Raw genomic sequence first — 57,671 nt, 5'->3', positions numbered from 1 at the left:
ACCACAAGCGCACAAATGCACATGGGGAAATTTGGAAAAGGGTTAGCGGAAGCGGCGGTTCGCTATGGCGCAAAAATATTTGAACATGCCCCTGTGTCAAATATTGCGCGTGTCGCTGGTGGACGTTACTCGCTAACCTCAAGTCGAGGGCGTGTTCAGGCTGATAATGTGTTTCTTGCCACAGGCAGCTCTGCGTCGGGCCCGTTTCAGTATTTTCGACGTCGCTTAGTGTCTGTAGGCAGTTTTATTGTTGTGACAGAACCGCTTGATCAAGAGATATTGACCTCGCATTTGATCAATCAACGAAGCTACGTGACGACCAAAAATATTGGGAATTACTTTCGGGTTACACCCGATAATCGAATCTTATTCGGCGGCCGTGCGCGTTTCGCGATGTCTAGTCCGACTTCGGATCAAAAAAGCGGACGAATATTGAGAAAGGCCATGATTGAAACCTTTCCGAGATTAAAAGACGTGAATATTGACTATTGTTGGGGCGGTCTGGTTGATATGACGGCCGATCGGTTACCACGAGCAGGTCAACATGACGGCATGTTTTATTCACTCGGTTACAGCGGGCATGGCGTTCAAATGTCGACCCATATGGGCCGAATAATGGCGAATCAAATTATTGGCCAAAAGACAACGAACCCATGGCGTACTCTGGATTGGCCTGCTGTGCCAGGGCACTTTGGGAAACCTTGGTTTCTCCCGTTCGTTGGAGCGTACTATCGCTTTCAAGACATGATTAGTTAACCTTTATTAGCGCCTTCAAACGCTAATAAAGCAGCTAGCAAAGCACTATGTAAAAAGAACGCAAAAGAACGAAAAAAGAATTAAATAAAAAGTCTCATTCGAAAATGGGCACATAAAAATTAATCACAAAAAACGTACCAATTACAAAAGGAACCAAATAGATGAAAGACGAAAAGAAACATCCTATTGATGCTCAAAGCGGTTCAAATAAAATAATTGAGGGCGTATCACGCCGTCAGGTATTACGAGGCATGATGACGAGCGGGATTGTGGCGGCGAGTTCTGGTGCCATGGTGTCAGGCTCCTCGTTTGCGTTTGGCGCTGGTGCCGAGCCTAAACGAGGAGGCAAGCTTAAAGTTGCGAGCTCTTCCGGCTCAACGGCGGATACGCTAGATCCAGCACGAGGCTCTAACTCGACAGACTATGCGCGTGCTTACATGTTTTATAATGGTTTGACTCAAATGGATGAGTCTTTAACGCCTAAAATGTCACTTGCTGAGTCGTTTGATACCAAAGATGCTCAAACTTGGGTCATCAAGCTTCGCACTGATGTCGTTTTTCATGATGGCTCGTCATTTACCTCTGCGGATGTCGTGTATTCCCTAAATCGACATAAAGACGCTAAAGTCGGGTCTAAAGTCATGAAACTGGCGACTCAAATGGACGTGATCAAAGCCGTTGGTAAACACGAAGTTCATATCCATCTTTTATCTCCCAATGCGGATTTACCTGCCATGTTGGCAACGTCGCATTTCTTGATCGTACGTGATGGTACTACTGACTTCTCTTCAGCAAATGGCACAGGGCCTTTTGAAGTTAAAGAGTTTAAACCGGGCGTACGTGCGATAGGCTCTCGCAATAAATCTTACTGGAAAGTTGGACAGCCTTATTTAGATGAAATCGAGTTGTTCTCGATTCCTGATGAGGCAGCGCGTGTCAATGCGTTATTGTCAGGTGATGTACACATTATTAACTCGGTTAACCCTCGTTCCGTGAGCCGAATTAACTCAAATCCAATTAGCACCGTATTAGAGTCTTCTTCTGGCGCGTATACGGACCTTGTTTTGCGTGACGATTTTGGCCCCGTTAAAAACCCTAATTTTGTAAAAGCCATGAAACATTTGTTTAATCGTGAACAAATGAGAAATGTTGCTTTCCGTGGTTTCGGTACCATTGCAAACGACCATCCTATTGCTCCGAATCACCGTTACTTTAACGCTGATCTACCGCAAACTCAGTTTGATTTGGATAAAGCGAAATATTATCTAGAAAAATCAGGCATGAAGGGTAAAAGCTTACCTATTGTCGCTTCCACAGCGGCAGATAACTCGGTAGAGGTTGCTCAGATTCTTCAGTTGTCTGCTCAACAGGCGGGTCTAAAGTTAGATATTAAACGCGTCCCTGCGGATGGCTACTGGTCAAATCATTGGATGAAAGATCCAATGGGCTTCTCTAACATCAATGCGCGCCCGACCGCGGATTTGGTCTTTAGTATGTTCTATCAGTCAGATGCGAGCTGGAACGAGTCAGGTTGGCAAAACAAGCAATTCGATCAGCTTTTGCTTGCTGCTCGTGGTGAAACAAACGAGACGAAACGCAAACAAATGTATGGCGATATGCAAGTATTGGTGAATCAGCACTGTGGCGTTTGTATTCCTCAATTCAACAGTATTATTGACGCGTACAACAGTAAAATTGGTGGCTATACTCCACATCCTTTGGGTGGTTTTATGGGGTACATGTTTGCCGATCAGGTTTGGCTGGAAGCGTAAAAAACCTCCAGTATGTACCAAGGTTGTGAAGAGCAGCCTGAAAATTGCATAAGCAATGTGCCGAGTTAGTTAATGATATGAGCTAACCCGGCACACGCTTTAAATTTGATCATAGGTGAACAATGAATAGTACTATCGCACGGTTAATCGTGAATCGACTTGGTATTGGTGTACTCACACTTTTTATCGTATCCATCGTCGTTTTCACCATTACCAGCTTATTGCCTGGCGACGCAGCACAAGAGATGCTTGGGCAATCGGCAACGCCTGAAACGCTTGCAGCGCTTCGAGCAGAGTTCGGGTTGGATCAACCTGTTTATATCCGATACATTGATTGGTTGGGCGGCTTACTTGTCGGTGACCCAGGCACGTCTTTGGTAAATGGGATGCCCATTACCGAGTTAATTGGAGGAAGGTTACCTGCGTCGCTTAAACTCGCGGCAGCAGCAACACTTGTATCCGTTCCGGTCGCGCTTTTTATTGGCATTTTTTCGGCTATGTATCGCGGTTCTGCCTTTGATCGTTACAGCAATATGTTTGCCGTTTTCTCTGTATCTGTTCCTGAGTTTTTAATTGCGACGATCGCCGTGCTTATTTTTGCAGTGAAACTTGGCTGGTTGTCAGCGCTTTCTCATATCTCCGACGACGCGAGCTTTTCTGAAATGGTGAGAGCCTATGCAATGCCCGTTTTGACGCTTTGCTGCGTACTGGTCGCTCAAATGGCCAGAATGACCCGTGCCGCCGTCATTGATCAACTGAGCTCTCCTTATGTTGAAATGGCGATGTTAAAAGGGGCGTCTTCAATACGTATCGTTTTGCTTCACGCTCTGCCTAATGCTATTGGCCCCATTGCCAACGCGATTGCGTTAAGCCTGTCCTACTTGTTAGGGGGCGTTATCATCGTGGAATCCATTTTTAATTACCCTGGCATCGCAACTTTGATGCTGAACTCTGTCACAACCCGCGATATGCCATTGGTACAAGCGTGCGCCATGCTTTTTTGTTTTGGGTATCTAATTTTAGTTTTAATCGCAGACATCTGCGAGATTGTATCGAATCCGAGGTTACGTAAATGAGTACGGCAACGACGTCAATATTTACACAAATTCTATCAACAGCGACGCGCTCTTTTGGTGCCGTGGTAGGGTTCTCTTTAGTTGGCTTTTGGCTAGTAATGGCGGTCATAGGGCCATTTGTATCGCCGCATGATGCCAATGCATTTGTTAGTTATGATGTGTTTGGCCCAATGACGTCAGAGTTTCCCCTTGGATCAGATTATTTAGGCCGAGATATGCTAAGCCGAATATTACATGGCACTCCGTACACTATTGGTGTTGCCTTGATGGCGACGGTAAGTGCCTGTGTTGCTGGTGTGGTTTCTGGACTTATTGCAGCGGCAAACAGCGGTTGGATTGATGCGACGATCAGCCGTACACAAGACGCTTTGATTTCGATTCCCAGTAAAATGTTCGCATTGATCATGGTGGCGTCATTTGGCTCATCAGTACCTCTGTTAATTATTACCGCGGCGATTGCTTACATGCCGGGAAGCTTTCGTATTGCTCGCTCGCTTGCTGTGAACGTAATGACGTTAGATTTTATTCAAGTGGCGCGTCTTCGAGGCGAGTCAACGCCCTATATTATATTCAAAGAAGTTTTGCCTAATATGTTCCGTCCAGTGCTGACGGATTTTGGATTGCGATTTGTTTTTATCGTTTTACTGTTAAGTTCTATGAGCTTTTTAGGACTTGGTATTCAACCTCCAGAAGCCGATTGGGGATCACTTGTTCGAGAAAATATACTCGGCCTTGGTGAAGGTGCTCCCGCTGTGGTCGCTCCCGCAGTGGCGATTGCAACACTTACTATCGGTGTCAACTTGTTAATCGACAGTCTTGGCGTTAAACCTGATCACGAGAAGGAGCATTGATATGGAAACGCTTGTTGACGTAAAGAATTTACAAGTCGCCGTTCGCCCTCAAAAGGGGGTGGAAATCCCAATCGTGAAAGGCGTGGACTTCAGCCTCAATAAAGGTGAAGTACTGGCTTTAATTGGCGAGTCTGGCTCCGGTAAAACGACGATAGCTTTGTCACTTATGGGGTACGCACGTCAAGGTTGTCACATTGTAGGTGGAACGGTCTCTGTTGCAGAGCAGGATATTCTTTCTATGTCCACTGGGCAATTGCTTAAGGTACGCGGCCGAACCGTATCCTACATTGCGCAAAGTGCCGCAGCGGCGTTTAACCCAGCTAGAACGATTATGGATCAGGTGATTGAAAGCGCGATGATCCATAAAACGGCTACTCGCCAAGAAGCGGAGGCCAAAGCGACAGCACTGTTTCATGAATTGGCATTGCCTGATCCTGATCATATTGGTGAACGTTACCCTCATCAGGTGTCAGGCGGCCAACTTCAGCGTCTTATGGCGGCAATGGCACTTATTACGGATCCTGAGTTGGTGATATTAGACGAACCGACGACGGCTCTTGATGTGACGACACAAATTGAAGTGTTAAACGCATTTAAAAAAGTGGTAAGAGAGCGAAATACGACTGCGATTTATGTATCGCACGATCTCGCCGTTGTAGCACAAATGGCTGATCGAATTATTGTCTTGAAAAACGGTGAAATTAAAGAAAATAGCACCACGAGTGAGATCTTAATGGCGCCAAAGCACGAGTATACTGCTAGCTTGCTTAAAGCAATGCGACATGAAGGGTCTTCTAGTAGTAGACGCGATACGTCGGTTGCTAAACCATCTAGTAAGCGCAGCGCGCCACCACTTTTGGAAGTGAAACATCTAGAAGTGGAATTCGTTAAAGGCGTCCCAGTGTTACACGATATTGACCTAACAATAGAGCGCGGCCAGACGATCGGTGTGATCGGTGAATCTGGTTCGGGTAAAACGACGTTTGCTAGAACTGTCGTTGGCTTGAATGCGCGTTCGCAGGGGGATATCTTTCTCGACGGAGAACGCCTAAGCGATACCTTAGAAGGTAGAACAAAAGAACAGTTGCGCCGCGTTCAATATGTTTTTCAGAATGCGGACACAGCGCTCAATCCTAGGCTTACGATAGGGGCAATATTATCTCGCCCCTTGGCTTTTTATCATGGGATGAAAGGAAAACAAGCGGATGAGCGTGTGGCGGAGTTGCTTGCTTTGGTTCAGTTGCCTTCAAGTATTGCTGATAGACGTCCTACCGAATTGTCTGGAGGTCAAAAACAGCGTATCAACTTAGCGCGTGCATTGGCTGCAGAACCAGACGTTATTCTCTGTGATGAGGTAACTTCCGCATTAGATACGGTTGTTGGTGCTGCTATTCTTGAGTTAATGGCTGATCTCAGAAAGAAACTCAATTTATCGTATCTCTTTATCAGTCACGATATTCGAACCGTACAATCCATTTGTGACGAAGTGGTTGTGTTGTACTCAGGAGCGAAAGTTGAGCAAGCGAAAGGCGAGTTATTCACGTCAAGTGCGTTAGCAAAAGGAGCACGACACCCTTATACGGATTTGTTGATCAATTCCGTGCCTGAAATGCGCCAAGGTTGGCTGGAGACCGCTCATGCGAACCACCAAACGCTGCCAATAATAAGCACGCCGAAAGCCGGCGTTGAACTGTGTCGGTTCTTATCTCGCTGCTCAGCACGTATAGAAGGAAAGTGTAATCAGATTGTCCCTGCTAGAACAAGATTTGCTGGTGGTCGGCAAGTTCTTTGTCATAAAGACTTCTCTGATCCCATTGAGGTTGGTGATGGCTCGGAGAACGAGCAGCGTGATCCTTATCGACAAGCGGTTAGTTTTATAAGGTAGTGGGCGTATGAGTTTAATAGGCTATGTTGAGCAAAGCAGCGCATTCCCCCAGAATGGCCATAGAGAAGCGGCGAATCTTTACAAAGAGCGGAATGACTTACAAACGTCAGGTAGCGCGATAGATCTCGCAAAAAAACACATTGATCAATATTATCGAGACCCTATTTCTTTGGATGATTTAGCGGCTTTGCTCAACATGAGCCGCTTTAGTTTTGCTAAGCAGTTTCGCGCCCATTTTGATGTGTCCCCTTATCAATACGTTTGTCAGGTCAGAATCCGTGCAGCTCAATCCTTGATTAAAAAAGGCCATAGGCCGACACAGGTTGCAGGGGAGGTTGGTTTTTTTGATCAAAGCCATCTGGCAAAACATTTTAAAAAAATTTGCGGCATGACGCCTCGTCAGTATCGCGATCAGTATTTTATCGAGCAAACAGAGGTGGTTAAAAAATAGTCTATTTATGTGTGATAATGATTCGCACTCGTTTTTATAATGTAGGCTTGGCATAAATTGCGATGAGAATTTTCAAATTATGCCAATTCAGGTCTATCGTAATGAGTGAACAAGTATTAAAATCTGCGCAAATTCCCTATCCCTTCGCTAAGGATCGTTCATGACTTTGTCGACCAGTCAGTCAACTAATGTTGTCGTTGTTAGTAACTCTTCTGATAATCCATTCGCTATTGATGTTGCCTACGCAATGGGCCAGCACGATGACATTGCTGACCTGATCAGCATGAAACAGTTCATGAATTCAGAGTTTTGTCCTCGATTTATCTCGGATGAAACGGATTTCGAAAATATTGGTGTGTCGCTAGAAGGCAAAGCAGTCATCATTGTTAGCACCGCAGGATACGTTAAAAGTCGCCAAGAATTAGCGATGGCAAACTTAATCATCGCTCGTGCGGCGAAGGAAAACGGCGCGCAGCGTGTTATTCTCGTTGAACCTGATTTGTTCTACAGTGCTCAAGACCGTGGTGCTCATAAAGATTTGGGTGAAACCAGCTTTGAACGTGATATCCAAGACATTAAGAAATTCGACGGCCAGCCTTTCACTGCGAAACTTTATGCTCAAATGCTTAAGTTAGCGGGTGTTGATACGGTCATGACGATTCATAACCATTCTGAGTCCGTTCAAAAGATGTTCTCAGAAGTGTTTGAAGGCGACTTCCACAACTTGATTCCTTATGAAATCTACGCTCACTATTTGCTTAACTCGGATATTTTGCAGTACGGTGAAGATGGCGAAGGTTTGGTACTTTGTGCTCCTGACAAAGGCGCGCGTGATTTCGTAAAAGAAATGTTTGCTAAGCTGGGCCTTAGCAAAGCCAAGTTCATCATGCTAGACAAAGAACGCACTGCGGAACGCAAAGTTGAAATTACGTTGCACAAGGAAAGCGAGCACACGTTTGATGGCTTGGAAGGCGCAAGTATCATTTTGTTTGATGATATGGTGCGTACTGGGTCAACAGTGGTTAAATCTTGTCAGTTCTTACAACAAATCAATCCTAAGCGTATGGTGTTCGCAGTATCGCATTTTTACGCGAGTGACGAAGGACGCCAAAAGATGGCACACCCATCATTGGGCGAGATCCTAACACTCAACACCTTGCCAACGATCTTAAACCGAGACGAGCAAGGGCGTTTGCGTAAGAAAATGGTGGTTCTGAAAGTAGAGAAATGGTTAGCGCAAGAGCTGTGCAATATTCTTGACCTGCCTGACAATCAAGAACTTAACCCTTACAAGATTGATATGTCTTCTAAAAACCCTCGTTTCAAGCGTAAGATTTGGTTCAGTGAAGAACTTCATGAACTTAAGTCTAAGTAAATTAGGCGCGGTTTAAAAACGTTCTATTTTAAACGTGAATAAAAAAGCTCAGGAGAGGTTTACTCCCTGAGCTTTTTTTGTGCGCAAAAACAAATTGGCAAGATTAAAACTCGGACACTTTCCCCCATGCGCTTTTGTTCAATCTGTTTAGCTGATATTGCTGGTGGTTGACAAACGTCTCTTTGCCGACAATTAACTCACTAATTAAGCGCCCAACTCCTGGTCCTATGCCAAAGCCATGCCCTGAAAAACCAGCCGCTAGGGTGAAGCCCTGAATGTTGCTTGATTGATCAATAACAGGCACACCATCCGGAGTGCTGTCTATGTACCCAGCCCATGATGCTTGCATAGGAATAGAGCCCAGTTCTGGGAGCATTTGACGAGCACGTCTTAACGTTTCGTGGATTAACTTTTTAGATGGTCTAGGGTCTAGGATGCGATTTTTTTCCATGGGTGTCGGTTGGTCCATTGACCATGAGGATCTTGTCTCGTGTCCAGACAGCCATCCTTGTAAATCACCAGGTGAAAGTACTTTCCACCGCTTAGCAAACATGGGCAAAAAGTGAGTTGCAAACCGCATTTGCTGCGGTGTGACATCCACATTTGCCGTGCCTGAAATGGCCAGAGTGTAGCCGCCATCGCCGCGCTTAGTCACAGATATTTGGGACGTATGCATCGCATCTGGAATGCTCATTGCGCCTGGCATAACAGATAGAATCGAGGAGCGGACAGCCGATTGTGGGAAGCGAATTCCCAGTTGTTTACAGAAAGAAGACGCCCATGCGCCGCCCGCCATAATGACCTGATTTGTCTTTATGACGCCTTTTTCGGTAATCACGCCTGTTACTTTACCGGCTTCTGTTTCGACGCCTCGTGCAGCGCAGAACTGATGTATATGACAGTTGTATTTTTCACTGGCACCTTGTGCAATTAACGGTGCCGCCTTGGCTGGGTCAGCGATGCCATCTGATGGCGAAAATACGCCACCTTGCCAAGGTTTGTTGGTTGCTTTTCCGCGTGAATTGGCTTCTTGTGAGGTGAGCATATGGGTAATGACGCCTTCGCCTTTAGCGAAGTCCCGCCAGCGACTCCAGCTGTCGAGTTCGGCTTCATTGTCTGATAAATACAATAGCCCACAACGACGGAAGCCTAAATCCTGATCAATGTCTTTGGCGATTTCTTCCCAAAGATCCAAACTCTTTGTCGCAAGCGGGAGCTCTCGTGCGTCGCGATTCTGTTGGCGACACCATCCCCAATTTCGACTTGATTGTTCTGCACCAATTCGACCTTTTTCAAGCAACGCGACTTTCATACCTTCTCTTGCAAGAAAATAAGCGGTGCAGACACCAATAATACCGCCGCCAATGACAACGGCATCTGCTTGTTCTGTCCATTCTTCTGAGGAAGCAATGCTGAGTAACGGTGCTGGCATTAATGTTCTCCTCTTTCAATTGTTTCCTGAAGTTTGCCTAACCGTACCACTGTGACACCAGGTTTTAGTTGACGTAATGACGGCATCACAAGCACGCAGTTAGAATAAGGAGTCGAGATAGGGAAACCATCTTGTTCTGCGATGATGATGCCTTTTTCTGCAAAGGTTTCTAAACCGAAATAGTCATTTTTAAATTCGAAGTTCATACTGGTTGCGACAACAGGCTCTGTCACTTCAACCACTTTTTGATGGGACGCCTCTAACGGCTTGACCCAGTGTTCAGGAAGATCTGATTGCTCTATGATATTGAAAGACATTAAGAAACGAGCGGAGGAATCCCGTGCGACATCAACGGAAACGGCTTCCCAGTGTTGACCGCATTCAACAAGCAGTGCATTTTTGGGACTGTCCGAACGGCCAAAATCGGCATAATCGCGCAAGCGGCAGCCTTCTGGATGACCTTCATCTTGAATAACCCATTCCGGCACTTGTTGTGATATCGCAAACTCGAGCCCTTTTTGAGTGGGGCCACATACACCAAGTGGTGCACAGCGTTCGTGCATAGAATGTATGTCTAATAGATAGTCGACATCATCAATGACGGGGCGAAGCTCGCGAGCACGACGCAGTTCGGATGAATCGAGCGCCTCGTTATCTAATATTTCTTGTGTCCATACTCTATTTAAATCTTGATCGACGTAGCGTGATGAGTCTGGGTTACTAGGATCAAATTTTAAATACGCGTCGACGTTTGCAAATGCGAGTGTGAGTTTTCCTTTACGTGGTCGTACGTTGAGTTCAAGTAGCTCTTTGACCGCAATCGCACCACATACTTCGTTACCATGAGTGATCGCGTTGATCATGACATGTTGGCCGGGCTCTTTGCTATCAAAATGATATAAATAGGGAATGCCGATGTTCCCTTGTGCAAATTGAGAAATATCTGGAAATTCGACCTCAATCGGATAGCTCGGAAATTGTCGTGCGGTGGTCATGATAGTGTTCGTCTCCAATGGTACGTGTCTACAGATCTTGTGAAGTGAATCTCAAAAAAACAGGACAGAAAGTGTGTTGTTTTAATCACTATTCTAAGAATAAGGTGCGGTTAGATGGTGTGTTTTTCGCAAGGAAGACAACGTAAACAGGCGTTTTTAATCGATAAACCAGCAGCTTATGCCGTTGTCGATGTATGTTTACGTTTTGGGCTGTCCGTCTCTATAGAACGGGTCATTCATTTGGCTCGAATAGGTTTTCGATTGGGTAGTATTGCTTAACAACAGGAGACTTAATCACGATGTAACTAAAGTACTTATCAATGAAGGTGTTCTGATCTAGAAGCTCTTCCATAATGGTTTGGTAGTGAACGACATTCCTTGTTAGAAAAACCAGTTGATAATCAAACCCACCGCTCACCAAGTGACATTCTTGAACCTCATCAATCTTTCTTATACAGGCTTCGAACTGCGCAAAATGATCTGGACGATGGTCTGTTAAGGTAATTTGAGTAAATACACGCTGAACGGTGCCCAGCTTTTCAAGTTCAATATGAGCACCATAATTTGAAATATAGCCTGCTTTTTCGAGGCGTTTAACTCGAGTTAAACAAGGGCTAGGAGAAAGGCCTACCACATCGGCTAGATTAACATTTGAGATCCGACCATTTTTTTGTAAGTGGCTTAGGATACGTACATCAATACGATCTAGTTTTGGTGAACCGACCATAAAAAACTCCTTTCTACTAAGGGAAGCTGCGAATAAATCTCTTGAGCTTCAGTGTTATCCACGCTTTGTCATCTGTGGATTTGTCCGCAGCTTCCCAAGAGAGATGCGGACTTTTTCTAATACCTATTGACGCTTCGATAGTAGCAGGAAGTTGCATGATCGTCATCCGTCGCTCTTCAATCTTTTTTGGTATTCGAGCGTTGAATACGTGCAGCGTTTGCTCTTTTCAGAGGGCCGTACGCACCAACGCAAAAAAGCCTTTAAGATGAATGTGTTAACTGATAGCCGCTTGTACGTCTGGATCTGCTAATACCTCATCCAACGTTTTTTTCACTCGCTCAAAAAGTATCGCAAAATCTTCTTCTCGATAACAAAGTGCGGGCGCAAAACCAAGGATCCCGTCTGCGAAACTTCTAAAAATGACTCTGTTTTTGTAGGCTGCATCGGAGATTTTCTCCGGTAACTTAAGGCTTGGGTCAAATTGAGCTTTGGTTTGTTTATCGCACACCAGTTCTAGTGCACCTAGAAGACCACGGCTACGAGCATCGCCTACCAGAGGATGATCTAACAGAGCTTGCAAACCTTGCTCAAAGAAAGGCGCTACTTTTTGAGCGTTTTCAAGAAGTCCGCCTTCCTCATACAAACGAATCACCTCAAGGGCAATCGCCGCGCTGACTGGATGAGCGGAATACGTAAAGCCGTGTCCAACGGGAGCGCTATTTGACTCGCTACCAGCAATCGTTTGATAGACGTGATCGCTCATCATCACTGCGCCCATTGGCGCGTAGCCAGCGGTGAGGCCTTTTGCCACCGTCATTAAGTCTGGCTGAACGTCTTCCGCTTCACTTGCGAACATGGTGCCTGTTCGACCAAAACCAGTAATAACTTCGTCGACAACAAACAAAATACCCAGCTCATTACAGCATTCTTGCATCGCTTTTAACCAACCCTTTGGTGGGACGATAACGCCGCCTGAGCCAATAATGGGTTCACAGAAAAAAGCAGCAACGTTGTCGACACCAATTTCGTCGACTTTACTCTTTAAAGCCGCAACAGATTCTGTGATAACGGCATCTGCGTCATCGCCATGTGCTAAGCGGTAAGAATAAGGGCAAGCTATCTTATGCTGGTTTGGAAGGGGTAAATCAAAGTTGTTATGGAAAACAGGCAGTGCGGTAAGACCAGCGCCCTGTGACGAAGAACCGTGGTAACCTCGTTCGATGCTGATAAACTGCTTTTTAGTCGGCTTTCCGAGAGAATTAAAATAGTGAACAATAAATCGAATCGCTGAGTCTACGGCATCTGATCCGCCCATGCTAAAGAATACGTGCTGTAGAGAGCTTGGTGTGATTTCAACTAACTTAGCAGCCAGTTTGATCGCTGGTTCGGATGCAAAGTGAAAGTAACCTGTTGCGTAGGGCAGTGTTCGCATTTGTTCTTGTGCCGCTTCGACAATACTTTCATGGCCGTAGCCTGTGTTGACACACCACAAGCCAGAAAACGCATCTAATAATGTATTTCCCTCTATGTCAGTCAGGTAAGCGCCGTCTCCTGATTTAATAATGGTTGCGCCTCGTTTTTCGTGAGCATGGTAATTTATGACAGGGTGAATATAGTATCGTTTGTCTAATTCGATTAGATCGTCTTGCATAGAAGGTAGCCTGCTACATGAGTGAAAAATTATTCAAAATAGTAGCGTGGGAAGGGCGGCGGATGATGTCGGCAGAGTAGAGGGAACATCAAGAAAATGGCGAATTTTGACTAGGGACGAAATATTATTCCGTTTCGGTTATTTTGTCTCTAGGCGTTTCGTTTCTAGTCCTTTCGTTTCTAGTCTATTCGTTTCTAGTGAGTCTGTATCCAGCCATTTCATGATGCATGCAAGAGTATGAGTTATGAGTTGCGGCTATTTATCGCCAGAGTCATGAATAATGACAGACAGCAATTTTATGGGAACCTCTTCTAATACTTCTGGGCCGTGAGGGATATCCGAGTTAAAGGACAGTGAGTCGCCAGGAGACATTTCGTAAAGGTGATTACCGTGACGGTATTGCAAACGACCTTCTAATAAATGGATAAATTCGTGCCCGGGGTGAGAGAAGGTCGGAAACACTTCGCTTGCATCGTCCATCGCAATCAAAAAGGGTTCGTAGACCTGTTTTTCACCACGATTATAGCTGAGTAGCTGATAGGTGTGGCCTTTCTCCGTTCCTCTACGGACAACTTCCATTCCTTGACCTGCTTTCGTCAGTTGAGCGCCGCCTTCTGGACGATCATAGTCTGCGAACAATTGAGAGATAGACAGGCCGATCGCGTCGCAAAGTCGATTCAAGGTATCTAAACTCGTGGAGACTTGCGCATTTTCAATTTTACTCACCATCCCTTGGCTTAAATGAGCGATTTTAGCGACATCGGCGATTTTAAGGTCAAGCGACATTCTTCGCTTCTTTACCTGTAGTGCAATGTAACTTTCAAGTTTCAATTTAGGAGAACTTGTTCTTTTTTCACTTATTTCGCCCTCATTCAGTGCGCGCGCATGACGAGACGGTGCATTTTTGTCCATGTTTTGAGCCTTTTAGAGCGTATTGACGCGCTTTTTAATACGTCGCAACGATCAGTATTTGAGTAATTTAGAAATTACAGCATAAAAATCAGATTCTTACACCATTGGGAATAAAAAATTACTATAAGTAAAAATTTGGCAGATTTTTTGCTTTCCTAATAATAAATAAATATTCCTGTTAGGAATTTAAATTTTATAGTAGGTTTGAATAAAACAATATTCATAACGTCATACATATCAGGAGAATCGTGATGCAACCAGATACCGTTAAAAGCTTTATCGAAGAAAATAAGGTCAAGTATGTTCTAGCTCAGTTTGTTGATATTCATGGTGTTGCTAAAACAAAATCTGTACCTGCAACCAAAATCTTTGATGTTGTTGAGGCGGGCGCGGGTTTTGCTGGTTTTGCTACCAATGGCTTAGGTTTGGAGCCACACGGTCCTGATTTTATGGCGCGCGGTGACCTTTCTACATTGAGTATTGTGCCTTGGCAGCCGGGTTATGCGCGCATTGCATGTGATGGCTATGTGAACAATGAACCTCACCCATATTGTTCACGTGTTGTTTTGAAGAACCAGCTGTCTCGTTTATCAGAAAAAGGCTGGTCACTCATGACAGGGTTAGAGCCAGAGTTCTACCTGTTTAAGCGAGGTGAAAACGGTGCTTTGTTGCCGGTTGATGATACGGACAATTTGGCGAAACCTTGTTATGACTATAAAGGCTTATCTCGATCTCGCGAGTTCTTAGAGCGCTTGGTTGAGTCCCTTCAAGCCGTCGACTTTGATGTCTATCAAATTGACCACGAAGATGCGAACGGTCAGTTCGAAATTAACTACACCTATGGCGATGCGCTGGAATCTGCGGATCGTTTTACTTTTGTTCGTATGGCTGCGGGTGAAATCGCTAATGATATGGACATGATCTGCTCCTTTATGCCTAAACCTGCGGCGGACAAAACAGGAAATGGCATGCATTTCCATCTTTCTATTACGGATGAATCTGGCAAAAACTTATTCTCTGACGATTCAGATGCCCACGGTATGGGATTGTCAAAAATGGCGTACCACTTTACAGCAGGCATTTTGGCGCACGCTAAGGCGATTTGTGCGTTTGCAGCGCCAACGGTTAACTCCTATAAGCGATTGGTTGTCGGAGGAAACGATTCAGGTGCTACTTGGGCGCCTGCGTATATATGTTACGGCGACAACAACCGCTCTGCGTTAGTGCGTGTTCCCTATGGGCGTCTTGAATTCCGTCTGCCTGATTCTGGTTGTAACCCATATCTTGTACACGCGGCATTAATTGCGGCAGGCATGGATGGTATTGAGCGACAGTTGGAGCCAGGTGATCCGACCAACATCAACCTTTATGCCTTGTCTTTAGAGGAGATCGTAGCGAAGAGCATCGACATTCTTCCTCAGAATCTAAACGAAGCGCTTGACGCATTGGAAGAAGATTCAATCTTCATCGAACACATGGGTGAGGAAATTGTGTCTGAGTTTATCAAGGTTAAGCGTCAAGAATGGAATGAGTACTCACGTCATGTATCTGACTGGGAAACGGCTCGTTACGCAGAATTTTTCTAACGATATCAAATAACTGAATACGTAAATTTTAGAGGTTTAATTATGTGTGGAATTGTCGGCCTTTATTTAAAAAACGACGCACTAGAAAACAAGCTGGGTGAACTGTTTGAACCCATGCTGATCTCAATGACCGATCGCGGCCCCGACAGTGCTGGCTTCGCTATTTATGGTGATGAAGTCCAAGAAGGGTGGTTGAAGCTAACACTACGACATCATGAAGAAGGTTTCGATTGGTCTACGTTAACCGATCAAATAGCGACAGCATTGCAATGCGAAGCAGATTGGATGAGTAATGCGAATGTGGCAGTACTAAAGGTTAAAGCCGACGAAGCGGCCGTGCGAGAGTGGTTGAGTGCACATTATAGTGAGGTTCTGATTTTAAGTGCAGGCGCTTCAATCGAGATCCTAAAAGAAGTGGGTTTACCTGAAAATATTTCGTCAAAATTCAGCCTAAGCGGCATGGAAGGGTCGCACATCATTGGGCATACGCGAATGGCAACAGAGTCTGCTGTCACGATGGAAGGCAGTCATCCATTTTCGACGGGATCGGATTTATGTCTCGTGCATAACGGCTCACTGTCAAATCATAACCGTCTACGTGAAAACCTAAAACGCGAGGGTATTACGTTCGAGACGGAAAACGACTCAGAAGTGGCAGCTGGCTACTTAACATGGCGTTTGAACGAAGGGGACTCCTTAAAAGAAGCATTAGAAAGTGCCCTTAACGACTTAGATGGCTTTTTCACCTTCACTATAGGTACAAAAAATGGCTTTGCAGTAATGCGTGATCCGATTGCCTGCAAACCCGCGGTACTTGCTGAGACCGATGACTATGTCGCGATGGCATCAGAATACCAAGCGCTTGCGTCGCTTCCTGGAATCGAAAATGCAAAAGTGTGGGAGCCAGAACCGGCCACCTTTTACATTTGGGAACGTCACTAAACGTTATTGAGCAAAAGCGACTTGGTTACAGAGGAATTTGGAGAAAACAATGAATACGTTTGATTTAACGAACAATACGGTGACAGAACTGAATCATGCATTACATGCGCAAAAAGGCAACGTGAGTCAGGCTGATTGGACCGTAACGAACCCTAAGGGATCACACAATTTAGCGGTTGGCTTAGATGAAGCGCTGAACGTCGACATACATGGGCATGCGGGTTATTTCTGTGCGGGGATGAACAAGACAGCCAATATCACAGTGCATGGCAATGTTGGCCAAGGCGTTGCTGAAAATATGATGTCTGGCGTAGTACGCGTAAAAGGCGATGCATCGCAAGCGGCTGGCGCAACGGCGCACGGTGGGCTGTTAGTGATTGAAGGCAATGCGGGCGCACGCTGCGGCATTTCGATGAAAGGGATTGATATTGTCGTAAAAGGCAGCGTTGGTCATATGAGCTGCTTTATGGGTCAATCAGGTAGTTTGGTTGTGTGCGGTGATGCAGGTGATGCGCTAGGAGATTCTCTCTATGAAGTGCACATCTACATTAAAGGGGAAGTGAAATCCCTTGGTGCCGATTGCATCGAGAAGGAAATGCGCGACGAACACCTTACTGAACTCGCAGCGCTTTTAGAAAAGGCCGGCGTGGATGAAGATCCTGCCAGCTTTAAGCGATATGGCTCTGCACGAGAGTTGTATACCTTTAAAGTTGATAACGCATCTGCCTACTAATTTGTTGAAAGAGATTTTGATTATGAGTAACGATACACACAATCCTAGTTTACGTGAGTCCGCGACTTTTGACCGCTCTACAATGGCAGAGATTCGCCGTGCTGCAGAGACGGGCATCTATGATATTCGAGGTTTTGGCGCAAAGCGAAAATTGCCCCATTTTGATGATCTTCTGTTCTTGGGAGCGAGTATGTCCCGTTATCCGTTAGAAGGGTACCGCGAGACATGTAACACCTCGGTCACGCTGGGAACACGTTTTGCTAAAAAGCCGATTGAGCTGGATATTCCTGTCACTATTGCGGGTATGAGCTTCGGTGCTTTGTCTGCGAATGCGAAGGAGGCGTTGGGTCGCGGCGCGTCGATAGCTGGTACATCAACGACCACTGGAGACGGCGGAATGACGCCAGAAGAACGTGGGCAATCGAAAAAATTGGTCTATCAATATTTGCCTTCACGTTACGGCATGAACCCTGATGATCTTCGTAAAGCGGATGCGATAGAAGTGGTATTGGGTCAGGGCGCTAAACCGGGCGGCGGCGGCATGCTACTCGGGCAGAAAATTACGGACCGTGTCGCGAAAATGCGCAACCTGCCAAAAGGTATTGATCAGCGTTCTGCTTGTCGCCACCCAGATTGGACAGGGCCGGATGACTTGGCAATTAAGATTTTAGAGCTTAGAGAAATTACCGATTGGCAAGTGCCAATCTACATCAAAGTGGGTGCGACGCGCACATACTATGACGTTAAGCTGGCGGTAAAAGCCGGTGCAGACGTCATCGTGGTTGACGGGATGCAAGGTGGCACCGCGGCAACGCAAGATGTGTTTATTGAGCACGTCGGTATCCCAACATTGGCTGCTATTCCACAAGCCGTACAAGCGTTACAGGAAATGGGCATGCACCGTAAAGTGCAGCTTATTGTATCGGGTGGCATTCGAAATGGTGCCGATGTCGCTAAATGTATGGCATTGGGCGCAGATGCTGTCGCCATTGGTACAGCAGCTTTGGTCGCTCTGGGTTGTAATGATCCTAAATGGGACGATGAATTTAAGAAAATTGGTTCGGCAGCGGGCTACTATGACGATTACCAAGAGGGTAAAGACCCTGCGGGCATTTCGACTCAAGACCCTGAGCTAATGAAACGATTAGACCCTGTCGATGCGGGACGTCGTTTAGCGAATTACCTTCGAGTATTAACACTTGAAGCGCAAACATTGGCACGAGCGTGCGGTAAAAACGATCTTCGTAATTTGGAACCAGAAGACCTTGTTGCCCTAACGGTTGAATCTGCCGCTATGGCTCGCGTTCCCCTCGCGGGCACCAGCTGGGTTCCGGGGCAGCAGTTTTAAATTCGGATTCTCCATCCAACGTAAACCTCTATAGGTTTGCCCAATTTTAGCCACGCTTAATCGCGTGGTTTTTTTTGTCTATACTGTTATCGACGCGAACCTACTGGCTATTTTATTGTTAATCAGTAAAGTATATGCACCCTTTCGTAATGAGCTAATCTGTTTTTAAGGATGAATACAATGAGCAGCATACCCGCTTCAAAAAAGGAACTTGAGTCGGCGATCCAAGATATGTTTATGAAGTTAATGAAAGACTATCGGGACATTCCCATTTCTTTAAGCCGAGATTTGGGTGTCGAGGGAAACATCAAAGGCACCTCTATTAGTGTGTGCGATACACTTGCTTATCTTATTGGTTGGGGGAAGTTGGTTGTAAAATGGTGTGATCACTATAACGACAATCAAGCAATAGACTTCCCTGAAACGGGCTTTAAATGGAATCAACTTGGGTTGCTTGCGCAGCATTTCCACATCGAGTATAAAAACTGGAAATACAACGATTTATTGGAAGAGTTTGAAGAGGTGATCTCGACGATACTGGCAATCATATCGCGTCTAAGCGATGACGAACTATACGGTGATGACTGGTATGAGAACTACACACTCGGTCGTATGATTCAATTCAACACGTCTTCGCCGATGAAAAATATACGTACCAAAGTGCGTCGATTTAGAAAGCAGAATGCGTTGGCGTGATATCACACTCTATGCTGCAAGACCCTTTGAGTGAAGAGCCTTGTTGTATAGAGTGCGACGTCTTTTGCTTACAGCGTTAAGGTTTACGACGTTATGACTTATTTTGCGTCTTTTTCTATATCGCTGCGTTCCCATTTTGAGTAAATCGAGCTGTGCTGAACCTTCCACCGAATGAAAACCTTTGAGTCGGGCTGAATCTCCGGTAGATCGGTAGCGATCGTTTTGCTCATTACCACTGTGCCGTCGCCTGTGGTGACACTACAGGTTAGGCTCTCCCCTAAGAATACTGATTCGTTTACTGTTCCTATGATCTCATTTTCGTCGCTTTGAACAGGGCTGAGTTTGGCTTGCTGCTCGTCGACAATTCGAATGTTTTCAGGGCGAATCATAAGCAGTGCTTGTTGGTTGTAGGGTACATCATGATTCGCGTTTAGAGAAATTACCTGATTGTTTATGACGGCAGAATTAGGGCCAGACACCTTTACTTTTAGGAAGTTTGAACTGCCTAAAAAAGAGGCAACAAACGCATTGGGTGGTTCGCGATATAAGTCTTTACCTGTTCCTAAGCCGACGATCTGACCTTCTTTAAAGATGGCGATTCGTTCTGATAAGCGCATCGCTTCGTCTTGGTCGTGCGTCACGTAGATGATGGTGATGCCCAATCGCTTGTGTAACAGTCGCAACTCGTCCTGAAGGTCTTCACGCAGTTTTTTATCCAGTGCACCAAGCGGTTCGTCCATTAGTAGAATATCAGGCTCGTAAACCAGCGCGCGCGCAATCGCAACGCGTTGTTTTTGTCCGCCTGACAACATGGAAGGGCGACGATCAGCGAAGCTTTCTAATTGCACAAGCTTGAGAATGTCATCGACTTTTTTATTGCGCTCTTCTTTTGGTAATTTACGAATATCCAGCGGAAATCCGATATTGTCTCGAACACTCATATGCGGGAACAGGGAGTAATGCTGAAACACCATACCAATTCCACGTTTGTGTGACGGTGTATTAACGAGCGATTGATCGTTCAATAGAATCTCGCCAGATGTGGGGGTTTCAAAGCCGGCGATCATAGAAAGCGTGGTGCTCTTTCCAGAGCCACTTGACCCCAAAAAGGTTAAGAACTCGCCTTTGCGGATATTAAGGTTGATGTGATCAACGGCGGTGAAGTTGCCGTATTCTTTGTTTAACGCCTGAAGGCATACCAAAGGGGAATGTGTGGATGTCGTATTTTGAGACTGTAAACTCATAGTGATTCTCCTTAAGGTGCTTAGCGATTGCTGTAACGACGGGCAATACTAGCGGCTGTCATGATGAATAAAGAAAGTAAAATAAGAAGCGTCGACGCGACGGCAATAACAGGAGTAAGGTCTTGCCTTAATGTTGACCACATCTTAACTGGCAGGGTTTGCAGTTCAGGACTGGCCATCATGACACTGATCACGACTTCGTCCCAAGAGACTAGAAAGGCAAACAATGCACCCGCAAAAATCCCCGGTTTGATGACAGGGAAGGTCACTTTAATGATGGCTTGGAGTCGACTGGCCCCACATATGACGGCAGCGTCTTCAATTGACTTATCGAACAGTCTTAGCGAGTTAATAATCGAGATAACCGCAAAAGGTAATGCGACAATGACATGGCTGACCACAAATGCAAACAGAGTGCCAGTTAGGCCGAGATTTAGAAACACACCATAGACTGCAACAGCAATGATCACGACAGGCACGATCATCGGCAGCGTGAATAAACTGTATAAGTAATCTCTTCCTTTAAATTTTCCTCTGACTAACGCGAATGAGGCTGGCATGGCGATGAGTGTGGCAATGATGGAGGTCAGCAACGCGACTTTGAGACTGGTCATAGCCGATTCCATCCATTGAGGGTTCTCAAAGAATTTTTCATACCATTTTAGTGTCCACGCAGGTGGTGGGAACACCAGCCATCTGGATGAACCAAAGGATAGCGCGACAATAAAAAAGATGGGCAGAGCCAGAAAGGCCGCGATTGCGCCTGTGATCACATAGAGTGATGATTTTAATTTCCAGCCCATTGAGCCTTGTGAAAGTAACATCATTAAGCTCCTGTATTGGTTGAAACAGGCGAGTCTGTTTGTACTTTTAGATAAAAGTAAAACATCACGATCGTTAAGATAATCAGCAGCGCTGCAGACGCGCTTGCCAGACCCCAGTTTAGGAAGGTCTGTATTTGCTGCACGATGAATTCGGGTAGCATCATGTTTTGAACGCCTCCGAGGAGGGCGGGTGTCACGTAGTAACCCAGAGACATGACAAAGACCATCAGTGCCCCCGAAAATAACCCCGGCTTACACAATGGTAAGAACACTCTAAAAAACACTGTGCGCGCAGGTGCTCCGCAAATGGAGGCGGCTTGTAATACCATTGGGTCTATCGCTGCCATACAGGCTTGGAGTGGCAGTACGACAAAGGGAATCATAATGTAGCTCATGCCGATAATGACCCCAGTTAAGTTGTGAACCATCGTAATAGGCTGATCAATAAGGCCAATGGACATCAGTACTTTATTGATGACGCCGGAAGTTTGCAGTAAGACGAGCCATGAATATGTTCGAGCTAATAGGCTAGTCCACATAGACAGCAAAATTATGCTCAGAAGCCATCTACCCCAGCCTCTAGGTGCGAGCGTAATACACCAAGCCAGAGGAAAGCCTAATACAAGAGAAATAACAGTGACTAAAGCCGCCACAAGAAAGGTATTAGACAGTACTTGAACATACGTTGATGTGGCTAACAGCTGCTCAAAGTTTTGCATACCGAATGTGGGTTCGGTCAGGCTTCTAAGTAATAAGCCTGCCAAAGGGATGAGAAAGAAAATGCAAAGAAACAATAGAATTGGGAGTAAAAGTCCCCCCTCTCGCCATTTCTCTCTCGAAAAAGTCATAAACATGTTTACCGCACCTTATAGCATAAATAGCACGTTATGGAATGAGCCTGCTTTTGCATACTTATTTCAAAACGTTCTTATTTAAATTTCAAAATGGAGTAAAGGAGGAGGGTCTCCTCCTTTATGCTTGCTTCACGTTATGTATTGGACAGCGTATTTTTCTACTGTCGTGTTACTTGAGGATCCACTCGTTCCATTTTTTCGCTATGTCAGGGCCATGCTCTGCCCAGTATTTGTAATCCAAAGAGACTTGATCGTCGGAATACGTAGTTGGCATGAAGGCCATTAGATCGTCGCTAATCAATGCGCTACTTTCTGAGTTGATCGGAGAGAATGCGGTTAGCTCGGCGAAGTCTGCTTGGCCTTGAGCGCTGGTGGAGTACGCTAGGAACTTCATCGCCGCGTCTTTGTTTTTCGCGCCTTTAGGGATAACAAGGAAATCGGACATAACAAGGTTCTGTTTCCAGCTCACGCCGACTGGCACGCCATCTTCTTGAAGGGCGAAAATACGACCGTTCCAGAATTGGCCCATAGACACTTCACCAGAAGCAAGTAACTGCTGAGACTGTGCGCCGCCGCCCCACCAGATGATGTCTTTCTTGATGGTGTCTAACTTCTTAAAAGCACGATCTAAATCAAGTGGGTAAAGATCTGATTCCGCGACACCATCAGCAAGCAAGGCTAATTCAATTACACCTGGACTGGGCCACTTATAGAGAGCGCGTTTACCTGGGAAAGTCTCGGTATCAAACAGCGCTGACCAGTTTGCAGGTTGACCAGAAAGTTTGCCCATGTTGTACGCTAAGACGAATGAAAAGTAGAAAGAGCCAATGCCGTAATCGGATACAAAGCGAGGGTCAATGTTGGTTTTGTCGATAACAGAGAAATCCAAAGGCTCAAGTAAGCCTTCTTTAGCGGCGCGGTAAGCAAAGTCGACTTCTACATCTACCAGATCCCATTGAACGTTGCCGCTTTCGACCATTGCTTTGAGCTTTCCGTAGTCGGTAGGACCGTCTTGAATGACCTTGATACCTGTTTGTCCGGTAAATGGCGTTGCCCAAGCTTCTTTTTGCGCATCTTGAGTTGAGCCACCCCAGCTGACGAAGTTGACTGATTCTGCTGCATAACCCTGAGCAATACCGAAGCTGCATGCCGCTGCAATGATTGCTTCTCTTACTTTATTCATCATCATGTTCTGTTCCTTTTATGTTTTAAGGTTTTTGATTTGAAACAATTGATGCAAAGGCTTTGACGCATTTCTTGCGAGATTATTAGTGTTTTACGTTGCGCAAAAAATAACCTTTAGAGTTCCATAATATGGTATACCATTTATTATGCAAGCATTGTTAGCCATTTTTTTCAGATTCCAAATTTTCTTTATCTGTGAAAAAAATTGCCGTATAAGAAGAATCGTAGCGCGCAGCTAAGGCCCAATACGTGACGTTTTTTCTTGCAGAAGAGGCTCTACAAAAAGCGCATTTACAGACGCTCTCAAAAAGAGAGGGTTTGAAAACGAAGACCTAGACGCTTTTCGTCATTGTTTTTGGGATATATGTTTTTGGGTAAGTGTTTTGAATGAGTGTTTTTGTACGAATGCCTTTAATGATCGCGGTAAAAGAATAGATAAGATGAAAGCGAAGGGCAACGCACTGGAAAGGGGAGGCAACGCAAGATCACTAGGGAAGGTACGAACAAGTCCACTGGCTTCAGCGTGTGGATAACTTTTCTTTATTCGAGGCAAGTGTCTGGAGACAAATGCCGCTGTCCAATATTGAGCACATTGGCAAGAAAGTTAACAAAGAATTAAAGAAAGCTTAGCCCACGCCCTTTGGGTCTTTAATTGAGTCCCTTCATAATCAATATGTGGGCAAATGAGCAGCCTTCTCGCTGTTGTCTCGCGTGTTGATATTCTGGAGATCGATAGCAGGCTAACGCCTTTTCATAAGATTCGAATTCGAATACCACAGCACGATCGGGTGCTTTAGAAAAGCCCTCGATCGTTGTCACTTCCTCACCACGAGACAGCATCGTCGCGCCGTATTTTTTTAACGCTTCTGGCGCTAGGTCGAGGTAGTTTTGATACTGATCTTTATCGTGGACATCCACGAACGCAACCCAATAACCTTTCATATTGTGCCTCCTAGCGGTGTATTACAGTAGACCTTTTTCGACGAGGATTGGGCGTGCTAAACGAAAACACTCCACACCTTGAGGGACACCACAATAGATTGCGATGGCGTGAATAGCCGCGCGAATTTCTTCTAAAGAGACACCGTTATTAATCGCGCCGGAGAGGTGCAGCTCCCATTCTTCCATTTTGCCTAGCGCTGCGATCATAGTGAGGTTCATGAGTGAACGAGTTTTTGCATCGATGGCATCGTCCCCCCAACCGAACCCCCAGCACCATTCAGTCATGGCTTCCTGAAAAGGGCGATTAAACCCATCAGCCTTTGCAAGGTTGGCTTCTACGTACTCAGCACCAAGCGTTGCTTTACGTTTTTCGAAGCCTAAATCAAACAGCTCTTTATTCATTTTTAACCTCAATGATTGTAAAGTTTGGATGAACTGTTAGCCCGCCTGATCTTGAAGTTGACTTTGAAATAGAAGTGTCGCGACTTCGTAGGCTTCTTTCAGGTGGCGGGCGCATATTTCTTTTGCTTTATTGGCGTTCTTTTCTTCGATTGCTTTGACTATGTCGTACAAATCTTTCGGACCGACTTTCTTTCTGCCAGAGGTTCGCAATGTTAACCCTCGAAGTCGTGAAATCCGCGAATTAAGTTGATCAACGAGATCCCAAGACACATGGCGATCTGCAGTTTTGAAGATTAATTCATAGAATTCAGTGGTCACACTTAGACCTGTTTTGATGTCGTCTTTTTCGAGTGCATCTGCAATTTGGTGTTGTAACGTGTACAAGGTTTGAACGACGTCGCTGTTTGCTTTCTCACAACAGGCCGCAACAGCGGAACATTCTAATAGCGTTCGAATTTCATATATTTCTTTTACTTCCTCATCGCTTAGTGAGGCGACAACGAAGCCGGAATTTGGGATGCCGACAACGAGTCGTTCACTTTCCAAATGCCTAATACATTCTCTTACAACGGTTCGACTGACCCCCATTGTTTCGCATAGGGTGCGTTCAACGAGTCGAGTGCCGGGTGTTAAAACATTGTTGGTAATTGCATCACGAAGCGATTCTAGTGCGCTTTCTTTGAGTGTTTTTGGTCGTTCAACCTTTAACATTCGTTATGTCCTTCCACTATTTGGATCAAAGTTTCAGTAATTTTAACACATTAATGTTTGCACTATGTAAGATTGTGTGTTTATGTTTCTATATTATGGTATACCATATTACATTGTGTTTGTTTTGTCATCGCTTTTATATCTAAGGCGCTCTTCTATTTCCCTATAAAGAGCGAAAAGGAAGACAGAGAGAAGAGAGTCAACTCGCTGCTACCGACATGAATAAAGTTGATACATAAATATAGAAATCGTTAGGAAGCCAATATGAGTTTAGAGATCCGTAAGATTGTTCGCTTTGAAGAAGAAACCTTGATCGAAGGTTATAAAGCCGCTGAGACACCCTTGCGTATGTTTGCTGTTGCTGCCGTGGTCAAAAATCCATGGGCAGGCAAATACGTCGAGGATCTGCGCCCCATCGTCAGAGAGTATGGCCCTCAACTCGGTGAGTTGCTGACCGCTAAAATCTCGGAACTGGCGGGCGGTGCTGAAAACATCGAAGCTTTTGGTAAAGCGGCGGTGGTTGGTTTAGATGGTGAGGTTGAGCATGCGTCTGCCTTGATTCATACCCTTCATTTTGGAAATCATTATCGTGAAGCTGTTCAAGCGAAATCGTTCCTTTCATTTACCAATACTCGTGGGCCAGCTAACGCACCGATCTCCATTCCGATGATGGACAAAAACGACGGCGGCCGTCGTTCTCACTATTTAACGCTTCAATTCAATATAAACGACGCCCCTTGTGCTGACGAGATTGTGGTTGTACTTGGTGGTGCTTCTGGCGGTCGTCCTCACCATAGAATCGGTGATCGTTATCAAGAGTTAAAGGAGTTAGGGCATGACATTGAAAACCCCGCAGCGGTTTAAATCCGCTAACGGGTTGGCATATGTCGTAATGGGGCAAGGTCAGCCTTTGGTTTTAATTCATGGTGTGGGTCTCCGGCTTGAAGCGTGGCTTGAGCAAATGGAGGCGTTGTCTGCTCACTTTACCGTATATGCGGTGGATATGCCGGGTCACGGAAGCAGTGCTTTGATGCCAGGTTGCACTGATATTGACGGGTACACCGATGAAATTGCCGCTTGGATTGACGAGATAATTGATCAGCCTGTTGTGATTGCTGGTCATTCAATGGGATCGATGATTGCACTGAATTATGGCTTTCGTTTTCCCAAAAGGTGCCGTGGCGTGATCGCACTCAATTCTGTTTATCGACGCTCCGATTCCGCAAAGCGCGCCGTGATAGATCGAGTGAAAAGCATCAAGGAAGGCAGTGTCGACCCTGATGTCACCGCACCCGTTAAGCGTTGGTTTGATTTCCCTTTGATTGGGCGCGATGTCGATCATGCAAGGCTGTGCACAGAATGGTTAACCCAAGTGTCTGTTGAGGGTTATCAGCAAGCATACGAAGTGTTCTGCATGAATGATGGACCGGACGATAAGGATTTAGCGGCCATGAATATGCCTGCTTTGTTTGTAACCGGTGAAGGTGATCCAAACTCGTCGCCATTGATGTCCGAAGCGATGGCACAGCGTTGCCCGCATGGCCAGCTTCATATTGTTGAACAAGCAAAACACATGGCCCCGATGACGCATCCCGGTGAAATAAATCCATTATTGATTGAATTCTCTAAGCGCTGTTTTAGCCCAGCATAGGAGGTTTTTATGAGTGATTTTGATGTACGCGAACTACGTAATGCTTTTGGCTCGTTTATGACAGGAGTGACCATCGTCACAGCGGTCAGTAAAAGCGGGGAAAAAGTCGGATTTACTGCTAACTCTTTTACTTCTGTTTCAATGGACCCGCCTTTGTTGCTTGTGTGTCCGGCGACTAAGTTATCCAGCTACGATGTGTTTGAATCATGTGACCATTTTGCGGTGAGCATTTTGTCAGAAGATCAGCAAGATGCCTCGAATATATTCGCCGGATCGAAAGGCGACCGTTTTGCTGAGGTGCCTTGGCATGAAGACGAATTTGGTACGCCTCTGATCGATGGCGCCGTAACGCACTTTTCCTGCTCATCTTATCAAAAGGTACCAGCGGGTGATCATTTGCTTTTGATCGGTAAAGTGGACGCGTTTTCAACGTCTGAAAAGCTGGGGTTAGGGTATGCAAAAGGTGGGTATTTTAGCCTAAGTAGAGAGCATAAAGCGGAAGACGTGACGGGCGCAGCGATCGCTCAAGTCGGCAGTTTGATCGAGCACAATGACGCGCTATTGCTTCAAAAGACGGCGGACGGCTATCGATTGCCTGAGACTCTGATGTCATTTGGTCGTTCATCTCAATCCTCATTAAAAGACTATTTCAGTGAGCTAGGTATCCATGCTCAAGTTGGACAAGTTTTTTCAGTGTATGAAAAGAATAACTCCGGTTATTTCAGTGCGTATTATCGCGCTGAAGCAAGCTCGCAATGCGAATTAGAAGATTTTGAATTTATTCATTTTGACAAGTTAACTGGCGCTGATTTTGCCTCCTCTGACATCGAATCTATGGTGTCTCGCTACGTAGAAGAGAAACAGAACGGCGTATTTCGATTGTATATAGGTAATGAAAAAGAAGGAGAGGTGCGATGAAGTTTTCCCTTTTTGCTCATATGGAGCGTGTTGATGAGCAGCAACGTCAGCAAGATCTATACGAGGAGTTTATCTCCTTATGTCAAATCGCCGATGAGGGCGGAATGAGTACAATATGGACAGGAGAGCATCATGGTATGGACTTTACCATCGCACCGAACCCATTTTTGAACTTAATCGACTTAGCTCACCGCACGAAAAATGTGCGTCTAGGTACGGGAACCATCGTTGCACCGTATTGGAATCCGATAAAACTTGCTGGTGAAGCAGCGATGACCGACATTGTCACACAAGGGCGTTTGGAACTTGGTATAGCGCGTGGTGCTTATGCATTTGAATATGAGCGCATGGTACAAGGTGGGATCGACGCTTGGGAAGCAGGCGAATGTCTACGTGAGATGGTGCCTGCCATCAAAGGGTTATGGGAAGGTGATCATACTCAGGACAGTAAACACTATAAGTTTCCGAAAACAACATCAGCACCTAAGCCACTCACACCAAATGGTCCACCTATTTGGGTCGCAGCGCGCGATATTAACAGTCATGAGTTTGCCGTTAGCAACCACTGTAATGTTCAAGTAACGCCATTGTGGCAAGGGCTTGATGAAGTGGAAACATTAATTGCTAAGTACAACGAAGCATGCGAAAAGTTTGATCAGCGTACTAAAATTATGATTCTTCAGCATGCTTATGTTGCAAACGACGAAGCGGAATTAGATCGAGCTGCCACTAAATTGCATGAGTTCTACTGCTATTTTGGCGCATGGTTTAAAAATGAGCGACCAATTAGCCACGGTCTAATTGAGCCCTTGTCTCAGTCTGAAATAGATAATCATCCTTTCTATAAGAAGGACGCCATTCGTAAGGACTTAATGATTGGGACGTCAGAGCAAATTATTGAACGTTTGAAGCACTATGAAGCATTAGGTTATGACGAGTTTTCCTATTGGTCCGATTCGAGTATGAGCCGCGCTGAAAAAGAAGCGTCATTACGTCGCTTTGTTGACGAAGTCATGCCGGCATTTAACTAGAGGAAGGGATATGGTTAACCAAGAACAACCTCACTATCCATTGCTGATCGACGGTCAATGGGTCGAAGGGGCAAACAATCGGGTAATGGAAACGTATAACCCGGCTACGGGTGAGCCATGGGCGACTTTTGCTTGTGCTGAATCTGAGGACGTGGATAAAGCCGTTTGTGCTGCACGTCGTGTACTGTCCGCACCTGAATGGGGGGGCTTCACGCAAACGCAACGGGCAGACTTGATGTTTAAGCTAGCTGATTTGCTTGAAGAGCATGCGAAGACGCTAGGCGAAATCGAAACAACCGACAGTGGTAAGCTTGCCGCTGAAACGGTGACTCAGGCGAAATACGTCGCCAACTATTACCGCTACTACGCAGGCTTAGCGGACAAAATTGAGGGGCAGACATTACCGATTGATAAACCGGATATGCATGTCTTTACGAAGCCAGAGCCTATTGGTGTTGTTGCTGCGGTCGTGCCGTGGAACGCACAAATGTTTTTAACGGCAACGAAGCTCGCGCCTGCACTGGCGGCTGGCTGTTCGGTGATCATCAAGGCGTCGGAAGTAGCACCAGCGGCGATACTTGAGTTTGCCAAACTGATTAGCGAAGCAGGCTTTCCTGATGGTGTGGTTTCCGTTATCACGGGCGATGCAGAAGGGTGTGCCATTCCGTTGACCTCTCATCCTGATATTGATCGCCTTGCTTTTACTGGCGGGCCAGAGACAGCAAAACACGTAGTTCGAAATACGGCTAACAATTTTGCAGTGACCTCGTTAGAGCTTGGCGGGAAGTCGCCTATTATTGTGTTTGACGATGCTAACTTAGAGAGCGCAGTTAACGGCATTATTGCGGGTAATTTTGGGGCATCGGGGCAGTCTTGTGTGGCGGGCTCAAGGGTTTATATTCAAAAAGGGATTTACACCAAGGTACTCGAAACGCTTAAGCAACAAGCGGAGCAAGTGGTGGTTGGGAACCCATTAGAACCGTCTTCTCATATCGGGCCACTTTGTACTCTTGCTCAAGTGCGGCTTATTGAAGAAACCTTGGCGAAAGCCATTGAGCAGGGCGCGAACATACTGGCTGGTGGAACAAGCTTACCTGAGTTAGGATCAGGGCATTATTTCGCGCCGACGATCGTAGAGTGCCCTCATAACGACATTGAAACGCTGACGGTTGAGATGTTTGGCCCTGTTATGTCTATTGTGTGTTTTGATTCAGAGGAAGAAGCGATTACGTTGGCGAATGCATCGAAGTTCGGTTTGGGGTCAGGTCTCTTTACTGAAAATTTAGCGCGTGCAATGAGAGTGTCACAAAAGATCCAGTCGGGGATTTGCTGGGTCAATACCTATCGTGCTGTTTCTCCGATTGCTCCTTTTGGCGGTGTTAATCAGTCTGGATATGGACGCGAAGCGGGGGTTCAAGCCATTCAAGATTACATTCGTGTCCGCACGACTTGGATCAGTACCTCTAGCGAACCAATGGGTAATCCGTTTGTAATGCGTTAAGGTAAGAGCTTGTTATTTTAGAGCTATCAAGACAATAACGATTAGATAAAAATGCCTCACATTTGTTGAGGCATTTTTATTTTAAATCAGAAGGTCAGCGGTATTTATACCGTCAAAATATCGTAAGGATGAAAAAAACTAATCAATTACTTAAGTTTATATCGTTTGTTATATTGATTGTCTATCTCTATCATTTGCCTTAATAAATACGAGAGCAGACATATTTTTCACAGATATGATCGTCTCCAATTACCTATTAACTTTATTGGAGCCACACATGAACCTAAATAACGATTACTTCATTGCTAAACCAAAATCTAACGCTCACGCTTCTGATATTGAGCTGGACTTCTTTAATGCGCAGTTAGAAGCGCATTTGTTGTTCGCTAAGTGGATCAAAGCGGGTGCTTATGGCATCGGAAGAGCGCTTGTGAAAGCAGTGAAATTCCCTTTTCCATTAAAATCTATTCAGCTTGCCAAATCATAATGTTCTTTCGAACACGGATGTTCGTCTCTCATCTTGTTATTTCTAAGTTCGGTTTATTAAACTTTCTAGCCTATCTTCGCCTAAGTTAAGGCGCTTCTTTTGAAATGGCTTGAGCTGTTTCTATGAGTTGCTGTTTCGCTTCTTCAAATTGATCCTGATTATTCATCACTTGATCCGCTCCTGAAATATTAATGGCAGCGATGGTTTTTCCTAAGTAGTTGGTGACTGGAACAGCAATCGCCGTTGCATTGTCCGAACGGTTACTGGAATACCCCTGCGCCCATTCTTTTTTCAGTAATGCTTTTAGTTCTGGCAAGGTTTGTGGGTGTGGCCCAGGATAGCGGTCTAGTTGAAGCGTTTGGTACATTGCGTTGAACTCAATCTCACTGAGCTGCTGTAGCAGTAATCGCCCCATTGCATTCGTATGGCAGGGCAGTCGAGCGCCAACAGGCATGTTGACGGACAAACGCTGTGCAGCCTGTGCCCGATAAATATAAATGGTATCGAGCCCTTCTCTAATCGCCAAATGGCAAGAGATTGAGGTGTTATCTCGCAAAGCGTTTAGATGTGGTGCCGCAATGTCGACTAAATCCTTTCCCGCTAAAAAAGCGAACCCTCGTGATACGACTTGTGGGCCAAGCTCATAAGCATTTCGGGTCACTTTCTTTAAATAGCCCATGTCCAAAAGTGTCTGAATGATGCGATACGTTGATGAGGCACTAACACCCAGATGTTCAGCGAAATCTTGGGTGCTCAATATTCGATTTTCTTTGTCGAACATTTCAATAATCTGAAGCCCTCTCGCTAAGGCGGGCACATAGTAATCAGGAACCTTGTTGTCGGATGAATTGGTCAATTTTTTCTCCGTATAAGAATCTATTTTTCACATTTGTATAATCTAACTATAAAAAAACAAAAAATCATTATTTTGTTTTCAAAATAGAAATTAATTAAATATATTGAAGTTAAGTCTGAATTTAAAACGCTATTTATTGATATTTAAATTCATATAAGTAGATAAAATTTATATTTGAATTAATGGAGAAGTGTTTCATGTCTCACCCAAAAGAGTTTGTGCTGAAAGCCTCATGCTATGCAACAAGTGGAATTGTGGCGACGGTGTCCACGTATTTGGCTGAGCATGGCTGTTATATATCCGAAATGCATCAATACGACGATGAGGAAACGCAGCGCTTTTTCATGAGAGCTTTATGCAAAATCGAATCGGATGACAACACCATCGACAGTATTCGTGCCGGGTTAGACGATCAGGTCACTAAGTTCAACATGGATTGGAACATCTACGATATGGGCGAGCCGGTAAAAGTGCTCTTGATGGTCAGTAAGTTTGATCATTGTCTCGATGACTTGCTTTACCGCCATCGTAAGGGTGAGCTGAGAATGGACATTACAGCGATTGTTTCAAACCACAAAGATCTGCGCCCAATGGCTGAGCGGGAAGGGATACGTTTTATTCATTTGCCAGTGACAAAAGACAACAAGCCAGAACAAGAAGCCGCATTAATGGCGGTCGTCGAAGAAACACAAACTGACCTTGTTGTACTGGCTCGTTATATGCAGATTTTGTCTGATTCATTGTGTAAACAGCTACAGGGACGAGCGATCAATATTCATCACTCTTTCTTACCCGGTTTTAAAGGGGCGAAGCCGTATCATCAGGCGCATGTTCGCGGCGTTAAGCTCATTGGCGCAACGGCGCATTACGTCACCTCTGATCTAGACGAGGGACCGATTATTGAGCAATCCGTTCAACCAGTTGACCACACCTATTCAACGGATCGTCTAGTTGCGGTCGGTCGAGATACTGAAACGGTTGCATTAGCAACCGCAGTGCGGATGCACTTGGAGCATCGAGTGTTTATGTATGGCAATAAAACCGTGGTTTTCAAATAACGCAGTGGATATTCATAAGCGATGAGTGAGGAAGCGGTATGAGTGATAGATACCACGAAAACAGGATTGACGGTAAAGCGATGGCCGACCGTCTGGTCGCCGACGTTGCCAAGCAAGTTGCGACCTTAAAGCAAACTGAGCATGTTATTCCTGGTTTAGCGGTTGTGATCGTGGGCGATGACCCCGCGAGTAAGGTCTACGTAGGCAACAAGATAAAACGTGCGAAAGAAGCAGGGCTGAATTCGATTAAATACGAATTACCTGAAAATTGTACTCAGGATGAGCTTGAGCAACTTATTGAGCGACTCAATAACGACGCTGACGTTCACGGAATTTTAGTGCAACTGCCGTTACCTAAGCCTCTATCGGAAGCGCGTGTGATCGAGTTGATTTCGGCTGAAAAAGACGTCGATGGTTTTCATCCGCAAAACGTGGGGCGTTTGGTTGCAGGTCAACACAGTTTAGTACCTTGCACTCCTTTGGGTTGCCTCATCATGCTGCGAGAACACTTTCATGGCGAAGCAGCATTATCAGGCAAGCACGCGGTTGTTATTGGTCGTTCTAATATTGTCGGTAAGCCGCTCGCTCAGTTATTGCTGCAAGCAAATTGCACGGTGTCTATTGTGCATTCGCGCACTCGTGATATCGAAACATTATGTCGACAAGCCGACATTTTGATTGCGGCAGTGGGTCGTCCTCAGTTGGTAGAAAAAAATTGGGTGAAACCGGGCGCAGTGGTGATTGATGTCGGTATCAACGCCATTGAAAGCGACGGCGCTAGAAAGCTCGTTGGGGATGTGGATTTTGCGTCTGTTTCTCAAGTTGCTTCTGCCATAACGCCTGTTCCTGGTGGTGTCGGTCCAATGACCATTGCCTGTCTTATGCAAAATACTCTCAATGCGGCTCGAATGCAGATCCAGCATTCTGACCCAATAAGAACGTAAACGGAGAAGTAAGTTATGCCATTTTCATTGTTGAAATACGGTCTTAAAAGCGACTATCCCTTCGAGAAAGAAGTAGACCTTCCTTCGCCCACGCAACTTAAAAAGCACTATGACGTTGTTATTATCGGCGGTGGCGGTCATGGCGTTGCCACCGCGTATTACCTTGCTAAATATCACGGCATTACCAACGTTGCTGTGTTAGAGAAAGGGTATCTAGGCGGTGGTAATACGGCGCGAAATACTGCCGTGATTCGATCGAACTATCTGACGTCAGAAGGCGTGAAGTTTTACACCGAATCGGTCAAGTTATTTCAAGGACTGTCTAACGAGTTTGACTTCAATATCATGTATTCATCTCGTGGTCAGCTAACCTTGGCTCATACCGATTCTACGGTCAGAGCGTTTCGCCAGCGTACCGAAGTGAACACGCATTTTGGTGGTAAGACTGAGTTGATTGATCCTCAACAAATTAAAGAACTGGTGCCAACGCTAAATATGAACCCAGCGGATATGCCAGTTTTAGCAGGGCTTTGGCATATTGACGGAGCGACCGCACGTCATGATGCGGTCGCTTGGGGTTACGCAAAAGGGGCGACGCAACGCGGTGTCGAATTGCATCAGTTAACGGAAGTGACTGACGTATTGACCGAAAATGGCAAAGTCACTGGCGTGAAAACCAATCGCGGTACGGTGCAGTGTGGATGCGTGGTTCAAGCCGTTGCCGGACACAGCTCATTGGTGGCGGGAATGGCAGGTATTAAAATGCCCATTACAACCTACCCATTGCAAGCAATGGTAACCCAGCCTGTTAAACCGTTTCTTGATCCTCTTGTGAGTTCGTCTGCACTGCATTGTTATGTTCAGCAGACTGGGCGAGGCGAAATTGTCTTTGGTGGAGGATCTGACCCTTACCCACTCTACAACACACGTTCGACCTTAGATTTAAAAGAAAGCTTACTCGCTCACGCAATTGAAATGTTCCCGTTCATGGCAAACCTGAAACTCATGCGACAGTGGGCAGGCATCACGGATATGACCTCAGATTACAGCCCCATCATGGGGTTAAGCCCAGTTGAAAATTATTACCTTGATGCAGGGTGGGGCACATGGGGGTTCAAAGCAACGCCAATATGCGGGAAAACCATGGCCGAACTCGTTGCGTCAGGCGGCAAAGTCCCTGATTTGATCGCGCCATTCGCGATGGATCGGTTTAGTGAATTTAGACAAGTAAACGAAATGGGGGCAACGGCCGCCAGTCATTAGCGAGCTCCGTTATTTAGCATTAGAGATAAGCCGCGTTGGTTACACAGCGCTTAGTAAAGCAGAATTTGATATCCCGTGAATGGATGCAACAAAGAGAAGCTGGCATCCATCAGTGGTTCAACATTTTAAGGGAGTTAGCCTTAATGAAACTAATGAATTGTCCGCTTAACGGGCCACGTAACATCAGTGAATTTGTCTATGGCGGCGAAGTGCGCGCGATGCCGAACCCTGCGACATGCAGTAATGAAGAATGGGCCGATTACGTTTTCTATTCAGACAATAACGTTCGAATCGTAAAAGAGTGGTGGTATCACTCACCTTCAGGTTATTGGTTCATTGCTGAGCGTCATACGGCGTCCGATGACATTATCAATACCTATGATTCGTCCGAGCTTTTTAGTGAAAGAGTTGAATTCTCTTCCGTTGTTGAAAACCAAGCGACACCAAAAGGGGAGGGCGTGTAATGGCGACTCATGATCGTTTATCCGAACCTACAGGGTTATTTATTAACCGCGAAAAAAGCGTTCAATTTGAATTTGAAGGCGTTTCTTATCAAGGCGTCGAAGGCGACACTATTGCGAGTGCATTGATTGCAAATGGTCAATGGCTTATGTCTCGATCTTTTAAATACCATCGTCCTCGTGGGCCTTTGACGATGGCAGGACAAGATGCAAACACGCTAGTACAGTTGCCAAGTGAGCCAAATGTATTAGCCGACAGAATGACCTTGTCGAGCGATCTTAAGGCGCAGGGCCAAAACTACAATGGCTCTCTAGAAAGTGATAAAGACGCAAAACTTGGGTTGGCTGGGCGTTTTATGCCAGTCGGATTTTATTACCGATCCTTCTACAAACCCAAGGGTGCATGGGATAAATGGGAACCCTTTATTCGCAAAAAGGCGGGTCTTGGGTATGCTGACTTATCTTTTGATCCGATTCATAAAGACACTGATCAATATTACGACAAAGCGTATCTGTTTCACGATATCGCGGTCATCGGGGCTGGCCCCGCGGGTATGGCTGCCGCATTAAAAGCAGCTGATGCAGGAGCAAGTGTGTTGCTGGTGGATGAGCAGCCTGAATTAGGCGGAGCGCTAACCTACCACCGCTTTGATATCGACGGAAAAGAAAGCCGCAGCTTACGTGACTCTTTAGTCGCTCGGGTTGAACAGCACGATAATATTCAAATTTTAAGGAATGCGACTTGCAATGGCTGGTTCACGGATAACTATCTCCCTGTGATACAGGGTACAAGAATGTACAAAGTGCGAGCGAAGCAATGCATTGTCGCATCCGGTGCGTTCGAGCAGCATGTTGTCTTTCGTAATAACGACGTACCAGGCGTTGTTATGTCGAGCGCAGCAATGCGCCTCATCAATCAATATGCGGTTAAACCAGCTGAAAAAGCCATCATTCTCACCGGTAATGACGACGGCTATTTGTGTGCATTGGAGTTAAAGCAGTATGGTGTTGAAGTGCCACTCATTGTGGACATGAGAGCGGATGGCGCAGAGTCGTCTTTGGCACAAGCGGTGGAAGCCAACGGTATCAATATCATGTTGGGCGCGACAGTATTTGAAGCGATGCCTTCGACTGACAAAAAACGCCTTTCTGCTGTTCGGGTACATAATATTGTTCGTAAAGGTGTGGTGGCGGACAGCGGCATTACGATTCCTTGTGACATGCTGTGCATGTCGGCTGGGTACATGCCGGTGTATCAACTTCTTTGTCAGGCTGGCGCGGCGTTAAGTTACAACGACACGAGTGCCCAGTTCTCAATATCCAACTTAGTGAGCGGGCTGCATATTGCGGGTTCTGTGAATGGTGTGCATCAGTTAGATCGTGTGATAGAAGACGGCGAACGAGTCGCGACGAATGCGCTCATCGCCTTGGGCCACAATCTGCCTGAACCTCAGTCTGTTCTCTGTGAAAAGAAAATCAACTTCGATTGGCCTATTTTCAAACACCCGAAAGGCAAAGATTTCGTCGACTTTGATGAAGACCTTCAAGCCAAAGACATTATTAATGCGACGAAACTTGGCTATCGTGATGTTCAGCTGGTCAAGCGCTTCTCAACCGTTGGAATGGGGCCGTCACAAGGTCGTCATTCGGCACTACCTACCGCTCGATTGGTGGCAGATGCCACTGACCGAACCGTAACGGAAACCGGCGTGACCACAGCGCGTCCGCCCTTTGTACCGGAAAAGCTGGCGCACATTGCAGGGCGTATTTTTAGTCCTCAAAAACGAACGCCGATGCATCAACGACACCTCGATCTGGGGGCGCATATGATCCCTGCAGGTATTTGGCGTCGTCCTGCTTTTTACGGTGACCCAGCGAACCGAGACGAGATTATTCAAACAGAATCTCAACATGTTCGCCAATGTGTTGGCATCATAGACGTGAGTACCTTAGGTGGTCTAGAGATTCGTGGCGCAGACGCGGCCGAGTTTATAAACCGCATGTATACCTTCGCGTTCTTAAAACAGCCTGTTGGTAAAACACGTTATGCTGTGCTTACGAACGAGCAAGGCGTGGTCATCGATGATGGTGTTTCTTGTCGCATCGCCGACGATCATTTTTATGTCACCGCGACAACCAGTGGCGTAGATGCCGTTTTCCGTGAAATGACCAAGTGGAATGCGCAATGGCGTTTAGACGTGGACATAGCGAACGTGACGTCGGCCTACAGTGCCGTGAACGTTGCTGGCCCACTTGCGCGTAAGGTCATGGAAAAAGTCTGTAACGACGTCGACTTTAGTAATGATGCGTTTCCATACCTAGCGTATCGCGAAGGCAGCATCGAAGGCGTTCCAGTGCGCTTAATGCGAGTCGGATTTGTTGGCGAGTTAGGCTATGAAATACACATGCCTACCTTGTTTGGTGAGTTTATGTGGGATTTACTACTCTTGGCGGGCGAAGAGTTTGATATTCGTCCATTTGGTGTTGAAACTCAGCGCTTACTGCGTTTGGAAAAAGGGCACATCATTGTCAGCCAAGACACCGATGGTATGTCTCACCCTGGCGAGCTTTCGCTCGACTGGGCGATCAGTCGTAAAAAACCGTTCTTTGTCGGGTGCAAGTCTGTCGATATCGTCATGGCGAGAACGCAAACTCGCAAGCTTGTCGGTTTTACATTGCCGGCAACCGCATCCAAACCGAAAGAAGGGCACATCGTACTTGAAAATGCTTCTGACGCGAATTGTGCTATCACCGGTAATGTTACGTCGAGTGAATACTCCAGCACAATAGGCGCCAACATAGGCATGGCGTTTGTAGGGGTTGATCAGCAAGAGGTGGGTACTAAATTTTCGATTCGCGTTGATCACGGTGAAATCGTCATGGCTGAAGTCGTAGCGCTGCCATTTTACGATGCCAATAACGAACGTCAGGAGGTGTAAACGATGACAATGCTTAAGACAGAATCTAGCCTGAGTGCGGCGGCGCATTTACGTCGCAGTATCGCTTCTCAAACGAGTTATACCTCGCCGAAAAGTAGCGTGAGAATAGAAAACCAATCCGTAAAAGACCGAATTGGGTTTCGTGGAAAAGGCGCGCGCTCTTTTTTAGAAGCGCAAGGTATCACGGTGCCAAGCAAACCGAATCAATCCGTATTCGAAAACGGCATGGCGGTATTACGCTTAAGTGCCACCGAGGTCTGGTTGATAGATATCGAGCCTAATCCTAATAGCGATACTAAACAGGCTCCTGTTTCCACGGCAAATAAACGAATGTCCGAATTGGACGCCGCTGCGAACGACGCTCCTAATGTCTATCGACTTTTTTGTCAGCACAGTCATGCTCAGTTTTGCTTTTACGAAAACAAAAACGGCAGTCAAAGTCGTCGTCAACAAGAGACGCTTGCCACATTGTTTTCGAAAGTTTGTGGTGTTGATTTGAGAGATAAACCCTTCCCCGTAGGAAGTATTGCCCAAACCTCCGTCGCCCGCGTCAATGCGATCGTGGTTAAAGGCAGCGAGTGTTTTTATCTTTTATCGGACATCGCAAGCTCAGACTACCTTTGGAATGCCATGAGTGACTCTGCTCAGGAGTTTTAGGCTAGGTGTAATGGGAATGACGGTTTGTGTAGGGCGTGTTGATGGAGGGGAAATCGCGCCCTGCGCTAAAGTTGTCTATCAATACTTGTTGTACCCGAAAGGTTTACAAGTGCTGTTGGTTTAGATAGTTGGATGGGAAGTGACATTATATGACTAATTTTTATACCGGTATTCAAGTGGCTCGTGTCGTTTCTAATGCGAGGGCTCACTCTAAACAAACCTTCTGTCAGCTAAGTGTAAGGGTTTTGAAAGGGTGCTAAAGAGGTTAATTGTTGCTTCGATAACTTAGGGAAGGTGTGAACAAGTCCACTGGCTTCAGCGTGAATTTAACTCGGCGTACAGCACGCCCTTTGGATCTTTCAGAGAAACAGCCTATCTTCGTTAAGAGTGATTGAAAGGTATTAACCTTCCTGCTCACTCTCGTCTCAATAAGCTGTTTCTCTGATAAGACTGAAGCTCATAAGGCTTATTCGTACCTTCCCTAGATACATAACGAATAGGTAGGAGCACCAAAATGAGCAGTATTTCAATGGATCTTAGTTCGATCAAAATCCAATCTTCTAATTCATCATCGAACACGCAATCTAAGATAGAGCAATTAGAGTCGAAAGTTGAGGCGCTTCAGCAGGAGCTTTCCACCATTTATGAGCAGACAGAAGTGTCTGACGAAGATCAAGAGCAAGCAGATCTGATTCAACAACAGATTACGATGCTTCAGGCGCAAATTGCTAACCTCAAATCTCAACAATCGGATAAAGCGAACGAATCGTCTTCAACGTCTGATAAGTCTGAAGAGTCAGACTCGTCGAGTGAGTCTTCAGAGGATAATGATCCTGATGCAACCGTGGGCACAAAGGTGAATACCTATGCATAGATAGCTAGAAAAGGTTCATGCGTTTCTTTTTTAGACGACCCCTTTCATTGTTCGTGTAACACCGTGTAATCGAGTTTGCTCAATCTCGCCGATATGGTTCATTAACGGATCATAAATAAAAGGACTTTTCAGAGAGAGTCAGCAATACAACGATTGATGAGGACGCATGATGAGTAACAATAATACAGCTCCGACGATAAACTCCCTTAATCCGAAATTTTCTGGGTTAGTAGGCGGTGTCAGGGTCACAATAACGGGAACAAACCTATCAAATATTAATGCGGTTAATTTTGACGAAGCGGGAGCGACAATGGTTGGGTCACCGACGGACTCAGCTATTGTCGTCATTGCTCCGAATACCGGCACAGCGGGTAGTGTGGATGTTACGTTAATTGATACATCTGGAAAGCACCATGCGTTTAGCGATCAGTTTACCTATGAGTTGCCACAAGTTTTGTCGGTGGTTCCAAGCTCAGGGTCACTGCAAGGCGGCGAGACGGTGACATTGAAAGGGAAATATCTAAGCGGAGCGCTCGCCGTCAATTTCGGTGTATTGGGTGCCTCAAACGTCAATGTAATTAGCGATACCGAGGTAACGGTGACCAATGCGGGCGCTCCTAAGGACGAATCGGTGCAAGTACAGGCCATTGTTCAGGGTCAGCCATCAACAAAAACAGCGACGTTTACGTACAGTGCAGCAGATGCTGCTCCGGTGCCCATGGTATTCAAAGCACTGGATACAGACTCAACTTATATCCAGTTTATTACCGATAAAAGCCTTGACGGATTCTATTATGATTCAACTGGCGATAAGGTGTCATTGTCCGCAAACACCGCTTACCCATTGTCGAGTTTAGTGAGTACCAAAGCCATTGTGTCGGGGGCGCCGACTGGTGTACCTGCTGTTGCGGTAAGAGAATTTTCGGGTCGAGTGTATGTAAACTTTGGGTCTCAAGGGCTGCAAGGGTTAAGTACCGAGTATACTCCGAGTGCGTCAAACCCACTCGATGCAAATTACGATGTTCGTTACCAATACTACGAACCTACTATTAAAAACGGGCAGTTGAATATCGATTTGTCCTACATTGATTTTACGTCGATCTCGCTTTCATTGAAGGCTAAGAACGCGCCTAACGCAAGTAACCCGAATCAGTTGAGTGTGTCGAGTTCAAGATTGGCAGCGGCAACAGGAAATTCGGCGTCATCAGCAAATGCGTCTGTATTGCCGAATGCGAACGACCAATTGCCAAGTGCCAATTTTGCACGTGTGATCAGTCCTCAGCTTTCTCAAACCGTGTGCTATCACGACTTCTCTAAGTATCTGCTTGCGCTGAATGGCACAAGCGCTCGAATAGCGGGAACCTATGTTGGTACAGGAGATCAACCGTCAGGTAACCCAGAAACGCAAGCGCAGAGTTATGACTACACGGCTACCTTTAGCATCAAGCAAGATAAAACGACTAAGGCTATTTCTGGGAGCGTGACGCTTGTGCCGAGCACCGATTCTGGCAATGGCTGTGCGGCGGGCGTTCCAGCTGTTCAACAAGGGCTGGGGGTTGGGCCGAGCACTGGTAATATCGTTTTAGATTATGCCGACTTAAATGCGGCGACAGGGATCTACGGCTGTAATGCGCCCTATACGCTTAATGGTGGCGCGAAAACGGCAGGCATAACCAACGATGTTTACGGTCAAGTAGTTGGTGATTTGTTCTCAGGGTTGAACTTTGGGTACATTGGCTCTTCTGAGTTATTTAATGGTGCACCTATCAATACGCTATGCAGTACTGAGTGGTGGGGCGGTGTCATGCCCGATGGGACGAATGTGGTGTCTGGGTCGACTCCAGGTGGTACAGGAATGTATTTTGGAGGTGTCCAAAGTGATTCCGATTTTTATAACAGTTATGCTGGCAGTATCGCGACACTCACTGCAGGTTATGGGTTCCCGCTTCAGGATCGATTAGGGAAAAACCTCATGGCTATGAATACGGAAACGGATCAGAGTGCCTACTTAGAAGTTTGGATCGATCAAGAAGTAACATAGGTTGTAAGGAAGCCAACTGAGTGTCGGTCTGTATTGACGGGGCTCATTCGGTTGGTGTTTTTCACGTGTTTTAATTTTTGCCAATTGTGTTTGCTTTTCGCTTATTTCCTTTGTGTGGCCCTTTCCCTTAGTTATTTTTTTGATCATCAGGTCGGTAGGGCTCTTCTCGAACACAATGTGAGAGAACGAGCTTTATGATAAAGATCGACGATAACCATTCTAACCCTGTCGGCACTGAAAACAGTGTCGGTCCCATAACGATAGCAATGATAACGATCAGCAAGGCGATAGGGCGGTGCAAATATAAGGGAAGCATATGAATTAGAAAGATGGAGAGCATCATAAACAGATACCAGAATATCGCGTAGGACCATGTGACATCTAAAACCAACGGAATGGCGAACAATTGAAAATGGAGAGCAGGAAACAGAAAACGGTTTTTGACGAGTCTCTGAAGCCAAGAAAGATCAGTCGTTTGAGAGGTATGTAAGAGTCGCTTCATGGACCCCAACGAATTTGTAAGCACACCACCAACCATATCCAGTGCCAAGATACCAGCAACAACCAGTTGCGTTGTATTCCACTCTAGATGTCGCCAGTAAAGAAAATATAAGAGAAAAGGCGCAATGAAAGCAGCATAGTTGGCAAGTCGACTTTCAGCTTTGGTTGCTCCACTGCCTGATGTGAAGCTAAATGGTCCGCTACAGTCTCAGTCAATATTGGCGTTATTGATATGATGGTGTTTATGTTTCATGGATGGGTTCTCCCTATAAGCGTCACAACGTTCTTTGTTAGGTTGACTGGATTTAGTAACGTTGTTTACCTCCCTTGTTACGCCTGAATTTAGGCTAATTATATCGACTGATCTGATTAGAAAGCGGATCTAAATCAACGATTGGCTTTTCTTTAAATAACGTTTTCTGAGTTTGTGTCCCTAGGGAAGGTACTAATAAGTCTTATGAGCTTCAGTCTTATCAGAGAAACAGCTTATTAAGGCGAGAGTGAGCAGGAATGTTAATACCTTTCAATCACTCTTAACGAAGATAGGCTGTTTCTCTGAAAGACCCAAAGGGCGAGGGCTAAACTCTCTTTAATTCTTTGTTAACTTTCTTGCCAATATGCTCAATATTGGACGGCGAAACTTGCCTCGAATAAAGAAGCGTTATCCACACGCTGAAGCCAGAGGACTTGTTCATACCTTCCCTAGCGAGTCTCTCGGCCCACAAGATGTGAGTCGGGAGCCTAGAGAATTAACATGGCTGCTATTTAAGGTGATGTAACACGTCTAACTAGCGCTGCCACTGAAAATGTTTATTCATTGTGTGGTGGAGACGTATCCGGTGGAGAAATACCCGGTGGAGTAGGAGACACAATAACAGTCGGTGACTGAATGAATGTTTTGAGGTCATGTACTTTGAGCGGTTTGGAAAAGTGGTAACCTTGGAAGATATCACATTCAAGGCTTTGTAGTATTTGGCGCTGTTCTTCTGTCTCGACACCTTCCACGACGGTTGTGAAGTTGAGTTGCTGAGCAATGGCTATAATGCCTTCTACCATTGCGCGTGTTTTTGGGTCGGTTGTGATTTCTGAGATAAAGCTTTTATCGATTTTAAGTTCGTCGATAGGGAGGTGGCTTAATAAACTAAGGGAAGAATACCCTGTACCGAAATCATCAAGCGATATCCGAATGCCCTTGCTCTTGATTTTATGCATAATCGCTTGGATGCCGATCACATCATCAATGAATAGATTTTCGGTTACTTCCAAGACAAGCTCGACATAGATGAAAGCATGTTTCTCAATAAGCTTAACCAGCTTATTGAGAAAGTGTTTGTGTTGAAATTGCTTGATCGAAATATTGATAGAAACTGAGATGTTAATGCCAGTATCACGCTGCACTTCCACAATGTCTTGAAAGGATCTTTCTATAATAAAGTCGCCAATCGCTAGTATGGCACCACTCGATTCGGCGACTGGAATGAATTTGTCGGGCGGCACCATTCCGAGTGTTTTGTTTTCCCAGCGAACCAACGCTTCAACGCCAAACAGACCGCCGTTTCGCATTATTTGAGGTTGATACACCATATAAAATTCGTCGAGTACGATTGCCTGTTTAAGCTCTTGTTCCATTTGGGCTCGATACTTATAAGCTTCTCTAAAGTCCTCTTGGAAAAACGTAATCGTGTTAAGTGTTTTTTTAGACTCGTACATAGCGAGATCCGCATAACGTTTGAGTTCATCCAGATCGGTACCATCTTCTGGATACGCCGCGACGCCTATACTGGCACTGAGTACGAAGCTGTAATCGTCTATGACGCAAGGCTGTTCAAAACTCGACAGAATGTTCTCACATCGTGTCACGATCGTTTGATGTATTTCGTTGTAGACGACGATGATAAATTCGTCGCCGCTATATCGGATTAGTAAATCGCTGTCGCTAACAAATACTTTAAGTCGCTGGGCAACGCTTTTGAGAACTTTGTCGCCTAACTCATGCCCATAACCGTCGTTTATGGCTTTGAAGTTGTCCAGATCGATGAAGATCATAAAAAAGGGTGTTTCAGTACCGGATCGGACTAGCTGTTGATCTAGGTAATATCGATTATGTAATTCGGTAAGGTAATCATGATTTGCCTGATACTGCAGGGCGGCTTTTTTCCTCTGTTCACTGATTGCGATGCCGCGAAACAGTATAAAAATAAAGAGCAATGAACCAACAAAGACGATAATGAGCGTCTTTGCTTTATTTAAAAACAGGCTACGTATCGACGCGTCATCGATTTTGGCTTCGACCCACAAACCATAGTCAGGTATGTATTTGCTGACCGCTTTAGTATTTTCGTCAGATGGATTGTTTGCGTCTAACGTTGGCTGGTGGCTGTCGATAATAATGTCTAACTCTTTATCTTTTATCGTCTGATAGGAAATACCCAACTCAGATTCTAATGATTCAATCGCACGGCTTCGTTCACTATCGGGAATCTGGTAACTGTAAATTGACGGGTCTACGAGGCCTTTAGTCAGAACCATCTGAAAATAATGGTCGTGCTCTCTGAATATGTAGAGGTCACTACTAAATTGGGTGTTTTTCTTGTTGATCAGAAAATCAAACGCTTTATTAAGGTCGACAACGGTAGACAGGACAAAGACAACCTTGCCGTCTTTGTCTCTCATGGCTTTACGTAGCGGAAAAGCAATCGTATTGAGCACTTTGCTTTGATAGGTTCTCCCCAATACCATGTGCTCTTCTTTTAGAGTTCGAAGGAAACTTTCTCTGTTTTCTTTTTGCGCTAAAATATTAAATTTTGGTGGGAGTGTAATCCCTGATGATGCGACATAAGCTTCGCCGTCGGGCGTAAAAAGGCCAACCCCAACCATGGATGGATCAACGTCAATGATGGTATCCATAATTGCTTGTGCCTTGCGCTTGTCTGGGAGACCGTTCTCGATCTTCATTTCCTTTGTTATCAGATCCAAAAGAACTTCGTACTGGCGAAACAAGGATTGCAGCGAATTGGACGTTAACGTCATTAACTTCTTCTGCTCTGCAGTGTACTCATCGTAGACCGTTTGGTAGCTGACATACGTCGCGGCGCCAAAAAAGAGGAGCCATATTGTTGCGGTGATGTAAAAGGTGAGCCAGATGTTCTTTTTAATAGAAGTCATTCGTTCCCCGCTTCCGTTGTAAACCATAACCTTGATACACCTGTTGGACTACATAACTCAAAGCTTAACGTAAGGTTTATGGGAGTGTGGTTTTTGCTATTGTCTAATAAGTGATCCGCTTGTGACATCAAATAATGTCAATGAGTTCCTTTAATATATGTGGCGTGCAGCAATGATTTTATCGTCTAAGTTTTAGCCTAAGTTCTCTTTTTTAAAGGGAAATAAGCGTAAAATCTCGTAACTTTACGTGAGCTATACTACGTATTGAAATTGCTTTCGGCGTATTGTTTTTTTCGAACGCTTTAGCTTGTTGCTACCGATCGACAGTTCTAATGTCCCATGTCCACTGCTTTTTTTGAGCCCGTTTTCTCTCAGTGTGGCTAAAAAGATGCTTCACAAAACGTTGTACACTGATAGCAAAAAGACACGTTTAAGTGTCGAGTAAAGTGAGAAAATGCTCACTTATAGCATAAATCGTATAGAGGTTTTTCCGTTTGCTTAAAGACATGAGAATTACCCATAAACTGCCTTTGGTAATGATTATCTTCGCGCTTATTTCTGCGCTTACGACGGGGGTGGTGGCGTACTATCATGCAGTCGAAGCAATAGAGGATCAAGCCGAATCTAAGCTATATGCGTTGCTAGAATCTAGGAAATCTTCTCTTGATCATTACTTTGACACCATCCAGAGAGATATTGTCTACCATTCCAATAGCCACCTTGTGAAACGTGCTTTGCGAGATTTCGGTCAGGCGTGGGAGCAGCTGCCTGACGACAAAATGACTTACCTACAAACTCAATATATCACGCTGAACCCTTTTCCTAAGGGCCGTGAAGCCAGCTTGTTGCGAGCGGAAGATGGTTCACTGTATTCAACGTCTCATGAGGAAAACCACGCAGATTTCACCGCTTTTATCGAGGCTGGGGCGTTCTACGATGTTTTTTTGATAAACAAGCGTGGGGATGTGATCTACACAGCCAAAAAAGAAAATGATTTTGCAACGAACCTTAAAGATGGCCCTTGGTCAAATAGTGGGTTAGCGGATGTGTTTAACAAGGTAATAGAGCACCCTTCGTCGACATTACGTTTTTCGGATTTCTCTCCTCATACACCAAGCCAGAATGCACCGGCTGGCTTTATTGCGACGGCTGTGACGGACGATGATAGTCAATTACTTGGTGTGTTTGTGGTTCAGTTGTCGATTGAAAAGCTAGACAAAGTCATGCATGTTCAAGCTGGAATGGGAAACACTGGTGAAACTTATCTCGTAGGGAAAGACCACTTGATGAGAAGTAATTCACGTTTTTTTGAAGGTCGTAGTATTTTACAAATTGAAGTAAACACCTCGCCAGTAAACAGCGCATTAAAGGGAGAAGAGGGCGTCACGGTGGCGTTGGATTATCGCAACGAACGGGTTTTTTCAGCCTATAAACCATTTGATGTGATGGGGCATCGTTGGGCGATTTTAGCCGAAGTGGACGAATATGAAGTATTGGAACCCGTATTTGAATTGAATAGATTGTTGCTATTGGCGGGCGGTATTATTGCTACTGCCATTGCGTTAGTTGGCTATCTGCTGTCTGCCGATTTATCGTCGCCCATTATGTCTATGACGGAGGCCATGAAGAAGCTTGCCAAGAATGACTTGTCCGTCAATATCTCAGTGAATCAGCGTAAAGATGAGGTGGGCTCTATGGCGTTAGCACTTATTGAGTTTAAAAACTTTGCGATAGAGCGAGAAGCCTTAAGAGAGCGACTTAGCCACATGGCAAAGCACGATACATTGACCGGACTGCCTAATAGAGACTACATCATGTCGTATATTAGCGACACGTTAGCAGAAGATGAACAACGAGGCTTGACGGCCATGTTTGCGGACCTAGATGGGTTCAAAAAGGTCAACGACGATTTAGGTCATCAGGCAGGCGATGAATTATTGAGGCAAGTAAGTGAGCGCCTGAAACACAGTGTTCGAGAAGGGGACGTCGTCGGGCGAATAGGTGGTGATGAGTTCGTGATTATTTTGCCGGATGTAATCCATGAAACGGAGGCCGAAAACATTGCGCATAAAATTCTTCAAAGTGTAAAGCAACCGTATCAGATAGAAGGCGATCAGGCTCATGTTGGTATTAGCATTGGTGCTGCCTCTTATCCGAATCATACGGATGATCTTGATGAGCTGCTTAAAATTGCCGATGCTGCCATGTATCACTCCAAGCGTACTGGCAAGCATCGTTTTGTGTATCACGTAAGCTAATGTGTTATCTATCTATAAACACATTTCTTTAAAGGCCTTTTTCTGTAAAAGTAGCGTGTTGCGCCGGGATGATAATTCAAACTTGGGTATGCGGGGGTTGGCGCATCGGTTGTCATTGCTCTAAAGCCCGGAAACAGCTTGATTAACGCGTCTTTGTTTTCATTAATAGATTTAAGACGGTTTCATCCGGTACGTTGGCACCAACCAGTAGGACATTGTCCCACGTAACCATAGACATGGGTTCTTGAATGCCAATAAAATGCGGTGCAGGTGATACTTGGGTGAAATAAAATGCAGGGCTAACGGATTGCATGGCCGCTTTAGCAAATAGACTTGTATCAACCGCAAGGAATTTTACGCCACCCACTAATTTATCAATTTAAGCGACCTTAGGGCCGCCAACAGCCAAATTGGTGGCGTCTACTTTATCCTCGGCGAGTGCATCGGCTGCATCAAGAATGCTGTGAACGGGAACTTCCTCTACTGCATCCCAATCTAACCCACTGGTTGCCAATATGGCTGACATGTGGGTTCTGCCGAGCGGAAACCCATTCCAGCCCGAGGCGACTATTTTCCCTCTTAAATCTGCAATAGAATGAATGTCGGAATCGGTACGTACAAAGATACCAATTTGCAGAGGGCTAATGCGTGTCGCTATGCGTAAGTTTGTATGTTTTATACCGTGATAAATCCCTTTTCCTTCACGAGCAATCATGGCGTCGTTAACATCATTGATGGCGAAATCTGCGGTTTCATTCTGCACCGCGTCGGTTATGGTTTGATAACCGCTAAGCGCCTGAACGGATGTTGTCATACCTGTTTTGTCATGGGTTACTTTGGAGATTGCGTTACTCATGGTGTTCCATACAGAACCTTTTGGTGTCGATGCAATGGATATGTTCTCTGTGGCGAATGCGCTGTTGCATAAGATCAGAGAGGTGATGGTCGCGCAGAAAAGCGGTTTATAGACTTTTAACATAATGACTCCGAAGCGATTTTTATTTTTTTATATCTAGGTTTCTTATTTTTATATCTAAGAAGGTGCGTTACCTTCAATTACTTTTAATGAATGTGATTTTAGTACTAGTACAAGCTTGTCTTTTAGTTGATCTGATCCATTAAAAATACGAAATTAATGAAATATTAAAAATATCTAAGACGTAATATAGGTGAGAATGAGTCCACACGCTGAAGCCAGTAGACTTGTTCTCACCTTCTTTAAAGTCAGACAATAATGGCTGTGCTATCGTATAACTTGTAATGGATAGACATGTTTTAAATATTGAGGATGAAAAGATGAGCGTTGCGATAGTGGGAGCAGGGATCGGCGGACTGACTACGGCATTGTTTTTAGAAAAGCTTGGTGTTTCAGTTCAGGTTTTTGAACAATCTCCAGAAATAAAGCCTATTGGTGCTGGTATTATTTTGGCTCACAATGCCATGCAGGTCTTTGATAAATTGGGATTTAAAGAATCACTCACTGATTTAGGTAACCCGTTAACCTCGATTAACATTGCCACTGAAAAATTAGAGGTCCTCAATAGAATTGAAACGCTGCATTTTGATAGAAAGTATGGCGCCAATAGCGTTGCGATTCAGCGTGGTATTTTACAGCGATTTTTAATTGATAAGCTTCAAACGAAATGTCTCAACCTCAACAAAAAAGTCGTCGACTTCAAAACAGGCGAAAGGAACACAATCGTATTTTCCGATGGTGATAAAAGCGTGTTTGATGTCGTTATTGCGGCTGATGGCATTCAATCAATGATTAGGAAAAAAACGTTCGACAGAAGCGTTATTCGTAGCCCAAATCAGGTCTGTTGGAGAGGAATCTCAAATGCAAAATTACCAATGCAATTCGACACGGAATTGAACGAGTTGTGGGGGAAAGGTTCTAGGTTTGGCTTTGTTAACATTTCTAAAAACGAAGTGTATTGGTACGCTTTACATAATGGCCATGATCAGATCGAAAAGAGCGATTTATTGGCGTATTTTCAAGATTACGATCCAGTCGTAAATAGCGTCATATCGGCGACAAAGGCTGACAAAATATTTAAAAGTGATATCTACGATTTGAAGCCGATCTCTTCTTGGTTTAAAGGTAACGTTTGTCTATTGGGGGACGCCGCTCACGCCACGACACCTAACATGGGCCAAGGTGCATGCCAAGCAATAGAAGACGCTTATGTACTTAGCCACTACATCAGTCAATACGACGCTGCTGTTGCTTTCTCTAAATATCAAGGCGTAAGAAAAGCTAAGGCAGACATGATTGTAAATTTAAGTTGGAAGTTTGGAATGATGTCACAGATTCAAAATCCAATTGCCAGAGCACTGAGAAACCTATCAATGAAGGCTATTCCTGCTAAATATAATGTAAAGCAGTCAGACAAAATCTATCAATTAGCGGAACTTTAAAATAACAGTGTGATTGTTAGTAAGGGTAGTAACGAGTAGGAATTCCCTCGCCTTAATCGCTCTAACATTCAATCTCTTACGTTTGACCAGGTTAGATACCGAGCAAGCATCTTATTTGACAGGCACCGTCTCGACAAGGCAAAATCTCGCGCTCACAAAATCAATGAAATTTTATACACAGTGCTGATCCTGTAAGATCAGCAGCTTAAACGCGACATAAAGGATGTAACATGTCACGCAAGAAACAGGATGTTTCCGCTTAACCCGTGCGTATCCGGGATTTTATCCTTAGTCGAGGGTATTCTCTTAATCCACTTGAATGGGTTGCTACCTATGCCTACCCCGCTCAGATGGATCAGTTCAGGGTTGAGTTCAGTCACCTGCACTTTTTTATTATTGAAAGTGGCGGTCAAGTTCGCTTCTTAGAGCGTCACAAGCCGACCTTATCTGGCCGTGTGTACGAAGTACGTCAAAAAGAAATCAGCGATTCCCCTAAGCCTGCCAAACCCAGAGAAAAGCTAAATCGACCTGCGCCCGTCTATGTCAGGGATGAGTACCCACAGACTAACGAGGCCGCCGGTGTCATACCCACCCCTAGTGATCGCAGCAAGTATTTTGCGCAACTGACTTACCAATACCCTGGAGAGGGCACAGTACAAGTTCCCTATCATATCCACTCAGGCGAGCAGACGTTTACAGGGGGAAGCTTATCAGCCTCTCGCATTCCCTTACAGGAAGATGGCGATGTCACCTATGAGTTAGGCGAACCAGTGACATCAGTGCAATGGCAAGAGCACCGAAGAGCCATAGAACAAACGGTGGCTGCTCTCTCGCAACGTATTGTTGAGCTGCAGCCTAAGCCATACCATAACTGGCCTAGAAAGGTTCAACGGTTGCACCTGATCGATAATGGATTGATTGAACCGGGTGACTCATCCCATATGGATGAATCGTTATTTAAAGACGAGTCTCTTCTGCATAACGCTTTTGAATACGCGCGCATCACCTGGAACGAGAGGCGCATTTATAAGCCAGAACGTTTTACAAAAGCCTTTATTCAGAGTTTGGAGCAAGGGGTAACGCTTGATGCGTTCTCCCACTATCTTTCTTCAAGTTTCGGAATCCAATATTCTTCAGGCCCTGCTGTTGGGTTGCATTTAGCCAACGCTTTTTTGGATCTGATTTACATACTCGACAAACCATCCCTCTTGGAATCGCTGTATTCCACCGCCCGCCACCATCAAATTAGTAAGCCAGATGAGTGGATCAAAGAGACGGTACTCGTTGCGCTTCTTTGTCAAAAAGCAAGCTTGATAATGAGCCGCCCTGAGAACAACCAGCTCATAGCATTCCATGAGCTGCGCGCGTTAGGGCGTACATTGCATGAAGGTGTGCGTTTAATACGCCAACAAAATCTTGTAAGAACTCTGACAGCGCCTGTTTCTCAGCCTCAAACCCTTATTGTCCCTGTACCGAGTATTAACCCTCGCCAATGGCATTACGAAGCAGGACCAGATCATTCCCTTCCTGAGCGTACCTTTAGGATTGGTGTATTCTTTGACGGAACAGGGCAAAACCGTATCAATGACGAATATAAGGAGAAACGAGGAGATACCAGCCGTACCAATGTGGCACGGTTGTTCGAGTTATACCCTATTATTCCGGGACGTTCCGATAAGATCTATATACAAGGAATTGGCACTCTGGATTTGGACGATCTAACGCCCGAAGCGCGTGCGGCGATCATCGACGAAGGCGACGATCTGTGTCTTAATTCCAGCGTATCGGGCTTCGGGGACGAAGGCAGCGTCTACTGCAAATGGCAATTACTGCTTAAGTCGTACCGTAAGTTAATAAAAAGTTTATCGGACGAAGGCCATTATCACGCTATTACCCATATCGAATTTGATGTGTTTGGCTTTAGTCGTGGAGCGGCGTTAGCCCGCCATTTTGTCAATGCTCTGCAAGCTGGCTTGCCAGATTACGAAGCGCCAAATACGGGAGGTTCTGAATACGACTATGCATATGCAAGATACGGTAAACCTTTGAAAAACACTATCGACTCGACCATTGAGCCCAACTTATTAGGGCAGCCCGAACCTTTTGTATACGATAAAGATCGAGTGCCTTTATCAATAGACCGCCATCGTCGCCACACAGTGCGTTTTGTAGGGTTGTTTGATTCGGTTGGTTCGTTTGTCATGCCGGGAGACGATGACGATGACCCCTTTGAACTGAGCCTAAAAGCCCATCAGGCAAAACGTATTTATCAGATTACAGCTTGTTACGAATACCGCAAAAACTTCCCACTGACCTCAGTCTTTACGAAAGGCCGAGCGCGTCCTGATAATATATTTGAAGAGGCTTTTCCGGGTTGTCATACCGATGTCGGTGGTGGTTACCCCTACCGAGATCAATACTTCAATACCAAGCTGCCCGAATACTATGAAGTGCCTGTCATAACCAGTTACAACCGAGAGTTAGAAAAGGTCGGGGCATCGGAGGAGTATCATCCCCGTTCCGGCAGTCAAATAACCAGTGACCGTATCAGAAAGCAATATGAGCAGGAATGGCGTGCCCAATGTGAACGTGAGTATGCAGACGGTCACGCCGGAGCGACGGGAGTCGTCAAAGCGTGGAGAGGCCATTACTACTTTTACCGAATTTACCCAGTCAACGTTAGCTTAGCGGGGCTCAGCATGTTGCGAATGAAGCAACAAGGGCACGTCATGGGGATAGAATGGCTAGAAGAGGATTATGATAAAGTTAAAAATACAGATTTCCATAGCCATGCTTTCATACCCAAACTGTGGAAATATTTAAAGACCTTTCCAATTGGCACAATTCAAGAAGTAAACTGGCAGGGCGTTGCGTGGCATACCGATGTACATCGTTCCCATGAGTTAAGCATCAGCCCAGGATACGATAGCTTCATTAAAAAAAATGTAGACGGAATTGATAATCGTACTCAGTTTATTATACAAGAACCGATGCCTGTACATTTGCGCCCCCGACCCATAAGAAGGATCTTTGATAATGACTAACCCGTTTTGTTTCCCATACTGGGTCGATAGAGTGAGGCTCCGCACCTATTGTTACCTTCTTTTCATAGTGATGGCGACGGCTCTCATGAGCGCTTGTGATAAAAAGGGCAAGCCGCTTGTCGCGGCTAATATTATCCAGAGTGGTACATTAGATGGCCCTTATAGTAACGGCGAAATCTATGTTCATTCGGTTAATGGTGGCAAACTGAACTTTGGAATGGGAGGAGTTTGGGGTTACCCTGGAGCGACAGTTGCGGGGGGAGGTGTTGGTGTGCCCAGCTATATTGAAGGAGATTGGGCCAAAAAATACGAAGATAAAACGCCAGGTTACCATTCGTATTACCGTATTTCCGCACCGATTGATGCGATACTGGCGGAGAAAAAAATTTGGACTTTGCTAGGTTACTATAAGCATTATAAATCGAAGTACGGCACGATGCAGGTTGTTGTCGAAAAAGAAGAAATTAGAGTGTTATTTACTCTGGATTGTTATGAAAAGTGGGATGATTGTACGCCGAACGAAGGGGCAGACCCAAATGGCTATGTGATCAATGCACCACAAGGTTCATCAGATGTTGTCGAGCTCTTTCGTGGTAAGGGAGAAAGTTCCCTATTACCGTTTGCGGCATCCAGTTTTGATCCTAGAAACTTTAGAATCCACGAACATAAATCGAAGCATGGAAAAGTAGCGCTCACGAATGGTCTCGGAGTTGCTACTCGTCAGCAGGAGCAAGTTACACACCTCTCTCACATAAAAGCCACGTGGCAACAGTTTGACTCAGAGTTTGAGCTTGACCCAAACGACGATATGAACATTATATTCACGCCGCCATATGACCCAAATGCGCCGTATTTTGAAGTGGACGCGGAGCTGGATACGGCTCTCATTGAAGAGAAAATACAGGCATACCAAACCGTACATAAACGTGCATTGGGTTATACCGTCATTCAAGTGATTTTAAATGGAGATGGCTGGCTTCGTCTTTACTACAACTCTCATTGTCAAACTGAGCTAGACAGAAAATTAAGCGATTGTTTTTACGTTCCTATTGATGACCCCAATGGTTGGTTTACCACGGTTCCCCTCGTTGGAGATAAGAATCAAATGGCACGCCTTAGAAAAGCCCCATTTTATTACACGACCAAGGATTTTGACCAACATAGGAAATTTGGTGTCTTACTCTTTGAAGCCAAAGGCAAAGTGATTCCTAAGCCAGAGGATAAGAGCGAAGGATAAAGGCATAGGGGAAGGTTGTCCCCGCCAACCCATAAGAAGGATCTTTGATAATGACTAACCCCTTTTGTCGCTCACCCGTGCTTGATAGAGCTAGGCTCCGCACTTATTTTTGCCTTCTTTTTATGATAATGGCGACGGCTCTCATGAGCGCTTGCGATAAAAAGGGCAAACCGCTTGTCGCGGCCAATATGCTACAAGGCGGCTCTTTAGATGGACGCTACAGCTTTGGTGAAGTTTATTTACATTCAGGAGGAGGGAAAACCTATGTTGGAGTGGGAGGGGTAGGCGGGTATCCTGGTCCTACGATTGCAGGTGGCGGCATTGGTGTGCCCAGCTATATTGAAGGGGATTGGGCTAAAAAATACGAAGATAAAACACCTGGCTATCATTCGTATTACCGTATTTCTGCGCCGATTGATGCGATACTGGCGGAGAAAAAAATTCGGACTTTGCTAGGTTACTATAAGCATTATAAATCGAAGTACGGCACGATGCAGGTTGTTGTCGAAAAAGAAGAAATTAGAGTGTTATTTACTCTGGATTGTTATGAAAAGTGGGATGATTGTACGCCGAACGAAGGGGCAGACCCAAACGGCTATGTGATCAATGCACCACAAGGTTCATCAGATGTTGTCGAGCTCTTTCGTGGTAAGGGAGAAAGTTCCCTATTACCGTTTGCGGCATCCAGTTTTGATCCTAGAAACTTTAGAATCCACGAACATAAATCGAAGCATGGAAAAGTAGCGCTCACGAATGGTCTCGGAGTTGCTACTCGTCAGCAGGAGCAAGTTACACACCTCTCTCACATAAAAGCCACGTGGCAACAGTTTGACTCAGAGTTTGAGCTTGACCCAAACGACGATATGAACATTATATTCACGCCGCCATATGACCCAAATGCGCCGTATTTTGAAGTGGACGCGGAGCTGGATACGGCTCTCATTGAAGAGAAAATACAGGCATACCAAACCGTACATAAACGTGCATTGGGTTATACCGTCATTCAAGTGATTTTAAATGGAGATGGCTGGCTTCGTCTTTACTACAACTCTCATTGTCAAACTGAGCTAGACAGAAAATTAAGCGATTGTTTTTACGTTCCTATTGATGACCCCAATGGTTGGTTTACCACGGTTCCCCTCGTTGGAGATAAGAATCAAATGGCACGCCTTAGAAAAGCCCCATTTTATTACACGACCAAGGATTTTGACCAACATAGGAAATTTGGTGTCTTACTCTTTGAAGCCAAAGGCAAAGTGATTCCTAAGCCAGAGGATAAGAGCGAAGGAGAAATGTAAAAGGTAAAGGGCGCGGGGGCAAAGTACACGCTGTCTAAACGCTTAATACTTCACCGCATACACTTTGGTTATTTGTACACTACTACGGAATTGACATGCTAGAAATATTGCCAGCAAAAATTGAAAATTCAGAATTATTATTAAAACTCATAAAAGAGTTAGCGGTATTCGAGAATTTTCCATATGAAATATCAGTGACTAAAACAGATATCGAAAATAACCTATTTAAATCAAACCCTGATGCAGAGGCTATCATTTGTTACGTGAATAAAGAGGCATGTGGCTTTGCGGTCTTCTATTATACGTTTTCTACTGCGACAGGTAGACGCGGACTACACCTTGATGATTTATACATTCGACCTGAATTTCAAGGCCAAGGCATTGGGAAAAAGGTACTACGTTATTTATCAAGATTAGCCGTTGAACAACATTGTGCGCGTTTTGAGTGGTGGGCTTTAAAAACCAATGATCCAGCCATCAAGTTTTATCAAAAAATTGGCGCTAAAAAACTAGATGAACTCTGTGTGTTCAGAATGGAAGAAGGGGACATTTCAGAACTTGCGTCGAAAAGCATATGATAAGACAATGAACTCCCTCAATTTCCCCGTAAACGGGCGAAAACTAATTATGGAGTCCATATGAATAAAGTGAATGTTAGTGAAAAATTCGACCTGTTTTCGGAAGAATGGACACCAAAAAATTATAGCCGATTCAAATGGACAATTAGTTAAAATAGCCAAAGGAAGTGGCGACTTGTATGGCATAAACACGAGTATGAAGATGAACTGTTTATTGTCTTCAAGGGGCAGTTAACGTTAATGATGAAGGCTGGTGATGTTGTTCTGAACCCTGGTGAAATGTATGTTGTACCGAAAGGCGTTGAACATTACTCTAAAGCGGAACCCGATACTCATTTTATGATGGTTGAGCCGCATTCCACCGCGCATACTGGTGAAGAAACAAGTGACGTGACGGTATCATCCGAAGCGCAAGTTTAGATTTAACTTTAAACAAAGCATTCAGCGAAGTACGTCCGTACCGACCGTTGAGTAACGTGGTGTTATTTATAGGTAGTGGGCGCTCTAACCCAGAATCCAGAGAGCTGTGCCGTTTAGCCCGAGGCTGTGTTTCTCCATTTGACGAGGCAGACATGTGAAATTACTAGAAACAGAAATACAAATTGCCGCGAGTCCAGAGCGAGTGTGGTCGATTCTCACTGACTTTGAAAAATACCCTGAATGGATCCATTTATAAAACACATTCAGGGGCAAGTTAAAGAGGGCAAAAGGCTAGAAGTATTGATATCGCCCCGAACGGAAAAGACATGATGTTCGCTCCTATTGTTAAGTCCGTCGTTGAAAACTCGGAATTCAGTTGGTTGGGGCGTTTCGTGTTTCCCGGTATATTTGATGGGGAACATATTTTTAGTATTTCCGTTGACCAATCAAGTTCCGTGCTGGTACAAAAGGAAAAATTCAAAGGGGTGCTGGTATCTTTGTTGTGGAGCAGCGTAGACAGAGACATGCGAGCTGGCTTTGAACGGATGAATGCGGCATTAAAAGCACGAGCCGAGAGTGAAAATTCATAACCGGTGACGGTTGGAAAAGGGTTTCGTTGCCGTCTGTTCGCACTGGCTGTTTTTATTTTTTGATATTAAGGAGAAATCATGCCGAGACTTGATGGAAAGATTGCGCTTATCACTGGCGCAGCGAGAGGAAT

Annotated in this window: 53 protein-coding genes and 1 pseudogene (2 of these 54 cut by a window edge); 36 read left to right on the top strand and 18 right to left on the bottom strand. The window is 45.2% G+C overall.

Annotated features, from left to right (window positions below; all coding sequences use genetic code 11):
• The 7 genes from MARME_RS12360 to MARME_RS12330 form a co-directional block, all read left to right on the top strand.
• Positions 1 to 756: the 3' portion of an NAD(P)/FAD-dependent oxidoreductase gene (locus tag MARME_RS12360; RefSeq protein ID WP_013661599.1), read on the top strand. Its footprint begins 522 nt before the window's first position; 756 of the gene's 1,278 nt are visible here — the last part of the coding sequence; the start codon falls outside the window, past its left edge; its stop codon occupies positions 754 to 756.
• Between the two features lie 161 nt (positions 757 to 917).
• Complete coding sequence (locus MARME_RS12355; RefSeq protein ID WP_013661598.1) at positions 918 to 2,528, top strand: ABC transporter substrate-binding protein; 1,611 nt, start codon at positions 918 to 920, stop codon at positions 2,526 to 2,528.
• Positions 2,529 to 2,650: 122 nt separating this feature from the next.
• The gene (locus tag MARME_RS12350; protein ID WP_013661597.1) at positions 2,651 to 3,604 is read left to right on the top strand and encodes an ABC transporter permease; all 954 of its coding nucleotides are present in this window, start codon (positions 2,651 to 2,653) and stop codon (positions 3,602 to 3,604) included.
• On the top strand, positions 3,601 to 4,455 hold the full coding sequence (locus tag MARME_RS12345) for an ABC transporter permease (RefSeq protein ID WP_013661596.1): 855 nt from the start codon (positions 3,601 to 3,603) through the stop codon (positions 4,453 to 4,455). Before MARME_RS12350 ends, MARME_RS12345 begins: the two co-directional genes overlap by 4 nt.
• A 1-nt stretch (position 4,456) precedes the next feature.
• Positions 4,457 to 6,340, top strand: a complete 1,884-nt coding sequence (locus tag MARME_RS12340) for an ABC transporter ATP-binding protein (RefSeq protein ID WP_013661595.1) — start codon at positions 4,457 to 4,459, stop codon at positions 6,338 to 6,340.
• Positions 6,341 to 6,347: 7 nt separating this feature from the next.
• Complete coding sequence (locus MARME_RS12335; RefSeq protein ID WP_013661594.1) at positions 6,348 to 6,791, top strand: helix-turn-helix transcriptional regulator; 444 nt, start codon at positions 6,348 to 6,350, stop codon at positions 6,789 to 6,791.
• 160 nt (positions 6,792 to 6,951) lie between these two features.
• Positions 6,952 to 8,166, top strand: coding sequence for a phosphoribosyltransferase family protein (locus tag MARME_RS12330; protein WP_013661593.1), 1,215 nt, complete (start codon positions 6,952 to 6,954; stop codon positions 8,164 to 8,166).
• 103 nt (positions 8,167 to 8,269) lie between these two features.
• Here MARME_RS12330 and MARME_RS12325 read toward each other — a convergent pair whose 3' ends face one another.
• The 6 genes from MARME_RS12325 to MARME_RS12305 form a co-directional block, all read right to left on the bottom strand.
• On the bottom strand, positions 8,270 to 9,598 hold the full coding sequence (locus tag MARME_RS12325; RefSeq protein ID WP_013661592.1) for an NAD(P)/FAD-dependent oxidoreductase: 1,329 nt from the start codon (positions 9,596 to 9,598) through the stop codon (positions 8,270 to 8,272).
• On the bottom strand, positions 9,598 to 10,593 hold the full coding sequence (locus MARME_RS12320; RefSeq protein ID WP_013661591.1) for a M14 family metallopeptidase: 996 nt from the start codon (positions 10,591 to 10,593) through the stop codon (positions 9,598 to 9,600). The genes MARME_RS12325 and MARME_RS12320 overlap by 1 nt, the downstream gene beginning before the upstream one ends.
• A 232-nt stretch (positions 10,594 to 10,825) precedes the next feature.
• Positions 10,826 to 11,320, bottom strand: coding sequence for an Lrp/AsnC family transcriptional regulator (locus MARME_RS12315; RefSeq protein WP_013661589.1), 495 nt, complete (start codon positions 11,318 to 11,320; stop codon positions 10,826 to 10,828).
• Positions 11,321 to 11,336: 16 nt separating this feature from the next.
• Complete coding sequence (locus MARME_RS22300) at positions 11,337 to 11,486, bottom strand: hypothetical protein (protein WP_013661588.1); 150 nt, start codon at positions 11,484 to 11,486, stop codon at positions 11,337 to 11,339.
• A gap of 108 nt (positions 11,487 to 11,594) precedes the next feature.
• Complete coding sequence (locus MARME_RS12310) at positions 11,595 to 12,971, bottom strand: aspartate aminotransferase family protein (RefSeq protein WP_013661587.1); 1,377 nt, start codon at positions 12,969 to 12,971, stop codon at positions 11,595 to 11,597.
• A gap of 255 nt (positions 12,972 to 13,226) precedes the next feature.
• Complete coding sequence (locus tag MARME_RS12305; protein ID WP_013661586.1) at positions 13,227 to 13,883, bottom strand: helix-turn-helix domain-containing protein; 657 nt, start codon at positions 13,881 to 13,883, stop codon at positions 13,227 to 13,229.
• A 251-nt stretch (positions 13,884 to 14,134) separates the two neighbouring features.
• On the opposite strand from MARME_RS12305, the gene glnT reads away from it, so the two are divergent.
• The 5 genes from glnT (at position 14,135) to MARME_RS12280 (ending at position 19,188) form a co-directional block, all read left to right on the top strand.
• Positions 14,135 to 15,469 (top strand): type III glutamate--ammonia ligase, encoded by a 1,335-nt coding sequence (gene glnT / locus MARME_RS12300; protein ID WP_013661585.1) that lies wholly within the window; start codon positions 14,135 to 14,137, stop codon positions 15,467 to 15,469.
• A 42-nt stretch (positions 15,470 to 15,511) separates the two neighbouring features.
• Positions 15,512 to 16,411, top strand: a complete 900-nt coding sequence (locus MARME_RS12295; protein ID WP_013661584.1) for a class II glutamine amidotransferase — start codon at positions 15,512 to 15,514, stop codon at positions 16,409 to 16,411.
• A gap of 49 nt (positions 16,412 to 16,460) precedes the next feature.
• Positions 16,461 to 17,144: a GltB/FmdC/FwdC-like GXGXG domain-containing protein gene (locus MARME_RS12290; RefSeq protein ID WP_013661583.1), complete on the top strand. Its 684-nt coding sequence runs from the start codon at positions 16,461 to 16,463 to the stop codon at positions 17,142 to 17,144.
• A gap of 22 nt (positions 17,145 to 17,166) precedes the next feature.
• Positions 17,167 to 18,492: an FMN-binding glutamate synthase family protein gene (locus tag MARME_RS12285; protein ID WP_013661582.1), complete on the top strand. Its 1,326-nt coding sequence runs from the start codon at positions 17,167 to 17,169 to the stop codon at positions 18,490 to 18,492.
• Between the two features lie 180 nt (positions 18,493 to 18,672).
• Positions 18,673 to 19,188: a ClbS/DfsB family four-helix bundle protein gene (locus tag MARME_RS12280; RefSeq protein WP_013661581.1), complete on the top strand. Its 516-nt coding sequence runs from the start codon at positions 18,673 to 18,675 to the stop codon at positions 19,186 to 19,188.
• 98 nt (positions 19,189 to 19,286) lie between these two features.
• Here MARME_RS12280 and MARME_RS12275 read toward each other — a convergent pair whose 3' ends face one another.
• From MARME_RS12275 to MARME_RS12245, 7 genes are all read right to left on the bottom strand, one after another.
• Positions 19,287 to 20,432, bottom strand: coding sequence for an ABC transporter ATP-binding protein (locus MARME_RS12275; RefSeq protein ID WP_013661580.1), 1,146 nt, complete (start codon positions 20,430 to 20,432; stop codon positions 19,287 to 19,289).
• 20 nt (positions 20,433 to 20,452) lie between these two features.
• A complete protein-coding gene (locus MARME_RS12270; RefSeq protein WP_223294976.1) occupies positions 20,453 to 21,259 on the bottom strand; it encodes an ABC transporter permease in 807 nt (268 codons plus the stop codon).
• A complete protein-coding gene (locus tag MARME_RS12265; RefSeq protein ID WP_013661578.1) occupies positions 21,259 to 22,110 on the bottom strand; it encodes an ABC transporter permease in 852 nt (283 codons plus the stop codon). The genes MARME_RS12270 and MARME_RS12265 overlap by 1 nt, the downstream gene beginning before the upstream one ends.
• 169 nt (positions 22,111 to 22,279) lie before the next feature.
• Complete coding sequence (locus tag MARME_RS12260) at positions 22,280 to 23,299, bottom strand: ABC transporter substrate-binding protein (protein ID WP_013661577.1); 1,020 nt, start codon at positions 23,297 to 23,299, stop codon at positions 22,280 to 22,282.
• A 644-nt stretch (positions 23,300 to 23,943) separates the two neighbouring features.
• A complete protein-coding gene (locus tag MARME_RS12255; RefSeq protein ID WP_013661576.1) occupies positions 23,944 to 24,237 on the bottom strand; it encodes a DUF1330 domain-containing protein in 294 nt (97 codons plus the stop codon).
• 21 nt (positions 24,238 to 24,258) lie between these two features.
• Positions 24,259 to 24,639 (bottom strand): carboxymuconolactone decarboxylase family protein, encoded by a 381-nt coding sequence (locus tag MARME_RS12250; protein ID WP_013661575.1) that lies wholly within the window; start codon positions 24,637 to 24,639, stop codon positions 24,259 to 24,261.
• 36 nt (positions 24,640 to 24,675) lie between these two features.
• Entirely contained in the window at positions 24,676 to 25,350 is a 675-nt protein-coding gene (locus MARME_RS12245) for a GntR family transcriptional regulator (protein ID WP_013661574.1), read from the bottom strand.
• 264 nt (positions 25,351 to 25,614) lie between these two features.
• Here MARME_RS12245 and MARME_RS12240 point away from each other — a divergent pair, with 264 nt between their 5' ends.
• From MARME_RS12240 to MARME_RS12215, 6 genes are all read left to right on the top strand, one after another.
• On the top strand, positions 25,615 to 26,214 hold the full coding sequence (locus tag MARME_RS12240; RefSeq protein WP_013661573.1) for an amino acid synthesis family protein: 600 nt from the start codon (positions 25,615 to 25,617) through the stop codon (positions 26,212 to 26,214).
• Complete coding sequence (locus MARME_RS12235; RefSeq protein ID WP_013661572.1) at positions 26,186 to 27,001, top strand: alpha/beta fold hydrolase; 816 nt, start codon at positions 26,186 to 26,188, stop codon at positions 26,999 to 27,001. The genes MARME_RS12240 and MARME_RS12235 overlap by 29 nt, the downstream gene beginning before the upstream one ends.
• A gap of 9 nt (positions 27,002 to 27,010) precedes the next feature.
• Positions 27,011 to 27,919, top strand: a complete 909-nt coding sequence (locus MARME_RS12230; RefSeq protein WP_013661571.1) for a flavin reductase family protein — start codon at positions 27,011 to 27,013, stop codon at positions 27,917 to 27,919.
• Positions 27,916 to 28,950 carry an LLM class flavin-dependent oxidoreductase gene (locus MARME_RS12225; protein WP_013661570.1) on the top strand — a complete coding sequence of 345 codons (1,035 nt, stop codon included), beginning with the start codon at positions 27,916 to 27,918 and terminating at the stop codon, positions 28,948 to 28,950. Before MARME_RS12230 ends, MARME_RS12225 begins: the two co-directional genes overlap by 4 nt.
• Positions 28,951 to 28,960: 10 nt before the next feature.
• Positions 28,961 to 30,451 (top strand): aldehyde dehydrogenase, encoded by a 1,491-nt coding sequence (locus MARME_RS12220; RefSeq protein WP_013661569.1) that lies wholly within the window; start codon positions 28,961 to 28,963, stop codon positions 30,449 to 30,451.
• A 277-nt stretch (positions 30,452 to 30,728) separates the two neighbouring features.
• Complete coding sequence (locus MARME_RS12215; RefSeq protein ID WP_013661568.1) at positions 30,729 to 30,938, top strand: hypothetical protein; 210 nt, start codon at positions 30,729 to 30,731, stop codon at positions 30,936 to 30,938.
• Positions 30,939 to 31,023: 85 nt separating this feature from the next.
• On the opposite strand, the gene MARME_RS12210 is transcribed toward MARME_RS12215, so the two are convergent.
• Complete coding sequence (locus tag MARME_RS12210; protein ID WP_013661567.1) at positions 31,024 to 31,794, bottom strand: IclR family transcriptional regulator; 771 nt, start codon at positions 31,792 to 31,794, stop codon at positions 31,024 to 31,026.
• A 197-nt stretch (positions 31,795 to 31,991) separates the two neighbouring features.
• On the opposite strand from MARME_RS12210, the gene purU reads away from it, so the two are divergent.
• The 8 genes from purU to MARME_RS21505 all read left to right on the top strand — a co-directional run bounded on the left by purU (position 31,992) and on the right by MARME_RS21505 (position 42,031).
• Entirely contained in the window at positions 31,992 to 32,852 is an 861-nt protein-coding gene (purU, locus tag MARME_RS12205; RefSeq protein WP_013661566.1) for a formyltetrahydrofolate deformylase, read from the top strand.
• A gap of 38 nt (positions 32,853 to 32,890) precedes the next feature.
• Entirely contained in the window at positions 32,891 to 33,796 is a 906-nt protein-coding gene (folD, locus tag MARME_RS12200; RefSeq protein WP_013661565.1) for a bifunctional methylenetetrahydrofolate dehydrogenase/methenyltetrahydrofolate cyclohydrolase FolD, read from the top strand.
• A gap of 15 nt (positions 33,797 to 33,811) precedes the next feature.
• Positions 33,812 to 35,059 carry an FAD-dependent oxidoreductase gene (locus MARME_RS12195; protein ID WP_013661564.1) on the top strand — a complete coding sequence of 416 codons (1,248 nt, stop codon included), beginning with the start codon at positions 33,812 to 33,814 and terminating at the stop codon, positions 35,057 to 35,059.
• A 143-nt stretch (positions 35,060 to 35,202) separates the two neighbouring features.
• Positions 35,203 to 35,523 carry a sarcosine oxidase subunit delta gene (locus MARME_RS12190; RefSeq protein ID WP_013661563.1) on the top strand — a complete coding sequence of 107 codons (321 nt, stop codon included), beginning with the start codon at positions 35,203 to 35,205 and terminating at the stop codon, positions 35,521 to 35,523.
• Positions 35,523 to 38,459: a 2Fe-2S iron-sulfur cluster-binding protein gene (locus tag MARME_RS12185; RefSeq protein ID WP_013661562.1), complete on the top strand. Its 2,937-nt coding sequence runs from the start codon at positions 35,523 to 35,525 to the stop codon at positions 38,457 to 38,459. The genes MARME_RS12190 and MARME_RS12185 overlap by 1 nt, the downstream gene beginning before the upstream one ends.
• 3 nt (positions 38,460 to 38,462) lie before the next feature.
• Positions 38,463 to 39,116 (top strand): aminomethyltransferase family protein, encoded by a 654-nt coding sequence (locus MARME_RS12180; RefSeq protein ID WP_013661561.1) that lies wholly within the window; start codon positions 38,463 to 38,465, stop codon positions 39,114 to 39,116.
• A 514-nt stretch (positions 39,117 to 39,630) separates the two neighbouring features.
• Positions 39,631 to 39,990, top strand: coding sequence for a FlxA-like family protein (locus MARME_RS12175; protein ID WP_041647918.1), 360 nt, complete (start codon positions 39,631 to 39,633; stop codon positions 39,988 to 39,990).
• Positions 39,991 to 40,159: 169 nt separating this feature from the next.
• Positions 40,160 to 42,031 carry an IPT/TIG domain-containing protein gene (locus MARME_RS21505; protein WP_013661559.1) on the top strand — a complete coding sequence of 624 codons (1,872 nt, stop codon included), beginning with the start codon at positions 40,160 to 40,162 and terminating at the stop codon, positions 42,029 to 42,031.
• 127 nt (positions 42,032 to 42,158) lie between these two features.
• Here MARME_RS21505 and MARME_RS22525 read toward each other — a convergent pair whose 3' ends face one another.
• Together MARME_RS22525 and MARME_RS12160 are read right to left on the bottom strand one after the other, a co-directional pair.
• Positions 42,159 to 42,533: a hypothetical protein gene (locus MARME_RS22525; RefSeq protein ID WP_223294975.1), complete on the bottom strand. Its 375-nt coding sequence runs from the start codon at positions 42,531 to 42,533 to the stop codon at positions 42,159 to 42,161.
• Positions 42,534 to 43,342: 809 nt separating this feature from the next.
• Positions 43,343 to 45,697 (bottom strand): bifunctional diguanylate cyclase/phosphodiesterase, encoded by a 2,355-nt coding sequence (locus MARME_RS12160; protein ID WP_148231027.1) that lies wholly within the window; start codon positions 45,695 to 45,697, stop codon positions 43,343 to 43,345.
• 494 nt (positions 45,698 to 46,191) lie between these two features.
• Between MARME_RS12160 and MARME_RS12155 the strand changes: the two genes are divergently transcribed.
• Positions 46,192 to 47,955 (top strand): diguanylate cyclase domain-containing protein, encoded by a 1,764-nt coding sequence (locus MARME_RS12155; RefSeq protein WP_013661557.1) that lies wholly within the window; start codon positions 46,192 to 46,194, stop codon positions 47,953 to 47,955.
• Positions 47,956 to 48,097: 142 nt separating this feature from the next.
• On the opposite strand, the gene MARME_RS22520 is transcribed toward MARME_RS12155, so the two are convergent.
• Both MARME_RS22520 and MARME_RS22515 read right to left on the bottom strand, forming a co-directional pair.
• The gene (locus tag MARME_RS22520; RefSeq protein ID WP_223294974.1) at positions 48,098 to 48,322 is read right to left on the bottom strand and encodes a TAXI family TRAP transporter solute-binding subunit; all 225 of its coding nucleotides are present in this window, start codon (positions 48,320 to 48,322) and stop codon (positions 48,098 to 48,100) included.
• Between the two features lie 12 nt (positions 48,323 to 48,334).
• Complete coding sequence (locus tag MARME_RS22515; protein ID WP_223294973.1) at positions 48,335 to 48,934, bottom strand: TAXI family TRAP transporter solute-binding subunit; 600 nt, start codon at positions 48,932 to 48,934, stop codon at positions 48,335 to 48,337.
• Positions 48,935 to 49,251: 317 nt separating this feature from the next.
• Here MARME_RS22515 and MARME_RS12145 point away from each other — a divergent pair, with 317 nt between their 5' ends.
• The 9 genes and pseudogenes from MARME_RS12145 to MARME_RS12110 form a co-directional block, all read left to right on the top strand.
• Positions 49,252 to 50,373 carry an FAD-dependent monooxygenase gene (locus MARME_RS12145; RefSeq protein ID WP_013661556.1) on the top strand — a complete coding sequence of 374 codons (1,122 nt, stop codon included), beginning with the start codon at positions 49,252 to 49,254 and terminating at the stop codon, positions 50,371 to 50,373.
• 266 nt (positions 50,374 to 50,639) lie between these two features.
• Positions 50,640 to 53,417, top strand: a complete 2,778-nt coding sequence (locus MARME_RS21500; RefSeq protein WP_013661555.1) for a T6SS phospholipase effector Tle1-like catalytic domain-containing protein — start codon at positions 50,640 to 50,642, stop codon at positions 53,415 to 53,417.
• Positions 53,410 to 54,654, top strand: coding sequence for a hypothetical protein (locus MARME_RS21855; protein WP_013661554.1), 1,245 nt, complete (start codon positions 53,410 to 53,412; stop codon positions 54,652 to 54,654). The genes MARME_RS21500 and MARME_RS21855 overlap by 8 nt, the downstream gene beginning before the upstream one ends.
• 143 nt (positions 54,655 to 54,797) lie before the next feature.
• The gene (locus MARME_RS21495) at positions 54,798 to 55,952 is read left to right on the top strand and encodes a hypothetical protein (protein WP_049787775.1); all 1,155 of its coding nucleotides are present in this window, start codon (positions 54,798 to 54,800) and stop codon (positions 55,950 to 55,952) included.
• A 95-nt stretch (positions 55,953 to 56,047) separates the two neighbouring features.
• Complete coding sequence (locus MARME_RS12125; RefSeq protein ID WP_013661552.1) at positions 56,048 to 56,530, top strand: GNAT family N-acetyltransferase; 483 nt, start codon at positions 56,048 to 56,050, stop codon at positions 56,528 to 56,530.
• Between the two features lie 192 nt (positions 56,531 to 56,722).
• Positions 56,723 to 56,950 (top strand): annotated as a pseudogene (locus tag MARME_RS22510) (cupin domain-containing protein); the annotation flags it as partial.
• Between the two features lie 154 nt (positions 56,951 to 57,104).
• A complete protein-coding gene (locus MARME_RS22505) occupies positions 57,105 to 57,206 on the top strand; it encodes an SRPBCC family protein (RefSeq protein WP_223294972.1) in 102 nt (33 codons plus the stop codon).
• Positions 57,207 to 57,276: 70 nt separating this feature from the next.
• Positions 57,277 to 57,540, top strand: a complete 264-nt coding sequence (locus MARME_RS22500; protein ID WP_041647914.1) for an SRPBCC domain-containing protein — start codon at positions 57,277 to 57,279, stop codon at positions 57,538 to 57,540.
• 78 nt (positions 57,541 to 57,618) lie between these two features.
• A protein-coding gene (locus tag MARME_RS12110; RefSeq protein ID WP_013661551.1) for an SDR family oxidoreductase crosses the window boundary here: on the top strand, positions 57,619 to 57,671 show its beginning. 754 nt of this gene lie beyond the right edge of the window; only the first 53 of its 807 coding nucleotides appear in the window; the start codon lies at positions 57,619 to 57,621; the stop codon falls past the right edge of the window.

The sequence above is a fragment of the Marinomonas mediterranea MMB-1 genome, assembly GCF_000192865.1.
Taxonomy (GTDB): Bacteria; Pseudomonadota; Gammaproteobacteria; order Pseudomonadales; family Marinomonadaceae; genus Marinomonas; species Marinomonas mediterranea.
The sequence above is the reverse complement of the archived record's forward strand: the minus strand, read 5'-3'. Positions and strand labels throughout refer to the sequence as shown.

What these genes read in the sequence shown, in the direction of transcription:
- MARME_RS12355 (WP_013661598.1), top strand. Translation starts at nt 918, where the DNA reads ATGAAAGACGAAAAGAAACATCCTATTGATGCTCAAAGCGGTTCAAAT.
- MARME_RS12350 (WP_013661597.1), top strand. Translation starts at nt 2,651, where the DNA reads ATGAATAGTACTATCGCACGGTTAATCGTGAATCGACTTGGTATTGGT.
- MARME_RS12345 (WP_013661596.1), top strand. Translation starts at nt 3,601, where the DNA reads ATGAGTACGGCAACGACGTCAATATTTACACAAATTCTATCAACAGCG.
- MARME_RS12340 (WP_013661595.1), top strand. Translation starts at nt 4,457, where the DNA reads ATGGAAACGCTTGTTGACGTAAAGAATTTACAAGTCGCCGTTCGCCCT.
- MARME_RS12335 (WP_013661594.1), top strand. Translation starts at nt 6,348, where the DNA reads ATGAGTTTAATAGGCTATGTTGAGCAAAGCAGCGCATTCCCCCAGAAT.
- MARME_RS12330 (WP_013661593.1), top strand. Translation starts at nt 6,952, where the DNA reads ATGACTTTGTCGACCAGTCAGTCAACTAATGTTGTCGTTGTTAGTAAC.
- MARME_RS12325 (WP_013661592.1), bottom strand. Translation starts at nt 9,598, where the DNA reads ATGCCAGCACCGTTACTCAGCATTGCTTCCTCAGAAGAATGGACAGAA.
- MARME_RS12320 (WP_013661591.1), bottom strand. Translation starts at nt 10,593, where the DNA reads ATGACCACCGCACGACAATTTCCGAGCTATCCGATTGAGGTCGAATTT.
- MARME_RS12315 (WP_013661589.1), bottom strand. Translation starts at nt 11,320, where the DNA reads ATGGTCGGTTCACCAAAACTAGATCGTATTGATGTACGTATCCTAAGC.
- MARME_RS22300 (WP_013661588.1), bottom strand. Translation starts at nt 11,486, where the DNA reads ATGACGATCATGCAACTTCCTGCTACTATCGAAGCGTCAATAGGTATT.
- MARME_RS12310 (WP_013661587.1), bottom strand. Translation starts at nt 12,971, where the DNA reads ATGCAAGACGATCTAATCGAATTAGACAAACGATACTATATTCACCCT.
- MARME_RS12305 (WP_013661586.1), bottom strand. Translation starts at nt 13,883, where the DNA reads ATGGACAAAAATGCACCGTCTCGTCATGCGCGCGCACTGAATGAGGGC.
- glnT (WP_013661585.1), top strand. Translation starts at nt 14,135, where the DNA reads ATGCAACCAGATACCGTTAAAAGCTTTATCGAAGAAAATAAGGTCAAG.
- MARME_RS12295 (WP_013661584.1), top strand. Translation starts at nt 15,512, where the DNA reads ATGTGTGGAATTGTCGGCCTTTATTTAAAAAACGACGCACTAGAAAAC.
- MARME_RS12290 (WP_013661583.1), top strand. Translation starts at nt 16,461, where the DNA reads ATGAATACGTTTGATTTAACGAACAATACGGTGACAGAACTGAATCAT.
- MARME_RS12285 (WP_013661582.1), top strand. Translation starts at nt 17,167, where the DNA reads ATGAGTAACGATACACACAATCCTAGTTTACGTGAGTCCGCGACTTTT.
- MARME_RS12280 (WP_013661581.1), top strand. Translation starts at nt 18,673, where the DNA reads ATGAGCAGCATACCCGCTTCAAAAAAGGAACTTGAGTCGGCGATCCAA.
- MARME_RS12275 (WP_013661580.1), bottom strand. Translation starts at nt 20,432, where the DNA reads ATGAGTTTACAGTCTCAAAATACGACATCCACACATTCCCCTTTGGTA.
- MARME_RS12270 (WP_223294976.1), bottom strand. Translation starts at nt 21,259, where the DNA reads ATGATGTTACTTTCACAAGGCTCAATGGGCTGGAAATTAAAATCATCA.
- MARME_RS12265 (WP_013661578.1), bottom strand. Translation starts at nt 22,110, where the DNA reads ATGTTTATGACTTTTTCGAGAGAGAAATGGCGAGAGGGGGGACTTTTA.
- MARME_RS12260 (WP_013661577.1), bottom strand. Translation starts at nt 23,299, where the DNA reads ATGATGATGAATAAAGTAAGAGAAGCAATCATTGCAGCGGCATGCAGC.
- MARME_RS12255 (WP_013661576.1), bottom strand. Translation starts at nt 24,237, where the DNA reads ATGAAAGGTTATTGGGTTGCGTTCGTGGATGTCCACGATAAAGATCAG.
- MARME_RS12250 (WP_013661575.1), bottom strand. Translation starts at nt 24,639, where the DNA reads ATGAATAAAGAGCTGTTTGATTTAGGCTTCGAAAAACGTAAAGCAACG.
- MARME_RS12245 (WP_013661574.1), bottom strand. Translation starts at nt 25,350, where the DNA reads ATGTTAAAGGTTGAACGACCAAAAACACTCAAAGAAAGCGCACTAGAA.
- MARME_RS12240 (WP_013661573.1), top strand. Translation starts at nt 25,615, where the DNA reads ATGAGTTTAGAGATCCGTAAGATTGTTCGCTTTGAAGAAGAAACCTTG.
- MARME_RS12235 (WP_013661572.1), top strand. Translation starts at nt 26,186, where the DNA reads ATGACATTGAAAACCCCGCAGCGGTTTAAATCCGCTAACGGGTTGGCA.
- MARME_RS12230 (WP_013661571.1), top strand. Translation starts at nt 27,011, where the DNA reads ATGAGTGATTTTGATGTACGCGAACTACGTAATGCTTTTGGCTCGTTT.
- MARME_RS12225 (WP_013661570.1), top strand. Translation starts at nt 27,916, where the DNA reads ATGAAGTTTTCCCTTTTTGCTCATATGGAGCGTGTTGATGAGCAGCAA.
- MARME_RS12220 (WP_013661569.1), top strand. Translation starts at nt 28,961, where the DNA reads ATGGTTAACCAAGAACAACCTCACTATCCATTGCTGATCGACGGTCAA.
- MARME_RS12215 (WP_013661568.1), top strand. Translation starts at nt 30,729, where the DNA reads ATGAACCTAAATAACGATTACTTCATTGCTAAACCAAAATCTAACGCT.
- purU (WP_013661566.1), top strand. Translation starts at nt 31,992, where the DNA reads ATGTCTCACCCAAAAGAGTTTGTGCTGAAAGCCTCATGCTATGCAACA.
- folD (WP_013661565.1), top strand. Translation starts at nt 32,891, where the DNA reads ATGAGTGATAGATACCACGAAAACAGGATTGACGGTAAAGCGATGGCC.
- MARME_RS12195 (WP_013661564.1), top strand. Translation starts at nt 33,812, where the DNA reads ATGCCATTTTCATTGTTGAAATACGGTCTTAAAAGCGACTATCCCTTC.
- MARME_RS12190 (WP_013661563.1), top strand. Translation starts at nt 35,203, where the DNA reads ATGAAACTAATGAATTGTCCGCTTAACGGGCCACGTAACATCAGTGAA.
- MARME_RS12185 (WP_013661562.1), top strand. Translation starts at nt 35,523, where the DNA reads ATGGCGACTCATGATCGTTTATCCGAACCTACAGGGTTATTTATTAAC.
- MARME_RS12180 (WP_013661561.1), top strand. Translation starts at nt 38,463, where the DNA reads ATGACAATGCTTAAGACAGAATCTAGCCTGAGTGCGGCGGCGCATTTA.
- MARME_RS12175 (WP_041647918.1), top strand. Translation starts at nt 39,631, where the DNA reads ATGAGCAGTATTTCAATGGATCTTAGTTCGATCAAAATCCAATCTTCT.
- MARME_RS21505 (WP_013661559.1), top strand. Translation starts at nt 40,160, where the DNA reads ATGAGTAACAATAATACAGCTCCGACGATAAACTCCCTTAATCCGAAA.
- MARME_RS22525 (WP_223294975.1), bottom strand. Translation starts at nt 42,533, where the DNA reads ATGAAGCGACTCTTACATACCTCTCAAACGACTGATCTTTCTTGGCTT.
- MARME_RS12160 (WP_148231027.1), bottom strand. Translation starts at nt 45,697, where the DNA reads ATGACTTCTATTAAAAAGAACATCTGGCTCACCTTTTACATCACCGCA.
- MARME_RS22515 (WP_223294973.1), bottom strand. Translation starts at nt 48,934, where the DNA reads ATGTTAAAAGTCTATAAACCGCTTTTCTGCGCGACCATCACCTCTCTG.
- MARME_RS12145 (WP_013661556.1), top strand. Translation starts at nt 49,252, where the DNA reads ATGAGCGTTGCGATAGTGGGAGCAGGGATCGGCGGACTGACTACGGCA.
- MARME_RS21855 (WP_013661554.1), top strand. Translation starts at nt 53,410, where the DNA reads ATGACTAACCCGTTTTGTTTCCCATACTGGGTCGATAGAGTGAGGCTC.
- MARME_RS21495 (WP_049787775.1), top strand. Translation starts at nt 54,798, where the DNA reads ATGAGCGCTTGCGATAAAAAGGGCAAACCGCTTGTCGCGGCCAATATG.
- MARME_RS12125 (WP_013661552.1), top strand. Translation starts at nt 56,048, where the DNA reads ATGCTAGAAATATTGCCAGCAAAAATTGAAAATTCAGAATTATTATTA.
- MARME_RS22500 (WP_041647914.1), top strand. Translation starts at nt 57,277, where the DNA reads ATGATGTTCGCTCCTATTGTTAAGTCCGTCGTTGAAAACTCGGAATTC.